The following is a 56928-nucleotide window of genomic DNA, read 5'->3' as shown; positions in this document are numbered from 1 at the left end:
CCCCCGGGGGAAGACATAGTGATGGTCCGAGGCGGTGGTGCAGCCCGACTTCAAGAGCTCGCCCAGCCCCACCAAGGACCCGGCATAGACATGATCGCCGGTGAGCCCAGCCCAGATTGGATAGAGGAACTTCAGCCAGTCAAAGAGCTCCGCCTGCTGAATCTCCGGGATACAGCGGGTTAGGGTCTGATAGAGATGGTGATGGGTATTAATTAGGCCGGGAAACACCCACTTGCTGCGTGCGTCGATGACTTCAGTTCCCGGCGGCGGCGTAATCGCGGGCGCGATGTCGACTATTGCCGGCCCCTGGATGAGGATATCCATATCCTTGAGCTCGGAGCGCTCATCATCCATGGTCACAATCACCGCCGCCTGTTTTAGGAGCAGACTCATTTATTGCCCTCCCGGCGGGCAGCGTCTTTAACCGCGTCGACAATCTGCTTATAGCCAGTGCAGCGGCAGAGCACCCCGGACATACCTTCCCGGATCTGCTCTTCGCTGGGTTCGGGGTGTCTATCCAGCACCGACTTGGCGGCCATTAGCATCCCCGGGCTGCAGAAACCACATTGCACAGCGTTGTTGTCGATAAACGCTGCCTGCAGGGGATGGAGCTCGCCGTCGGGACTCAACCCTTCGATTGTCTCGACCCGGGCGCCGTCGCATTGGGCGGTGAGCACCAGGCAGGAGTTGACCAGTTCGCCGTTGAGCAGCACCGAGCAGGCGCCGCACTCGCCGACACCACAGCCTTCTTTGGTGCCGGTGAGACGCAGATCCTCCCGCAGGGTATCCAGCAGGCGGGCGTTGGCATCTACAGTTACGGTGCGGGGAGCCCCATTCACTTGCAATGTCACTGTTACCTTCTTCATTTCCACTCCACCCCCAGGGCATCGTTAAGCGCTCTTTCCACCAAAGCGCAGATTACCGGTTCTTTGTAATCGGTGGACCAGCGGCGGCCAGATACAGCCACCATCTTCTCCGCCACCGCCCGTCCGGCCGCTTTTACCTGCGCGGGCTCGGGCTGTTTGCCCAGGAGAATTTGCTCCGCCTCGGTCACCCGGGCCGGCGCCGGTAAGACCGAACCCGGGGCAATGCGCACATCGGTGAGCACGCCGGCAGCATCGGCCGCGCAAAGCGCCGCCACATTCATCCGGGCAATGGCCAGCGCCTCCCGGCGGGCCAGGCGGGCAAACCCCCAGCCGACTTGGGCGGCCGGTGGTGCAAACCGAATTTCGGTGAGCAGTTCCCCCGGTTCCAGTTGCGTGCGGTTGGGTCCGGTGATGAATTCATCCAGGGGCATAATTCGCTGGCCATCCCTGCTCTGCAGCACCACCCGGGCGTCCAGGGCCACCAACGGCGCCACAGTATCGGCGCAGACAGCAGCGTTGGCGACATTGCCACCTACGGTGCCCCGATTGCGAATCTGGGGAGAGCCCACGTGCCCGGCGGCCCGGGCCAAGAGCGGCGGAACCTGGGGGTTGCGTGTCAGTTCGGCGTGGGTGACCAGGGCGCCAAGCGCCAGTTCCCCGGCTTCAGCGCGAACTTCCTTTAGTTCCGCCAGGCCTGTGATATCCACAACGGTGTCCACCATCTCCACACCCTGACCATTCCGCAGATAAATCAGCAAATCGGTGCCCCCGGCCAAAACCCGGGCCCGGGGACCCAACTCGGCCAAAACTTCCAGGGCTTCGTCAACAGTGCGGGGACGGGTAAGGGCAAATTCGATCATTTCTGCTTCCCCCTTTGATAACGCTCTTTCAGCAGTGAGCGGCCCAAGAGCACCCGCTCCAGATCCAGGGGCAGTTCCCGAACCCGGCGACCGGTGGCCTGGGCGACAGCGCTGGCAATCGCCGGCGCCGTAATTTCCAGTGTCGGTTCACCGATTGTCTTGGCGCCGTAGGGGCCAAAGCGATCGGGGTTCTCCACCAAAATCGCTTCCACTTCCGGCACATCCTTGATACCGGGAATCAGGTATTCATCAAAGTTTAGGGTCTTGATATCGCCGTCAAACTGCTGCAACTCTTCCAGCAGCGCGTAGCCCATACCCTGGGCAACGCCGCCGTAAATTTGGCCCTTCACCGTTTCCGGGTTGATGGCCCGGCCCACATCATGGGCAGCGGTCACCTTCAGCACCCGGACATAGCCGGTCTCGGTGTCCACTTCCACCTCGGCAATCTGACAGCCGTAGACATAGGTGAAATAGGCGTCTCCCTGGCCATGCTCCTCGTCCCAGGAAACCCGGGGCGACTTATACCAGCCCAGGGCCGAGAGCAACTCACCTTGACTTCTGGCGGCTTCCACCGCCTCCTGGAAGCTGACGCTCCGCTGGGGGTCGTCCTTGACATAGAAGCGGTCATTGCCCCAGGCCAACTCCTCCGAACCGGCCCTGAGCTGGCCACCAATTGCCCCCAACAAGGTCTCCCGTACCTTTTCGGCCGCCAAGCGGACGGCATTGCCGCCCATAATTGTGCTGCGGGAGGCGACAGTGGGGCCACCATCGGGAATCAAAGCGGTGTCGGTTTGCATAAACACAACCCGCTCCAGGGGAATTCCCAGCTCCTCCGCCGCAATCTGGGAGAATATCGTCTGCAGGCCCTGGCCGTTTTCCGCCAGTCCCGAATAAACATAGACAGTGCCGTCGTATTGTACCGAGACCATGGCGCCGGTGGCGTCAACACCTTCGGCCCCCAGGCTGCAGCCCCGGAAGCTACAGGCGAGGCCAATGCCCCGCTTCAACTTGCCCTGATGGGGCTCGCTGTAGAGCTTGCGTTTCTCCAAATAACCCGAAGCCGTTACGGCTTTATCCAGCACTTCCATCAGACTGACCTGATGGTTATCTAATTTCTGGCCGGTGGCCGTGATTGAGCCCTGACGGTACCCGTTGAGCTTGCGCAAATCCAGCGGTTCCATGCCCAGCTCGGCGGCCAGCTCATCCATCAGCGATTCCTGGCCGAAAATTACCTGGGGCGAGCCAAAACCCCGCATGGCGCCAGTGTAACAGTTGTTGGTGTAGGCGCCGTAGATATCGGTTTTGACATTGGGCACCTCATAGGGACCTGTGGCTTGGACGGTGGAGCGCCAGGTGACAAAGGGCGTCATTGAGGCGTAGGCGCCGGCATCGGCGACAACCTCAATCTCCATGGCCGTCAGTTTACCTTCCCGGGTGGCGCCGACTTTGTAGCGCATTTTGTAGGGATGGCGCTTGTAGCTTTCGCGGATCGACTCCTCCCGGGTGTTGACCATCTTCACCGGCTTGCCGGTCTTGAGGGCCAAAAGTGCCGCGCGGGCACAGAGGGTGCTCATCACCTCGTCCTTGCCGCCAAAGGACCCACCCATGAAGGACTGAACCACCCGCACTTGATTGAGGGGCAGGCCCAACACCACCGAGAGGGCTTTACGGCAGGAAAAGGGGTTTTGAATCGAGCCCTGGACGGTGATTGCCGGGGCGCTGTCTCCAGGCGTCGCCAGGGCCACCTCCGGCTCGATATAGGCGTGTTCAATGGTCTGGGTCTCGTACTCCCGCTGGAGAATCACATCGGCCTGGGCAAAGCCCGCTTCCACATCGCCTTTGCGCACACAGTGATAGGCCGCCTCATTGCCGGGATAATCCGCATGCAGCTGGGGCGCGCCTGCCTGCAGCGCCTCCCGGGGGTCAAAGACCGCCGACAGTTCCTCATACTCCACGTTGATCAGCGTCAGGGCTTTTTCCGCCAGTTCCTTGCTGCGGGCGGCGACCATTGCCACCCCATCGCCTTTGTAGCGCACCCGCTCTTTGGCCAGAACCTGCTGATTGGCGATGACAACGCCGAAGGTGTGGCTGCCGGGAATGTCCCGGGCGGTGAGCACCGCCTCCACCCCGTCCAGGGCCTGGGCCCCTGAAACATCGATGTTCTTGATCTTGGCATGGGGATGGGGCGAACGCAGGACTTTGCCGTAGAGCATGCTGTCCACATAAAGGTCGGCGCCAAACCGGGCCTTTCCGGTCACTTTGTCCCGGGCATCCAACCGTTTGGCAGGTTTGTTCACAGTTTGCATATAATCCCCCCCTAGTAAAGTACAGCCGGGCCTAAGGGCCCGGCTCCAAAATTACGGACGGCCGCCCATGGTTAGGGCCATCAACGCCTTGGCGGTGTGGAGCCGGTTTTCGGCCTCATCAAACACCACCGAATGCGGTCCGTCAATCACTGCATCGGTTACTTCATTGCCCCGGTCTGCCGGCAGGGCATGCATGTATATGGAATTGGGTTTGGTCAGTTTCATGCGCTCTTCATTACAAATCCAGTCGGTATATTTCTGGGACAGCTTCAGCGACTCGTCGGGATCATCGGTCAGCAGTTGGGAACCCCAGCTCTTGGGCACGACGACATCGGCATTTTCAAAGGCCTCATCCATGTTGTCGGTGACCCGGAAGTTGACGCCGGCCGCCTCGGCATTGCGCTTGGCAGTCTCCAGCACCTCCGGCATCAATTGAAATTCCGGGGGATGGGCGAGTGTCACGTTCATGCCAAACCGGGGGAACAGAGCAATCTGGGACTGGGGCACACTTAGCGGTTTCATATAGCTGGGTGCATAGGCCCAGGAAATTGTCACATTCAGGTTCTCGGTCTTGTTGCTGAACTTCTCCTGGATGGTCATCAGGTCGGCCAGTCCCTGACAGGGATGCCAGATATCGCATTGCATGCTGATAACCGGCACCTGAGAGTGGTACGCAACTTCCCTGAGGTAATCGTTGCCGACTTTCCAGAAGCAGTTGCGGATTGCGATGCCGTGTCCGTAGCGGCTGAGCACCTTGGCTGTGTCCTTGGGCGCCTCGCCATGGCTGATCTGCATTTTATCGGGGGTAAGGTCATGGGCATGGGCACCCAACTGAGTGGCACCGGCTTCAAAGGAGTTCCGGGTGCGGGTGGACTGCTCAAAGAACATCATAAACAGCGTTTTGTCCTGGAGCAGATTATGCCGCTCCCCCAGGGCAAATTTGCGCTTGAGGTCCTTGGCAACATCCAAAACCATATCCAATTCTTCCCGGGTCCAATCCTGCTCGCTGATAAAATGTTTACCTCTGAACAACGAATGCATGGTTTCTCCTCCTGTTATTGAATTTTTATGCGCTTAACCGACGGATTATTTGGTCTGCCGGCAATACACCATGGGAAAGAGGCTGTAAAACTCACAGGCCTTTACCAGATGTTCCACGGGAACCTGATCTTGAACACTGTGGGCGTAAACTTCATTGCCAGGGCCAAAACCAACACAGGGAATGCCGTGGAGTCCCATAATTGAGACGCCGTTGGTGCTGAAGGTCCACTTATCCACCTTGGGCGGCTTGGCGAAGAGCTGGGTAAAGGTTTCCACCGCACTGGTCACGCCGGGATGGTCTTCCGGCAGCACCCAGGTGGGGAAATATTTCTCCACCGGATAGACAAGTCCGGTATAGCTGGGCCGGTCGTAAGTGAGCATCCAGACCTCAGCGTCGATGCCTGCCTCCGCGCAAATCTCTTTAATCTGACTGATGGCCAACTCCTTGTCTTCACCATCGGTGAGCCGGCGGTCCAAGTGGATTTCGCATTTATCTGGCACCGCGCACAGGCTGGGGGTCTCGCACTCGATATAGCTGACACAGATTGTGCCTTTGCCCAGGAAGGGGTCGTCTTTGAGCCGGTGGTTAAGTTTGTCGACACCGAGAATGACTGGCGCCATCTTGGTGACAGCGTTATCGCCCCGCTCTGGCGCGCTGCCGTGGCAGGAGACGCCCCGGGTGGTGACCCGTATCTCCATGCGGCCGCGGTGGCCACGGTAAATGTTGAGATTGGTCGGTTCGGTAATTACCACCAGTTCCGGCTTCAACCCCACTTCGTTGATGATGTACTGCCAGCACTGGCCGTCACAATCCTCTTCGTTTACAGAACCAACCATATAGACCGTGAATTCTTTGTCCAGCTCCAGTTCCTTGATTATCTTGGCTGCATAGACCATGCTGGCCATGGCGCCGGTCTGATCGACGGCGCCCCGACCGTAAATAATGCCGTCCTCCAACTTCCCTTTAAACGGGTCATGCTCCCACTCTTCTAAGGAACCAACCCCCACCGTGTCGATATGGGCGTCAAAGGCAAGGATTCGCGGGCCATCCCCAACCCGGCCAAGGATATTACCCATTCCATCGATGGTAATCTCATCAAAGCCGGTTTTCTCCATCTCCTCCTTGATCCGCAACACAACTTCTTTTTCCTGGCAACTTTCACTGGGGATGGCAATCAGGTCCCGGAGAAAATTAACCATGTCCCGCTCATACTGTTTTGCACGTTCCCGGATTGCATCGGTTAAATTGGCGACCATACTTTCTTCTCCCCTCTTTCGAGTTTATTAAATCTCTGGGACGAATCGGCCCTGGCTGCGACTGCCGGTAAACCGGCCACGCCGGACAACGATCTGTCCCCGGAGGACTGTCATTTCCACCTGCCCGCAAATTTCAGTTCCGGCAAACGGAGTGTAGCCGGCCCGGGTATAGACACTGTCATCGCTCAATTGCCACCTGGGCTCGGGATCATAAACCACCAAATCGGCGTCGGCGCCGACCTTAAGCGCACCCTTGCCCTCGAGCCCGAAAAGCTCTGCCGGGCGTGTGGCCAGCAAACTCACCAGCTGCGGCAGCTCGATACGACCGCGGTCCACGCCGTAGGTGTACATCAGAGGCAGCAGGGTCTCGCTGCCGGGGATGCCGGGCAGGATATCCAAGGCCGTCTTGCCCAGGGCCTTTTGCTCCGGCGTATAGGCGCAGTGATCGGTGGCAATCACATCAATTGCCCCCTCCCCGATGCCCTGCCAGAGGGAGTGGCAATCAGCTTCGGTGCGCAGCGGCGGCGTCATCAGGTATTGGGCCCCGTCGGGGCGGGCCAAACTTGCCCGGTCCAAGAGCAGGTAATGGGGCGCTGTCTCCACATATATGGGCAAACCCTCCGCCCGCGCCTCTGTCAGCAGGGCCAGCGCCTCTCCCGTCGACAGATGTACGACATAAAGCGGGCAACCGCTCTCCCGGCAGAGAGATATCAGCTTACGCACCGCCTCCACCTCGGCAGCGGCGGGTCGCAGGTCAGGATGGTGACCGGGCTCCGTTTTACCGGCGGCAATACCGGCTGCGGTGGCGGCAGAGACGATTTCGTCATCCTCGGCATGGACGGTGACCAACAATCCTGCCTGGCGGCAGGCGGCGAGAATCTCTCGCCATTTGGACATGCTCAGCATGTAACCAGCTTCCCGATAGGTGGTGAATAATTTGACGCTGGTAATACCCTGTTGTTTCAGGGCTGCAAAATCTGCCGGATCGGCAGTCTGCAACTCATCGGTTATCACTAGATGAAGATTATAGTCCACGGCACTGGCGACAAATTCCCGCTTGCGGTCGTCAACGCCGGCAGAAAGCGGCGCGCCGGCAATCATATTTGCGTAGTCAATCACCGTTGTCACTCCACCGATAAGCGCCGCCACACTGCCTGAATAGACATCATCGGCGGTTAGGGCCCCCCGGGCCTCCAATAGATAATGGGTATGGGCGTCGATGATCCCCGGCAGCAGCAGTTTGCCTGTCAGATCCAGCACGGCTTCCCCGGGTTCGGGCTCCAGCCTGCCAATGGCGGCAATCTTCTCCCCCTTCACCCGCAGGTCGGCTTCAAACACTGTATCCGTCACTAAGGTTGCATTTTTATATAACACGAAGCTCCCTCCTAAAAGTTCGGGGGGGTAATTGAAGATATGAACACCAGTTCATCGCTGCCGATATTGGTAATTTTATGGGGAATCGAGGCAAAGTAGTAGATACAATCGCCTTCGGTAAGGGTGTATTTTTCGCTGCCCACTTGAATTTCCATGGTGCCCGCAAGCACCACAGTGCACTCTTCTCCCAGGTGGGTCAGGGGCTTATCACAGGTAGCGGCGCCGGGCTTAAGCCGGCCCTGAATCATTTCCATCTGCTGATTGAGGTTGGGGGACAAAAGCTCAAAGGTTAGGCTGTATCCGGGAAAAGACAGGATCTTCCGCTGTTTGCGGCGCACAACCGGATTATGCTCTTCCGGATTGAGCAGAAAATAAAAGATCGGTACTTCCAGGGCGTTGGCGATTTTGCGCAGGCTGGTGATTGACGGCTCCGCCAAACCCCGTTCCACCTGGCTGAGAAAGCTGGGTGTCTTGTCGATGAGGGTCGCCAGTTCTTTGAGGCTGAGTTTTTTCTCAATGCGCTTGCTGCGAATCTTGACGCCCAATTCACGCGCGTTTTCCATAATCTAACTCCATTCCAGAATTTGCTCCAATGCTGAAAGTTCTGGAGGCACTGAAAGCGGTTTGCCGGCCGCCTGGAGCGCGTTCTTGATATCTTTGAGGCCGTTGCCGGTATTGACAACGGCGACTGTGTCTTCGCTGGCCACCACACCGCTTTGCACAAGCTTAGCCAGACCGGCGAGCCCGGCTACCGACGCCGGCTCGCCAAAGACCCCGCTGGTGCGGCCCAACATACGCATGGCCGCCAGAATTTCGGCATCTGTTACCGTCACCATCACGCCGTCAGTGGCTCGGATTGCCGCCAGGGCTTTTTCCGGGTTGCGGGGTAGGCCGACGGCTATACTGTCGGCAAGGGTATTCTCTTGCGCCGGGGACAGCGGCTTGCCACTGACAAAGGCATCGTAAATCGGTGCGCAGCCGGCTGCCTGAACGCCAATTAGTTTGGGGATTTTATCGATAAAACCGAGGGCAGCCAGATCGTGCAAAGCTTTGCCAGCGCCGGCAATGGTGCAGCCATCGCCCACGGAAACAACCAGCCAGTCGGGCAGTTGCCAGCCCAATTGTTCCGCCAATTCCAAAACCGCTGTCTTTTTGCCTTCCATTAGGTAAGGATTGATGGCAGCGTTCCGGTTGTACCAGCCCCACTTGTCCAGGGCCGCAGCCGAGAGCAGGAAGGCAGCCTGATAATCACCTTCCACCGAAATCACCTTCGCCCCATAGATCAGAAGCTGGGCAATTTTACCTTGGGGCGCCCGGGCGGGGACAAAGATTACGGCCTTCAGCCCCTGGCTGGCGGCAATATTTCCTGCCAAAGAGGAAGCGGCATTGCCGGTGGAAGAACAGGCAATTGTGCTCGCCCCTGCCTCCCGCGCCTTGACGACTGCAATCGCCGATGCCCGATCCTTTAAGGACCCGGTGGGATTGAGACCATCGTCCTTGATATAAACCGTCTGCACTCCCAGCTCCCGGGCGAGGCGGGGAGCGGTGAGCAAAGGAGTCCACCCCAGGGCAAATGCCGGCCGGGGGGTTTCCGGGTCGATTGGCAAAAGGGGAAGATAGCGCCACAAAGAGTAGTCAGCGCACCGGGCAAGCTTTTCCCGTGACCAATTGCCTGCGATGGCGGGGTAATCATAATCTACATCCAACAGGCCCTTTTCTCCGCAAGCAGAGCAAAGATAGCGGTCCGGCGCCGGCGGATAACGGCGCCGACAGGTGATGCAGACCAGCCCCTTTACATATTCCATTCCCGCACCTGCCTAGAGAGCAGCCAACAGACCGGTGCGGCGATTGAATTCTTCGATCTGACAATCCAATTCGCCGGCAAGCGCCTGAATACTGCCCCAATAATTTTCCTGGTCATACCATTGTGCGTTTAGCTCCTCCACATCCTTGCCCTGTTGTTCGACCCAGGTATAGTACTTGAGATTATGGATGCGCTTCTTGTCCTGGTACGTAAGCTCTTGAAGATGATCCACCGATACCCCCAGCAGGTCGCGATAATAGCTGATGGCGGCATCGACTTGCTCCAGGGCGCCGAACTGCTGATTCATTTCTTCCAGGCGGGAGTTATACATTTCCATCGAGTCGGTGAAAACTGTCATAACCACATCATTTTCTGTGAGCTCATAATACTTGGCAAACTTTATCGCCGAAAGCAAATTGGCGATGCCGGAAATCCCCAACAGGGACAGATTTTCCACCACAGAAGCGGAAACACCCTGGCTCTGCAGATATTCCTGGCCAGCCGGCTCGTTAAACAAGCGCATAACCGACATGGCATCATTATCGTCGATGGCCATGACCATGTCAGTGTTGTAGACATTGTGCACCCACGGGACGTGTTTGTCGCCAATCCCCTCAAGGCGGTGAGCGCCAAAGCCATTGTTCAACAGTGTCGGGCACTGAAGGGCCTCACTTGCCGCCAATTTACAAGTGGGGTAGAGCTGTTTGAGGCGGTCACCGGCGCCGATGGTGCCGGCAGAACCGGTGGTAACCACCAATCCGGCAAATCGATCGCGAGCGCCCAGCAGGTCTGCCAGCAAATCGGTCATGGCCGTGCCGGTTACCTCATAATGCCAGAGATAATTGCCCAGCTCATCAAACTGATTGAAGATCACCACATCGTCTCGAGTGCGCCGGAGCTCCCAGCATTTATCAAATATTTCCTTTACATTGCTTTCACTGCCGGGGGTGCGAATAATCTCGCCTGCGACCTGGGCCAGCCAGTCAAAGCGCTCCTGGCTCATCCCCTCAGGCAAAATTGCAATTGAGTCGCAGGCCAGCAGCGCCGAGTTGTAGGCGCCGCCCCGGCAGTAGTTCCCGGTGGACGGCCAGGCCGCCTTGCTGGTGGTGGGGTCAAACTGACCGGTGACCAACCGCGGGATCAGGCAGCCAAAAGTGGCGCCAACCTTGTGGGCGCCGGTGGGAAACCACTTGCCCACCAAACCGATAATTTTGGCCCGGACACCGGTGAGGGCCGGCGGCAACTCAAGATAATTGACACCGCCGAAAAGCCCCCCTGTGCGGGTAGGTTCGTTGCGCCAGGTTATCCGAAACAGATTGTACGAGTTCAGATCCCAAAGGCCGATATTGCTAAGCTTTTCTTTGATTGACTCAGGTATTAGTGCAGGGTCCTTTTGTTGAGCCAGTGTGGGAATAATAATCTTTTTCTCCCGGGCGCGGGCCACCGTCCGGTCCAGTTGCTCCTGGTTAACCGACAAATCAATCATCACACGCTGCCTCCTTTTTGTTTAAGCCTGACTTAAACTCCATCAAAATATTTGTATGCTACTTAAACATTTCTATGTTTAAAGAATTTTCCCTGCTTTATTTCAGCAATTTTTTACAATAATTAGAGCAGTGTGACGGGGATTTGGCAGATACCAGCCATAATCAGTGGGAAAGCCAATCTTTTCAGCATGTTGGCGAGCTTTCAGCGCGTCGATCCGCAACTGTTCGCTGAGAAAGGCAGCCGCTTCCTCGAGGTTGGCTACCGGCTGGCCAAAATCTATGTCCAGCTCTTCACAACTGTATGTAAGACCCAGCTCGGTAAGGATGTCTAGGGTCTGCTGATGAGCCGGACGCCGGTCACCATTGTCGCGAGATGACCGGTCCCGGAAAAATTTCTTGCCCGTTTTCGCCGGTGCAACAAAAACAAGCATTCGGGGGCCGAGGGCAAGCATTTTCCGAATGCTTGCTGCGTCCCGCATCACCTGGCCACTGCTGAAGGCAGCCAGCACCACATCCACCGACCGCTGAAAATCAGCATCCGGCCAAACCCCTTCAACTATGTGGATATTGTTCGCGCCCATTGCCTTTGCCTGTCCACGCAAAAATTCCAACGCCAGCCCCTGGGAATCAAGGTTATATATTTCTTTGATCTCTTGGTAGAGGGCGAGGGCATAGAGGCCGGGGCCGGAACCAATGTCCAACAACACATCATCAGATCGCAGATGCGGACGCAGTTTGTCGAGGATTGCTTTGGGATATTGGCTGCGCCTGCCCGCTTCGATATACCAAGCCAAAGATTCTTCAGTCCATTGTTTCATTGTTAAACAGCTCCTTTTGTAAGAATCTATCTATTTCCAGGGCCGCCGCCCCATGATTATCCTCGGTCACCGTGAGAATCCGGGTATCGGGATGGGTGCGAATCCGATCCAAAAACGGATTGGATTTATTTTTCAGCACCCCCAGCACCGGCCACGGACAGTCCAGTGCAGCAAAAACTGCGGCCTGAAAGGCCTGGGCGTCTCGTTCAAAAATACCCAGTTCGTCCAGGACGATCAATTGCACCTGCTCGGTAACCGCAGCCAATACCGCCTGGCGCCCCTTGCCGTCAAAGACCGCCCGCTTGCCTCGCCATTTCCCATCGGGACCCAGCTCAATCACCACATCCGCAGGATGCGCCTCTGGCATTTGCGTTTGCGGTTGATAGGGCTCCCAGGCCAAATCCAACAACCGGAATGCCCATGTCCAGCCATTTTTCTCCAGGCGCTGCACGGAAAAGCCGCCATAGGAGACCGGGGACTTAGCCAGGGCACGGCGAAGCAGGTTGGTCTTGCCAATCCGGGGCCGCCCGGAGAGCAATAAATTTTTCATCGCGCTCAACTCCTCAATCGACAGACAATATTCATCAATAATCAAATATAGTATAATAGACACATTCAGGGAGGTGTGTTTTTAAAATGAGTAATATATGGACAAAGCTCAGAGAAAATTATCACTCCGGCCAGCAGACTCTGCTGACAATTGCCGTTGATGGTCCCCATCAAGACCAGTTAGCCCTCCGGGATCCCGACGGGCATTTGCTGGCAGGTGCAGATTTACCGCTGCCAACCGGGGTTGAAACGGACCGCCTGATCACCTGCGGCGACGACCTGCTATACAACGAGCGAATCATCCCGCCGGCAAACATGGTAATCTTTGGTGGCGGCCATATAGCTGTACCGCTGGCGGCAATCGCCAAAATAACCGGCTTTACTGTCACCGTGATTGATGACCGCAGTGATTTTGCCAACCGGGAGCGGTTTCCCTATGCCGACACAGTTATGGCCCTGGATTATGGAGTTGCAGCCGAAAAACTGAACATAGGCGCCGGTCATTACCTAGTGATTGTGACCCGGGGGCATGTCCACGACCGGGAGTGCATGGAACTGGCGCTGAAAACCGATGCCGCCTATATCGGAATGATCGGCAGCAAAAAGAAAGTGCGGGAAGTCTTTGACTGGGCCCGGGAGCGCGGCATTGATCAAGAGCAATTGAACCGGGTTTTCGCGCCGGTGGGACTGCCAATTGGCGCCCAGACCCCGGCAGAAATCGCTGTCAGCATCATTGCCGAGGTAATAAACGAGCGCAGCAAACAACCGCCGACGGCGGATATGAATGAAATCCTGGCCGCACTTGCTGCAAAAGGCGCCGAAACTTACGCACTGGCGACAATTGTAGAAGCAGGCGGCGCCACGCCCCGGGACGCAGGTTCACGGATGTTGGTGCGGCCCGACGGCACAATCATTGGCACGGTCGGTGGCGGCCTGGGCGAAAAGCTGGTAATCGAGGCCGCTGCTGAAGTTATCCAAACCAACTGTCCGCAGCTTCTTGATTATAACCTTAACAACACATTGGCCGCCGGCGAAGGTATGATCTGCGGGGGCAAGTTCAAAATTTTTGTGCAGCCGGTATAAAACTGATTGCAAAATGGCCGGGGGTAAATACCCCCGGCCATTCGATATTTGTTGTTTAAAACAGGCGACCGATGACCCGCTCCAAAAATTCCTTGGCTTCGGGATAGGCCCGGTTAAAGGTCAAAGTGAAGATTACCAGGTGCAGCAGCACGCCGGCCAAACCGCCCCAAATGCGCTCGATATTTTGGCGCTTATGAAACCAACGCACAACCGCTACTGCTGTATAGGACACAAAACCGACCAAAAATGCGCCGCTGGCCAGGGCCACAGCCGAATAGAGGCCGACTATGAATAAACTCTCAAGATCCATTGCGAACACCTCCGTGGTATAGTAATTATTCGCCCAAAAAATGAAATTATCCTGCATGCAATGCATAAAATATAGTTTTTAACTTTTTTATCTTACCTGAAGTGGGCGGTTTTGCATAGCGTAATTTTAATTTTTTTCCCGGAGGTTTTTGCCATTCAGAACAAAAAAATTACCAGCATACGCGTCGCGACCATCGACCAATGGCAGGCAAGCCCCACCAACCAGCCACGCTTCCAGACCAACCATCCAAAGAATATCGCCGGAACTATATTCACCAAAATAGAGAATAAGGACAACAACTCGCCGGCGCCCAAGGGCTGAAAGATGGTGCCCACCAAATCCTGACCCCGATTATAGATTGCCGCAATGCCAATCCCGACCCAGTAAGCCGCAGGAGATAGCTGGAGTTGGGGGAAAAGAGTGACCAAGAGCGCTACAATCAAAGGCAGGACGAATAATCGACCAACAGTCTCCTGTAAGAGAGCGTCTGCGATTGAAATCATGACACCGCCGCCAAAACCTGGATAAGACTGGCGTGAAAACTCTAAAAAACCGGATAGGTCCAGTCCCTCAAAAAAAGAAATGGCAATCATGGCGCGGGCAGCCAAAGTGAAAACTGCCAACATACCGCCCAGCAAAAGCGCCCGTAAAAATACAACCCTGGGTTTTGAATCGGTATCTGCTAATGTCAAGCTGATGCCCAGCCAGGGCGAGAGCGCGAGGCCGATGCCAATCACCAGCGCAAGGATTACACCGTTACCCAAGAACAACCGCCATATGCCGGCAGCATCATTTACAAATGGGATAAGTGCCAACAGATTTGCGGCCAATATCACGCCGAAATACTTCCAGGAAAACTCAAATCCCACTCTCATCACCTCGTCTATTAACTTTCATTCCCTGTTAACTGCCAAAATTCCTGCATAATTCCAAATAAATAATGGAAAGAACAAACAATTGTCCGTATGTTTTTTATGACTTATAATTGCAGTAGAGAAGAGAAAGGAGAATGCCCGTGAGATTTAAACCACTACTGTTAATCCTACTGCTTATACTTACAGTTACCGCCTGCACATCAACGCCGCCTGCTTCTCCGCCCGACGACCCAAATGACTCCCAACAGGGCCAGAATCCACCGGATAACGATTCCGAACCTGACCCCGACCCGGAGCCGCCCTTTGACTTTGCCACGTATCAACCCAACGAACTGGGGCGAATTCCGGTTTTTATGTACCATAATATCGGCGAACCGGAGGCAGAATGGGTGCGCACCGCCGACAATTTCCGCAATGATCTCCAGCGCTTTTATGACGCCGGATTTCGTTTGGTGAGCATGACCGATGTCATCAACGATAATATTGACATTCCCGCCGGGACAAGCCCCCTGGTATTGACCTTTGACGACGGGCCGAGAAATAACTTCAATCTGATTAAAGACGAGACCGGTGAAATTGTCCTTGATCCTGACTCGGCGGTGGCAATCATCCTAGACTTTGCAGAGCGCAATCCCGAAATGGGCACTGCCGCCACCTTTTATCTGAACTTTCCCCATCCCTTCTCCCAAACCGATTCCTGGTACACCGCTGAGCACCGGAATTGGAAACTGGAACAGCTTGTGGAATGGGGCATGGAGATTGGCAACCATACCTATACCCACCCCCATCTGAGCCGCGACATAGACAGCGAAGAACAATTGCTGCGGGAAATGGGCGGCGGGCAAGTATTTATCGAATCTGTGCTGCCGGGATATAAAATGAACTCCCTGGCCCTGCCCTTTGGCTCCCGACCTAAGGAAGAGTGGCAGCATCTGGCCCATCGCGGCGTCTATGAAGGGGTAGAATATCAGCACGATATCATCCTGCTGGTCGGCTCCCACCCAGCCCATCCTCCCAACCACCGAGATTACTCGCCACGGGCAATGCCGCGGATTCGCGCCAGCAACTACGGCGGCGACTTCCTGGACAACGCCTTAAAACAGCTGGAGTCGAACCGCTATATCAGCGACGGCGACCCCGACACCATTACCATCCCGGAAACAATGAAGGAATACTTGGACGCCGAAACACTCGGCGATAAATCGCTGCGGGTTTATGACCCGGTGGAATTTAAAGAAGTAGAATAACGCAAAATGGGCAGACTCCGCGTCTGCCCATTGTATATTAAACTGTGAAAAAAGCGACACAACCAATAAAACTCATGATTATATAAATGACTAACAAGGCAATTATGATGTTCTTGATTATTGCTAAAGAGTGCTCGATATTCTTCAGGCGTTGATTCTGTTTGAGACTCACCCAGAGCGCCACCTCGGCGTCATCCACAGCGCCGCTTCCATCCTCCTCCAAGCGGTAAAACTCATCACCATCATCGTTGATTTTAAACTTACTTGCAAATTCCTCGGGCGGTATCAATTCCTTGGCACGTTTATATTCAGTCTCAGAAATCTTCACCCAGCGCCGTTGTTTCCAGGCCTTAAACGCTTCAATCTCCTGGCGAAAGCTGTTATCCATCCAACCCCTCCCCAATGGCATGATTTTCTAGTACATTATACCACTATAGTGAGAGAATTGTGCTGACGGTGCAGGTTCTTTTCCGACCCGTCCTGCTTTAGGACAAGGGACCCTGTACGGGGGTGTGCATGATATCTATCGGCTTCTGAACTTGACCGAGTGCTCCTCATTATACAGCTCAAAAACCAACGTAATGTCAACCCACTGCTCACAGAACCACCTGAAGTCGTCCGGATCAGCGGTCCATGTGCGGGGCACAGTGATGGTTTCCTGTATATGCCAGCGGGCGCCGCGAGAAAAGTTGTAGCTGTAATCAAACTCATACTGCTCTGCCTGGAAATGATTATGCAAAGACTCAGGCAAATGCAGGCGGATATTGAAGGTGCTTGGCTTTCGACTATAATCAGCGAGTTCCAGAGAAATATTGACTTTTGCTTCTTCGGATGAGCTGGACACGTATATTCTTGCCTGTTCAATGTCAATAGATTTCAGCTCGTGATTCCACAGCCACAGGGCGCTGGTGCGCATAAAATTAACACCACTTTGCATAAGCGGGAAAATCAGAATATCAAGCAAAAGAAAAACAGCAATTTTATGTTTACTGAAGCGTTCAAAATGTAAAATACTCCAGATTGCATAACCAAATAGTGCCAGGGTTAATAAATGGACTGGAAAAAAGGTTGTGTTGCCCACCTGAACTGTCTAGTATTCTCCCAGGGAAACCGTATGATGGGGTAGTTTAGCAGTTAAGGCCGTACCCACCAGCATCAGGCCCAGATACTTGATTAAATCAAGATCCAGTCTGCCCATAGCATGTCCCCCCTTTGGCCAAAGTCTATCATAAGCTCAGGATTTGACAATAGGGAAGACAGCAGGTCCCTTGTCCGGCTTGCCTTACCCTAGGTCCCGGACAAGGGACCTGTCCCCCTGTCCGGGTCGCTGCTGATGAAGACCCGGTGGGGGTAGGCAATCTCGATGCCTTCTCTGGCGAATTGCGCGAGGATTTCTTTACGGAGCATGCGCTCGATGAACCAGTAGCTATCGGGCAGGACCAGGGCAATCAATGTAAAGGTGATGCCTTTTTCGCCGATGTCGGTGATGCCAAAGACGCTGGGGTCTTCGATGATCTGGTCGTGATGGGCCGCGGCGACAGCGCGGCAGACCTGTTCCAGCACTTCCTCCACCCGTTTTTGCTCATACTTATAGGGCACGGTCACCGAAATAATCGGGCGCATACGCTGCCGATTGTAATTGGTGACCCGGGAAATCTCGCCGTTGGCTATGTAATGGAGACGCTGGGACCACTCCCGGATCTTGGTGACCCGGAGCCCGATTTCCTCCACTGTGCCGGTGAAGTCGCCGTTTATCTGGACGAAGTCCCCGACATGAAACTGGCCCTCAAAGAGGATGAAAAACCCGCTGATGAAGTCCCGCACCAGGTTTTGGGCGCCAAAGCCCACTGCCAGCCCGACAATCCCGGCGCTGGTGAGGATTGGCATCACAGGAATATCAAAGAGCACAAGGATTGTCAGGCCGGCGATAAAATAGACAACATAGCGGATTAGGGAATGAAGCAGCGAGACCAAAGTCTTGCCCTGGGCGGGATCCACCTTGTCGTTGAGGAGCAAACGGGGCAGCAGCGCCCGCACTGCCTTCAGAAGCAGCCAGGCGATTACTATAATCGCCAATATCCGGATAAGCAGCAACCCTGTCTGGGTTAGAAACTGCCAGATATCGATATCCAGGTTGTCGAAAAACATACGAATATAGTCCTGAATCCGTTCCATATTAACCCTCCAGTTCCACCGGCACCGGCGCCAGCAAGGTCAGGCTATTGGCCTCTGCCCTACAGCGCCAGGCGTAAATTTCCACACCGGCCTCCGCTGCCCGGGCCAGCGCTTTGGCAAAGTCCGGGTCGGTGCGCCCATTTGGTCTAAATACGCTGGCATCTTCCCGTTGGATTACAAACATTACCGCGGTCCGATAACCTTCGGTCACCGCAGCCGTGAGTTCCGCAAGGTGGCGGGCGCCTCGCAGCGTGGGCGCGTCGGGGAACATCGCCACACCGGCCTCCACCAAGGTAACTGACTTCACTTCCAACAAAGTTTGCTGACCGTTGCCGTCGGTAAAGGCGAAATCCAGGCGACCGGCGGCGTGGCTAAATTCTGCCCGCACAGTGCTGACGCCGGTAAAGGGCGGCAGCGCGTCGTTTCTTAGAAGTTGGCCCACCAGGTAATTGGGCAAGCGCGAATCCAAGGACACCCAGGTCCCATCCTTTTCCACCAGCATCAAATCACAGGTTGTCTTGCGTCCGGGCGCCACGTCAGTGCGCACCAACACATTGGCGTCGGGCACCAGCAGTTCCGCCAAGCGTCCGGAGGTGGGTACATGGGCGCGGACCCGTTCCCCTTCTAGCTCCACTTCGGCCACAAACCGGTTGGGCCGAGCCAAAAACCGCGCCGGCGTAAAGCGGCCAGGCACATGATAAGCTTTATCCACAAATCTCCCCTCCAACTTCCTGTCTTACTTTGACAACAAGCCGGTTTCCGGCTATCATCGAACTGACAGGAGGGACTACATATGATTGTACTTGCTGCGGACCAAATCTGCAAATATTACGGCGCCGAACTGGTGCTGGATAACATATCGCTGCAGGTCAAGCAGGGCCAGAAGGTTGCCCTGCTGGGCGCCAACGGCAGCGGCAAAACTACCTTATTAAACATCCTCGCCGGGCGCTTGGAAGCCGATGGCGGCCAGGTAATCCGGCAAAAAGGGGCGCGTCTCGGCTACCAGACCCAGGAGTTTAAAGTAGTGCCCGGACATACAGTTCTCAGCGAGGGCCTGGCGGTCTTTGCCCACCTGGAGGCGATGGAAAAGGAACTGCGCGCCCTGGAGCAGGTAATCACCGACCGCCCTAATGACCAGCAAAGTCTGAAGAAATACTCTGGGCTCAGTCAACGCTTCGAAGAAGCGGGAGGCTACCAATACCCAGCCCGCACCCGCAGCATCCTTCGGGGCCTGGGTTTTTTAGAAACCGAGTTCGACCAACCGGTGGAGCAGCTCAGCGGCGGCCAGCAGAGCCGCCTCTCTTTGGCCAAGCTGTTGCTCTCGGACCCGGATATTCTGCTGCTGGATGAGCCCACCAACCACCTGGACATCGACGCGATCCAGTGGCTTGAAGACCACCTCCGGAACTATAGCGGTGGCCTCTTGATGATTACCCACGACCGGCGCTTCCTGGAAGCGCTGGCTGACGAAATCTATGAACTGAATCATCAGCATCTGGAGCGCTATCCCGGCAATTATCACTTCTTCCAACGGGAACGGGCCAGTCGTCGCAAACAGCAGGCCAAGGAATACCAAAAGCAACAAGAGTATATCCACCGCACTGAGGACTTCATCGCCCGTAATATCGCCGGCCAGAAGACCAAATTGGCCCAGAGTCGGCGCAAGGAGCTGGCGAAACTGGAGCGGCTGGCGCCGCCCCCCGGCGAAAATTTCAAGGCCGCCTTTAGCTTCCGACAAAAGCGAACCAGCGGCCGCCATGTCCTCCAGGTGGAGAACCTGGCCAAAGCCTGGTCAGAGAAGCCGGTGTTTAAAAACATCAGCTTCCAGCTGGAGCGAGGGGAACGGGCGGGACTAATCGGCCCCAACGGCTGTGGCAAGACGACACTGCTGGAGGTTATCTGCGGCCACATCGCCGCCGATTCCGGCCAGGTGCGCCTCGGCCACCATGCGGATATCGCTTACTTCAGCCAGAAACGGACTGACCTCAACCCGGAAAACACCGCCGCTGATGAGATTTGGGCGTGCCGTCCGACATGGACCCGGGGCCAGGTCCAAAGCCTGCTGGCCCGCTTTCTGTTCCGGGGCGAAGAGGCCTTCAAACCGGTGCGGGTGATGAGCGGCGGCGAAGCCGGCCGCCTGGCCCTGGCCAAACTGTTCCTGGAAGAGGCGAACTTCCTCGTCCTGGACGAACCGACCAACCACCTGGATATCGACAGCAAGGAAGTGTTAGAGGACGCCCTGGACCAGTATCCCGGCACGGTGCTGGTGGTTTCCCACGACCGTTGGTTTTTGGACCGGGTAACCAATATCACCCTGGCCATGAGCAATGACGGCGTCAGCCGCTACTTGGGCAATTATCAATACTACCTGGAAAAAAAGCGCGCCCAGGAAGAGCAAGCGGCCCGCCCCCAGGCGGCGCCAGCGGCAGCGCCAAAGGCCGAGCGCAAGCGCAGCGGCCTCTCACCCAACGAGCGCTTCCGCCGCCAAAAGCGCCTGGAGGAATTAGAAACGGAAATCGCTACTGCCGAAGAGCGTCAGGAAGAATTGCACCAACAGATCGAGGAAGCAAGTGCCGATCATCAGCTTCTGGCCGACCTCACCGCCCAGCTCCATGCCCTCAGCCAACAGTTGGAGGATTTATACGAGCAATGGACTCAGGTGAGCGAGGAACTCTCGGAAAACTGATAGTAAAATAGGGGGAAGCTCAGAAACAACAAGGTTGTGGCTGCCGCCACAATCCCCGAATCATTGAGGAGTAGAGCGGCGGCGGCAGCAGCGATTGCACCCCGAACCAGGGGCCAGTGCGCGCCCAACTGCCGCGCCCAAAAGCGCCTTCCGGCCACCAAAATCCCAATTGCCGCCAGGAGTAGGGCGCCGAAGGCCCGGCTCCACAGGGACCAGCGCACCAAACGCCAGGCCATGGAGAGCTTGCGCTCAATCGTGGGCAAAAGCTCGCCCGGGTCGCTGGCGAGGGTGGCCAAAAACCGGCCCACATGGGAGCGTTCGCCCACCAGATTCAAGATAATAAATCCCAGCCCAAATCCAATCAGCGCCAACACCGCCCAACGGCGGTGTTTTTTGTTGTGGAGGTCCCGAGACTCCACCAGGGCGAAGGAAAAACCAATCACCGAGGCCAGAGTGCCACCAAAATTGGCGCCCACCCCCGGTAGCATCAGCACAGCCACTACCACTCCGTACACAGGAATTCGCCAGCGGCGGCGAAGGCCACTGGCGGCCAGTAGCACGCTGCCCACCAAAACGCCCATATACTCATTGCCAATCCCATAATAACGGGCCCCGGAAATGGCGTCGTAGCCCAGGATTGAACGCTGCTGCAAGGGCGCGCCCACAAGCGCATCGGTGGCCACTGCCAGCGCTGTAACTGTGGCCAGGATAGTCATTGCCTGGCGGGGTGGCAGACGCCACAGGGCGCCGGCAATTGCCAGCGCCCCCGCCAGCCAAAAGATCACCGTCAGGGGATGGCCCGGCACCGCCCCCAGGGCCAAGAACAGCAGCGGGGTGGACAGAACCATCAACATTGCAAACCGCAACCAGCCCAAGCGCCGCCAGCGCCAGAAAAGCGCGGCCAGCGCCAGGGCGACCAAGATAATTACCGCCGCTATGAACCCTTGAATCACCGGGGTCCGCAAGCGGTAGACCCGGCCCATTTCCCATTCCCGTCGCAGCAAATGGTCAACCCCCTGATTGCCGTATACCGCAGGCGGCTGGCCGTAAATTTCTCCCGGCTCCCAGAGCCCAAAATGATTGAGAATGGCGGCAGTAATGTCCAGATTGGCCACCACACCGGGGCGCCGGGTGGTAGCCGAGCCCAGCAGTCCGGGCGAAAACGCGCCACCATAGGCGACCAGCGGTGTCAGCCAGCGTCCTTCCTCTGCCCCCAACTCTCGGTCCGCCTGCAGACTGGTGATGAGCAATAAGTCCCCCGGCTGGAAATCGGCGAGAATCTCCCCCAATACCTGATCCAGCTGGCGCAGGGCCTGATGTCTGAGAGCATCTTTTTGCTCGCTACTTAGATGCCCAGCATACTGCTGAACGCGGCTGGTGTCACCGGTGTCAATTACCAACAGGTCCGCTTCCAGCCACTGCTCAAGCCCCTGGGTGAATGCGTCCAAATCGGCCCGCAGGCCAAAGGGAAAATCCGGGTCCCTGGTCAGAAGCTCCGAGCCGCAGAGCCCGGCCTGGATAATCCCGTTTTCGTCGGCGGCGATTGCCGCCGACGGGCGAAACAATTCTTCGCCGTCGCTGTTGGCAAGCACCGCCACGGAAAAACCGGCCTCCCGCAAACGGGTGGCTAAGTAACCGGGCCGGACCACATAGGGTAAATCTTCATTGGCGGCATGAATTGCCGCCATTTCCACTAAAACCAAATTGCCTGGCTCCGGCAGTATGCCGGTACGCCTGGCCAGCACCTGCCGGGCGAGGCTACCTTCCACCAATTCATCCTCCCGATAGGCAAATGCAGCCCCCGGGCCCAAGGCCCGACTGCCGGCGCCCAGGGTGACGGCTGCATGCTCGCTATTGCGACCGCCACCGGTATTGGTGTTGACCAGGGCGAGGGAGCCCTGGTCAAGCAAGTGTTGGAAATGGGGCAAATCCTCATCGACCAAGTGCTCCAGGTGCACGCCGTCCATCACCAACAAACGAACCCGGGCGGCAGCAGCCGGTTCCAGCATCAGAGACAGAAACAAAACAATGAATAATAGCCTACGCATCAATCACCCTCCGGTAGAGCTGATAATTGCCGCTTATCATGGCATCAAGCGCAAACCGGGCCTGCAAATGTTCCCACGCGCCTACAGTCAGGCGTTGGGCCAGTGCCCGGGACGTGAGAATTTGTTTTATCGCCAGCGCCAGACGTCCCGGCGCATCTGCCGGCACCAGCAGGCCGGTCTTGCCGTCTACGACCAATTCCGGCACGCCACCCACAGCGGTTGCCACCACCGGTACCGCCTGAGTCATTGCCTCCATTATCGAGATGCCCAGCCCTTCGCTGCGGGTGGGCAGCACAAAAACACCCATCCTGCGCAAGTATCCGCCGACATCATCGACATGGCCGGTAAACTTAACCACTGACTCCAGGCCCAGCTCCCGGGACAAAAGCTCCAGTTTCGGCCGCTCTGGTCCGTCGCCGACAATCAGTCCGCGGACATTTGGTAAGTCCCGCCGCAAAAGAGCCAGGGCCCGGAGCAGCACATCGATACCCTTGCCGTGAATCAGGCGGGCCACCGTTCCCACCACCGGGCGCGGACAGAAGTCTGGCAGCGGCGTCAATTCAATGCCATTATAAATTACCTCTATCCCTGACTCCGGTAGGCCCAGGGTTGCCAGTGACCAGTCCCGCAGCCAAGAAGATACGGCCACCCAGCGGGCAGTGCGCCGACGCAAACAGCCCTCGGCCCAAAGGGCGCCCCGAGTGTACAAGCCCTTCACCTGCAGGGAATTGTGAATTGTCACCACAGCCGGCACCCCGGCCACCAGCGCTGCCAGTCGCCCGTTAACGCCGCCCTGAAAACCGTGGCAATGGACCAGGTCTACCCCTCCTTCCCGGATGTCCCGGATCAGGGCCGCCATAGTTAGCGGGCTTACCGGCCCCGGTGGCGCAATCCGCACCTCCACGCCCCGGGCATAGAGCCCCGCGGCCAGTTGGCGAATATGTTTTTTGATGCCGCCGGCAGCGGGGCCGGACACCTGCAGAACCCGCAAATTAATCGCCTCCATCCCGATATTCTGGCCCTGCCGGCACATGATATTCCGCGCAATTGCCAGGCCAGGCAATTAAGGTTAAAATAGATTCATAACGACCAGGAGGTTGGAGCGATGCACGTACTTATTGTTATCGACATGCAAAGGGATTTTGTTAATCCTGACGGCGCCCTCTCCTTCCCCGGCGCTCAAAAGCTGCTTGCGCCAATTCGGGAGCGCATCCGGGAGTTTCGGGCAGCAAACTGGCCCGTCATCACCACCCAGGACTGGCACGCCCCCGATGACTTGGAATTCGAACGCTTTCCTGTCCATTGCGTGGCGAATACCCGGGGCGCAGAACTTACAGCGGAAATTGACGACGCCCTTGCCGGGTACCAAAACCACAGCTCAATTCGTAAGACCCGCTACAGCGCGTTTCATGACACCGGCCTCCAGTGGCTGCTTGCTGAGCTGAATCCGGAACTTGTGGAAGTGGTCGGTGTCTGCACTAATATCTGTGTTTTGCACACCGTGGAGGAGCTTCGCAACCGCGACATCCCGACAATTGTGCATACAAACTCTGTGGACTCCTTTGACCAGGAAGCCCACAAATTCGCTCTCACACATATGCAAACCATTCTTGGCGCGGAGGTGAAGTAAAATGAAACGTCTTGCTCCCCATGTATTCAAAGTTCCCATTGAACGGATTCGGGCCGGCTACTATTCGGACAAGTATTTCACCCGCTTTGTCGATATCTTGCGACGGGATAAAAAACATCAGTCGGTAATCTACCAGTTTTTCCCCCGGGCCGATTCGGTGATAGCCGGTTTAGATGAAGCCTGCGCCATCCTGCGCTGTGGCACCGGATACTACACCGATGTGGATCAGGCTGATAAGCTGTTCCAACAGTTGCTAAAGGTGGAGGACCAAATCGCCATTGCCGAATACCAACTGGACCGCAAGGGTCTGGAAACAGGAACCAAAGAGCGTATTCAGTTGCGGGAAGCGCTCATGGACCTGTGGGTGGACAAATGGGATGAGTTGGAAGTAAGCGCCTTGTATGACGGCGATAAAGTCCGGTTTGGCGAGCCGGTGTTGGTCATCAAAGGCGATCCGGTTTATTTCGGCTATTTAGAGACTTTGCTGCTGGGCGTTATCGCCCGGGCCACCAGCACTGCCACCAGCGTCAAGCGAGTGGTCGATGCAGCCCAGGACAAGCCAATCATCTTCTTCTCCGCCCGCTTTGACCATCACTGGGTGCAAACCACCGACGGCTATGCCGCCTTCAAAGCCGGCGCCTTCGGCGTCTCCACCGATGCCAACGCCGACTACTGGGGCGCCGAAGCACTGGGCACAATCCCCCACGCTTTAATAGCCTCTTACCAAGGTTCTTCATCGAAAGCCGCCATGGCCTTTGACGAGCACATTCCACCGGAAGTGAACCGGGTAATCCTGGTGGACTGGGACAACGATTGTGTCGGCACCAGTTTACGTGTAATTGGGGACTTCTATAAGAAGTTCACCGGTAAAGATTTCATCCCCGGCCTCACCGACCCCTCGCCGGTAATTGGCCAAGGCAAGAATAAAATCTGGGGCGTGCGACTGGACACCTCGGGTAGCCTTCGGGACAAGTCCGTGATTCCCCATAACGAAGACTCCCTGGGCGTCTGTCCGGAACTTGTCTGGCGGGTTCGGGAGCGTTTTGACCAGGTGGGCCTGGATAAGGTCAAGATCATGGTCTCCGGCGGCTTTGACGAAAAGAAAATCGGCCTCTTTGAACGCCTGGGTGTGCCGGTGGATCTCTACGGCGTTGGCTCTAAGCTCTTGAAAAGCAAAGTCGATGTCACCGCCGACATCGTTGAAGTGGATGGCCGTCCCTGCGCCAAAATTGGCCGCAAAAAAGGGGACTACAGCCGTCTCCACCCCGTCGCCCTCAACGGCAACCAATAGGAGCACGGGGACGGTTCTCCTGCTCCCGCCCACGAACCAGGGCCGGGAGTCACAAATCAAAGCAAAAAAGCCACCATGTGTGGCTAACTAATGATATGCCCCGGGAAATAAATTCCCGGGGCATATCTATATGAACAGCATTGGGCATAGTGCCCAGCACTGTCGGCGGGGAAGAAGCTTTCTTGCTAGTGTCTGCTTCTATAGTATGCGCAAAATTGCGGGCGGTTCGTTTGCTGCGCCTGGAAAATTTATTCGTCCAGCAGATTCGCAATTTCCCGGAGCTGGCGTTTCTTTGAGCTGCTAAACCGTAGCAGCAAATCCTCGATTATTATGCCCAAGGTCCCCAGCACAAACCCTGCTGCCAACACACAGCCCAGTGCTAAAAGCAGGGGGGCAAGCGCCCTATATTCCCAACCGGTGGCAAGCAGCTCCGCCATCAATAACTCAACGGTTTTATCGTAGAACGGGTAGAGCAGAGCGGCCAGAAGGCCGAGAAATTTCAGGGCCCGCAGTGAGTGTTTTCGGGCTTCATTTTGATTTTGACGGCTGAAGGCAGCCAGATCCATTGCGGAGCACGGGGACGGTTCTCCTGCTCCCACCCGCTCCGGGCAAATTTCTTCTATATATTAGTCAACACGCCTTACCAAAGGTTCCCGGCACATAGAGTTAAATTTTTCATAGTCTGTAGCAGGGGGGTGGCATTTATGAACTGGGGTCTCGCACTCAGCGGCGGCGCCCTGCGGGGCGCAGCCCATATCGGGGTGCTGGCGGTTTTGGAAGAAAATGACCTGGCGCCGGATTACATCGCCGGCACCAGCAGCGGCAGCCTGGTCGCGGCCCTCTATGCCCTGGGATTCTCCGCCCGACACATGCAGGAAATCATGCAGGAGCTCTCAGCAGCCAGGCTCTATGATTTAAACATATCCTGGCGAAGCTTTTGGAACCTTTTGTTCAATCTTATTCTCTACATTCTACGGGCGCCGCCACAACTTTATCGACAACTCCCCGACGGTCTGCTCCGGGGGGCAAAGTTGGCAGAGTGGATCGATTCGGTGACGATGCACAAGCGATTCTACGACACCCATATCCCCCTGGCGGTAATGGCGACGGATATTCAATCTGGAGAACCGATTTGCTTCCACAGCGCCGGGCAAAGACTGGAGCGAGCTGCCCTCAGCCAGTCCCTGACCATGGTGGAAGGCAACAACCTGGTGGACGCGCTCCGGGCCAGCACGGCAATACCCGGCGTATTCAGCCCGGTGAAGAAGCATGGCCGCACGCTGGTGGACGGCGGCGTGGTGGACAATTTGCCCAGCGAAGTTCTCAGGGCAATGGGCGCCAACCGCGTGTTGGCGGTAAACCTGGGATATCCCGGCCAACAGCAAAAAAGCCTGGACAACGCATTTACCATCGCCGCCCAGGCTGTAGATATCATGGCCCGACAGATAACCCTGATGCGGGGTGTCCGGGCCGCCGATTATGTGATTAATCCCAAGATATACGATGTGGGCCTGACAGACTTTCACAAGCTCCAGGAGTGCATGGAGCGGGGCGAGAAAGCCGCCAGTGAAGCATTGCCGGATATCCGCGTGCTTCTGAGTTAGGTTACAACGAAAACGATATGCGCTGACCTAAGTCGGGCACCAGCTCGCCGCGGAGATCGCGGCCAGACTGATCGAAGGAGACAGGCGGCAAGAGAATTCTCTCCACCCCTGCTAAATCACATTCCTCCAGGACCGCGAGGTAATCGGAGGCAGTGAGCAACCCAGCGGCGGCAATAGTACCGCCAAAGAACCAGCTCGGCACAGGTTTAACCTGCCAGGCGGCAGGCACAACCTGTTCCCATAACGGGGCGGCCCAGGTTGATGTGAGCAGCAGCACCCTCCCCGCACCCGCTGCCAGCGCCCGGGCCCGTTCCATATCTCCAGGGTCTAGGTCCCGGTCCATCACAACTCCCGATGGACTGCGGGCCTGTTTATTTAGGGTAAGCTCGATGGTCCGCTGCTGTCGGCGCACGCGGAGCAGCGGTTTCTCCAAGCCAAACAATTTGTTAAAAGCGTCAACCCGGCTCCATGGCGCCTGGCCGTTTATCGTCTCAACAACATCGTCGGGCCTGAGAGCGCCGGCGGCAGGGCTGTTGGGCAAAACCCCGGCTACCCGGGGGATGAGATCATTCAGCAAAGGGGGTTCCATAGTCAGGGGCAGAGGAAACTTCTGACGCCAGTCGGAAAGCCGCTCCCGGACCGCCCTCGGAATCGCCTCGATCGCAGCCCAGTCCACCGAAGCCAATTTGGAAAACCCGGGCAAGAGCAGCCGCACGCTGGTGGCTCCGTGCTCACAGGCAAAGGCAATGCTGTTTTCCACATCCTGCCAACCGGTGATATGTGGCATGAGCACAAGGCTGGCATGCCAGGGAAGTTCCAACTTCTGCAGCCTAGCCACAGCCCCCAGCGCCGCTTCCGCCCCATGGGCCCCCATCAGCTCCCGGCGCATACGGGGATTGGCGCTGTTCAGTGAAACCACCAGCTCCAGTGGCCGGGCAGCGGCCAACGCATCAAGATATGCAGCAAGTTTAACCGCATTGGTTGTAAGTTGAATCGGCGTTCGGGGCAGCTGACGGCGCAATTCAACCAGGATTTCGTCAAAATGGGGGTGGAGCAGGGGTTCACCCTCACAAAGTAAGGTGGCTGATTCACCGATGTAAATCTTTTTGTTGCCATCGAGGAATACCATTAGCTCCTGAACCTTGTCCACCGGGAGCTCGCCGAAAAAAACCGCCCTGACCCCAGGCGGATTATAGCGGTGGCTGCAAAATACGCAGCCAACGCCGCAGCGGGAGGTCAGGGGCAGGATATTAAATTTACTTACCGACTGGTGAAGCAGCTGTTCACTCATTTTTGCTTCTGGACGGCGGCAAAGACCTTTTTCGCCAAATCGGCGATATCGTCGCCGGCGCCCATAATCATCGCAAGATCGCCGGGGCGCAGGATTTCCATGAACTTATCCACGATCAGGGCGTGCTTATAGGGCAGGAGGGTGATTGGGCGACCGGTGTTTTTTTCAATCGCTGTGGCCAGAGCCTCGGAAGTTATCCCCGGAATCGGCGCCTCGCCGAAGGGGAAAATCTCCGACATAACCAAGATATCAGTGTCGCCAAATGCGGTACTGAACTCTTTAAACAAAAACTGGGTCCGGGTATAGCGCTTGGGTTGGAAAAACGCCACTACCCGTTTTTTCTGCTGCAATTTGGCCGCCTTGAGGGTCGCAATGATTTCGGTGGGGTGATGGGCATAGTCATCGACCACGGTGATATCATTGTGGGTGCCAATTACCTGGAAGCGACGACGCGCCCCATGGAAGTTGACAATCGCCCGGGCCAGGGCAGTAACGTCCAGCCCCAGCCGATGTCCAACGGCCAGCACGGCCAGCGAATTGAGAACGTTGTGCTCTCCGGGCACGCTCAACCGGACTTCCGCTAGCTTCTCGCCCTGATGGCAGAGATCATAGGTGCTGCCTCCCGGTGAGAACTCAAGATTGTATGCCCGGTAATCGGCGTCCTGGTTAAAGCCGTAGGAATAAACCCGATGGCCAGTTACTTCTTTGTGCATCTCGGCCAAAATCGGATCGTCGGTACAAAGCACCGAGAACCCGTCGGGCTTAATCTTGTCCAAAAACTGGCGATAGGCATCGATAAGCTTGTCAAAATCGCCGTCATAGTTCTCCAGATGATCGGGGTCAACATTTGTGATTATTGCCGCATAGGGGTTGTACTTAAGAAAAGAATGATCGCTCTCGCAGGCTTCCGCCACCACGAACGGGCCCCGGCCCAGCCGGGCGTTGCCCGCCAAATCATCGCTGAAAGCGCCTACCATCACCGTGGGATCATGGCCACAGGCAGACAGAATCAATCCCATCATTGATGTGGTGGTTGTTTTGCCATGGGCGCCGGCAATCGCGATTCCCCGCTCTTCATTGATAATCCGAGCCAGCATATCCGCCCGGTGCAACAAATTCATATTTGCTTCCCGGGCGGCGGAAAGCTCGGGATTATCATTGGGCACCGCACTGGAATATACAACCAAGTCTGCGCCCCTGAGGTAATTGCGGCTGTGGCCTCGATAAATATTGGCTCCCATCCGTTGCAGATTTTCGGTCAACTCAGTGCTGCGTAAATCACTTCCGCTTACAGTGTAACCTCTTTCCAGCATTATGCGGGCGATGGCGCTCATTCCCATGCCGCCAATACCCACAAAATGTACATGTTGTTTGTGCATCTGTTATACCCTCCTATGTTTCCTCCCCGTTAAATTCTACTAATGCGTCTTATTTCCCTGCAAACCACAGTGCCAGTTCTTTGCAAGTTCGTGGCTTACCTTCCAAATGTCTCCGGCGCCCATGGTAATAATCAAATCTCCGGGCTGACACTGTTCCTGGACATGGGCTACAATCTTCTCAAACCCACTTATCTGCAGGACTACGCCCTCATGTTGGGCGGCCATTGCCTCCGCCAGGCGGGCTGAGCTAATGCCGGGCAGTGGCTTTTCCGAGGCGGCGTAAATTTCGTCGAGAATGACAATGTCGGCGTCATTGAACGCGGTAGCAAACTCATCCATAAAATACTGGGTGCGGGTGTAGCGATGGGGCTGAAATATTGCGATTACGCGGCCGGAGCCGGCACGGCGGGCCGCCTCCAAAGTCGCCTTGACCTCGGTGGGATGATGGGCATAGTCGTCTACAATCAGGATGTCCCCATCGGCCAGGACCTGAAACCGGCGTTTAGCCGCCTGAAACTTGCCGAGAGCAGTGACGACAGCTTCGACACTGACCCCCAGCTCAAGGGCCACAGCCGCCGCGGCCGTTGCATTTAACACATTATGCCTGCCGGGCACGGCCAAGCGAATATCGGCCAAATGTTCATCTCTGCGATAGAGGCTGAACTCGCTGCCACGGGGCAGCAGCTTCTGATTCCGTGCCGCATAATCACCCCCCTCATAACCAAAGGTCAAAATCTGGCAGCGGCCATGATGGCGAATCTGCTTAAACCACTCATCGCCCTCGGGCACAATCGCGAACCCCTCGGGATAGACATTGTGCAAAAAACGGCCATAGCCTTTGAGCAGGCGGCTGAAATCGCCGTCATAATGCTCTAGGTGGTCGGGTTCGATATTGGTGATTACAGCAATCCAGGGTTGATAGCGAGCGAAAGATTCATCGCTCTCGTCCGCTTCTGCAATCAAATATTCACTTTTCCCCAGCTTGGCGGTACCGGAAAAACTCTTGATTTCACCGCCAATCAAGGCAGTGGGGTCTAAGCGGGCAGTCTCCATGATCTGGGCAAGCATCGTCGTTGTAGTTGTCTTCCCATGGGCGCCAGATACGGCAATACCTTTGTGGCTGTTTAAAAACTCGGCCAGCAATTCGGAACGATGCAGCACCGTCCCTTGGCGTCTGGCAGCTTGTAATTCAGTATTCTCAGCCGGTATTGCCGTTGAATAAACAAATAAATCTCTTCCTTCAACATGTTCCTCAGAATGGCCAAAGAAAATTTCCGCCCCCATCTCGGTGAGGTGGCGGGTGATATCAGAAGGAGTTAAATCAGAGCCGCTGACCTGGTAACCCATTTCCAACAGCAACTTGGCCAGGGCACTCATGCCATAGCCCCCGATACCAATAAGATGTATGCTTTTGGCTCCGTTAAACATGCCCTCACATCCTTGCTTTTTCAGTTTTATACATCAGAGTATGATATTTGCCCATGTGAGGTGTATCTAAATAATAGTATTCCTTCTCCATTGCCACTTATTAACTCACCCATAAAAAAAAGAGCCGTGCGGCTCTTTAGCGATTTGGTAACGGAAAGTGTTTCTTTAATATTGGGTAGAGAATCAGGGCGGCAACGATCATTAAAATGCCGGTGAACTGGGCGATGGTAATGTTAGGCAGTATTTCGGGGTTATCCCGCAAAAGTTCAATCAGGAAGCGTCCGACACCATAACCGGCAAGGTAAAAGAGAAACGCCTGGCCGCTGAACTGACGGCGTTTGCGAAACCAGAGGGCAAACAGGAACAAAATCAGGGCGAGGGCCACCGAATAGAGCTGAGTTGGGTGCCGGGGAAGCAGAAGGCCCGGAAATGTAACACCAAACACTGTCTCTGTGGTGTGACCGACGCAGCATCCCGCCAAAAAACAGCCGATGCGCCCCATGCCGTAACCCACGGGAATCAGAATCGCCGCCAAATCGGCTATTTCCCAGAGGGGTAGACGCTTGCGGATGATAAACGCCACCGCGGCCAACACACCGCCGATCAGGCCGCCCAAAAACACAAGCCCACCGTCCCAGAAACGGAAGACCGCCATGGGATTAGCGGAATAATAAGTCCATTCATAGGCGACTATGTAGTTAATGTATGCGCCCAGCAGGCCACCAAGAATTGCGATAACGGTCAAGTCAAAGAAACTCTCTGGATTGACGCCGATTGATGGCGACCACCGGCGCCCCAGGAAAACGATAAGGATAAAGCCCAACGCGAGTAATAGACCGTAGGAATAGACTGTGAGATTTCCGATTTCAAATAGTATTGGATGCATAAATTTCCCTCCCGTTGTTTAATTCGTTAAATGCTGCATTTTTCCTGCAAATAACAATAACAACCAAACACGCTTTCGGTTATCCACACTATCCACAGGGTTATCCACAGTTATCAAGGCAGAAAGGACAAGCTTTCACAGATTTATCCACAGTATCCACAGGTTATTCACATAATATCTGCCCACTTATACACATGCTGACGAGGCCTGAAATACAAGGCCTCGTCAATTTTATCCACAGTACCCACAGGTAAACTTCTACAGCTATCAACAAGTTTCTCCACAATCCGTCAAATTTAGACCGGGTACGGCATTGAGATCCGAATCGCCAAACTCACCCCTTTGATACAAAGGCCAGGCAGCGGCGCTAATCATCGCCGCATTGTCTGTGCATAGCGAAAGCGGCGGCACCGTCAGTGGCACCCCCAGCTCGGCAGCCCGGGCCGCCAGGGCAGTCCGCAGGCTGGAGTTTGCGGCTACCCCCCCGGCCAGGCAGAGAGTCGCCGGTCGCTTCGCGATCACGGCCCGGGCAGTCTTTTCCACCAAAACGTCTACCACTGCCGCCTGGAAGGACGCAGCCACATTAGCCGGGATATAGCTGATTCCCCGCTGGCGACAGTTGTGGACATAGTTCATCACCGCCGTCTTCAGACCGCTGAAGCTGAAGTCCAAGGTCTCCGGTTCCAGCAGCACCCGGGGGAAATCCAGCACCGGCCGGCCCTCGCCGGCAAGTTTGTCCACCGCCGGCCCTCCCGGGTATCCAAGGTCCAGGATCCGCGCCACCTTGTCGTAGGCCTCGCCGGCAGCATCATCCCGGGTTGCTCCCAGGGTCTGAAATTCTAGATCCTTCTCCATATAAATCAACTCGGTATGGCCACCGGAAACCACAAGACAGAGCAGGGGAAACTGGGGCGGTTCGGGGGCGAGCATATTGGCATAAATATGCCCGGCCATGTGGTTTACGGCCACCAGCGGTTTGCCCAGGGCCCAGGCAATTGCCTTGGCGGTGGTAACGCCGATTAATAGCGCTCCCACCAACCCGGGGCCCTGGGTAACCGCCAAGGCGTCAATCTCCGGCCAGTCCAGGCCACTGTCGGACAGGGCGCGGCGAATCAAGGGATTCAGAGTCAAGAGATGCTGACGGGAGGCAATCTCGGGCACAACGCCACCAAAGCGGGCATGGGTCTCAACCTGGGATGCCACTTGATTGGTGAGAATACGCTGGCCCTCTTCCACTATCGCCACTGCCGTCTCATCGCAGGATGTTTCAATTGCCAGGATTTTAGCCATCGTCTTGCTCATTCCTTTCCAGCCAAGCGGCAATATCGTCCAACCACATAATCACCGCGTCCTCGTTATTGTCGGTATAATAGCGGGGCCGAATGCCGGCTTCCTTAAATCCCAGGCCGAGATAAAGTTTTTGGGCCGGGATATTGCTCTTACGAACTTCCAGGGTCATGCGCCGCGCCCCTTCATGGAGGGACAGCTGCAACAGGCGCCGCAGCAATTTCCGGGCAATCCCCCGCCGCTGCCAATTTGGGGCGACAGCAATATTGGTCACATGGGCCTCGTCAAGAACCAGCCAGATGCCGGCATAGCCAATTACCTCACCATCACCGGTTTGGGCGACCAGGTACTGGGCATAGGGGTTTTCCCTAACCTCACCGGAGAACACGCCGCTGCTCCAGGGGGTGGTAAAACACTGGGCTTCAATTGCCATCACAGCATTTAGGTGCTCGGGGCGCATCTGCCTGATCTGAACATCAGCAGCCATGCCCGGCCTCCTGCTTGCGACGCCATTGCAACTCTGCCTGGGATTCCCGCAAATATAACGGTGTCAGTTGGTCCGGGTGAGTGCCACCCTCCCGGGCGTAAATTGCCAGGGCCAAATCGGCCAGGGCCGCGGCCCGATTCAGCCGCTGATGCAGGGGCAGCCGCCTGGGAGCGGGCAGGTTACCTGCTGCCTGCCAGACAATGTCCACACCGTCGCCACAAAACCAAATCGGCTCATCATAAGCGCTGAGCAAATCCATCAGCTCCGACGCCGCCAGGGCCTGATCGGCCAGAAGCGGCTGGGGCGCGCCATCGCCGCACCGGTAGAGGCCGGTGTAAACCTGATCCCGGCGGGCGTTGAGGGCCGGACAGACCAGTCCGGCGCCAGAGAAATTGTGGGCCAACACCGCCAGAGTCGACACGCCGACAACCGGCAAGTCTAGGGCCAGTCCCAGTCCCTTGGCGGTGGCAATGCCGATGCGCAGACCGGTAAAGGAGCCGGGCCCGCGGCTCACGGCAATTAAGTGCAAATCCCGAGGTTCAGCGTCGGCCTCCCGGAACAGAGAATCCATCAGGGGCATGAGCCGCTGGGAATGAGTCCGGGGTATATTGGTGGTCACCTCTGCCACCAGTTTCCCCTCCCGCACCAAGGCGGCGGAGCAGGCGCTGGTGGTGGTATCAAGAGCCAAGATTAACATCGCTCATCAACTCCTCAGCCAGTTTTCTATGCCTGTCACCCCGGGGTTCCAGACGCAGACGGCGCCGGTCCTCGCCCAGGTGCTGTATGTGAATGCCCAAGCGTTCCGGGGGCAGCAACTCTTCGGCAATTTGCGGCCATTCAATTGCCACAACGCCGGCAGCAGCCACATATTCTTCCAGGCCCAGTTCCCAGACCTCATCCGGGTCATCTAAGCGGTAAAGATCAAAATGGCTCAGGGGCAACCTGCCCCGGTATTCGCGGATAATTGTAAACGTCGGGCTGTTTACATTCGCTGCCACGTCTAAGCCCTGGGCCAACCCTTGGACAAAACTTGTCTTGCCGGCGCCCAAATCGCCGTAGAGTAAAATCAGGGTCCTGGGCGAGGCAAGCTCTCCCAGGCGCCGGGCCAGATTTTGGGTTTCGGCGGCGCATGTGGTTGTAAATTCCATGATTGTTCACTCCTGCACCAACAATTGTCAGGTTCAATTATATCATATCATGTACAGCAAAAAGGCCGACTATATAAAACGAGTCTGCCTTTTTGTAGCGGAAATATTACGCCTGGCGCGATTCCCTGCCGGAAAACTGACGGCCAAACCTTGAACCATTCGGATAGCGTTAACCACAATCCGGGCACACTCCGCATAATCTCTCCTGCAAGCATCTTATTTCCCGCATTTTATCACTCTCCAAACCGGCGCGGACAACTGCTTCTACACCGGAAACACTTTTTCAGGACGAATCCCTTCTCACTCACATAATTGGATAGCGGCCGACAGAGTTTTTGGTCCGCAGTTCTGCCATCCAATGCCCCCACGGGGCATGCCTCTAAGCAAACTTGACAGTCAGGCGGACAATGCCGGTACTGGGCCGGTTTGTCGGCTTTTAGCTCCTGGTCGGTAAGCACTGCGCCAATTTGCAGCATATTTCCCAGGCGTTGATTCCAGAGCAAAGTGTTGCGCCCCAGCACGCCCGGCCAGGTTCCCTGCATGCCGGAGACTGAGGATTGCCTGGCCCCGTTCCCGTTCCGCGTCCCAATGTAGGTACGGATCGTCGGAAGGAATAGGCACTGCCCTTAGAGTATGACTTTCCAACCACAGACAAATCCGGATGGAGAGGTCATCCACCATCTGGGTAAGAACTTGATTGACGTATGTATAGGGGACAATATTTTCTGCATCAATCGCTGTTACCGGCAATTGGCTGGCAAACACAAGCACTGAGCGGGTCTCGCTCCAGATATCGCGGGGATGAAAGCCGGCAGGCGCGCCGGCAAAGCTCTCTACTGCGGCTATACCACATACATCTGCGCCCAACCGATAAATCTCGTCTTTAATTGCCTGGGCCGTTAATGGCTGCTCCATCTCCATACCTCCCTAAATTTTTGCTGAGTATTCTGTTTGTCTCCGGCCGAAAGCCCAGTGAACGGTACCAGGAATATGCCCGTTGATTGGCCAGGGTAACGGCCAAACTGAGGGCACGGATATCCGGAAGTGTAGCAACATACTCCATAAAACGCCTGCCCAGACCCACGCCCCGATGCCGGGGCCGGACATACAACTCGTCGATTCAGAGAACATCGCCGCCATATTCATTGCTCCACAGCCGCAGCAAAATGCCGTAACCGGCTGGCTCAGCTCCGACCTGGAGAATCACCACTCTTCTGCGGAAACTCGTGCAGGTGGCGCACAGTGCGGGCAAGTTTATCTGCATCCATTGGCTCACCCTCCGGGTCCTCGGAGTAGAGGGCCATCACCATGTCCAAAAGCAGATTCCAGTCTTTAGACGTATAGTCGCGGAAAAAGAAGTTCATTTTCAACACCTCAACAGACATATTCCTGTACAACCGCAGAACTCCTGCCTCCCAGCATGGGTTTATGATTATGACATTTAGTTTATTGACACTGGTCTCCGTGATATGTATACTGATACCATTGCTGACTGACCAGTCAGTCAGGAAGGAGGACATCGATGGAAGCTAAGCGCAAGCTGATTCTTGCCGCCGCTGCCGGCATCATCGAACAACACGGCAGCCAGTTTACAATTGAGCATGTGGCCCAGGCAGCCGGTGTCGCCAAGGGCACTGTCTATCTATATTTCGACAGCAAAACAGCTTTAGTAGAGCAGGTCCTGGTGTCGGCTGTGGAAGAAATGCAGCAAGTGCTTGAGAAAGCGAATAGAGGCAACTCATGCAGCGCGCGTCTCAGCAGCATGATTGCCGCTCACTTCAAGCATATTAACGCACGTTCGCCCCTGATCCACAAACTTGTGGCCACCGAACCGGAGCTGCTTGGTAACCTGAAACAAGAATTTCTGCCCCGGGTTTTAGCAATTCACCAAACTTATTCGGCGCTTCTAAGTCAGGGAATTAAGTCTGGCGAATTTCGCCCCCATGATACAAAAATTATTGCGGCCAGCCTGCTGGCAATGATTCATAATCTGGCGGTCAGCACCTCGATTTTCAATCATCAGGCCCAGCCCCGGCAGATCCTTGCCGAAGTTCTGTCCATGCTTGGAAAGGGAATCACCGAGACCAGTTATGCGTTTAAAAACCTGTTGGAGCATGAGGAGGACGTTAAACAGTGCAAAGTCTGATAAAATTCGCCGTCAACCGTAAAGTTACTATCTTGATGCTGATTGCAGCTGTTCTGCTCTTGGGCAGCGTGTCCTAGGGCCGCACCCCGGTGGATCTGTTTCCCGATATTAATCTGCCGGTGATGGCAGTCTCCTCTTCCTATCCGGGCGCCGCTCCAGAAGAGGTGGAACAACAAGTTACCCGGCCCTTAGAAGGGGCCTTGGGGGCCCCTGGGCAATATTCAAGAGGTCCAGTCAATCTCCAGCCCCGAGAACTCAATGATAATTCTTCAGTTTGCCTGGGGCACAGACATGGACGCCATTGCCATCGACGTCCGGGAGAGTCTGGACCAGGTGGGCCGCTTTCTGCCCGATGACGCTTCTGCTCCCTCGCTGTTCAAGTTCGACCCGTCGATGATGCCGCTGATGAGTGTGGCTGTGGGCTCCGATGAACATAATCTCGTGGAGCTGCAGCGCCTGGGCGAGCTTGTCGCCCAACGCCTGGAGCGGGTTCCCGGCGTCGCCTCTGCCTAAGTCAGCGGTGGCCTAGAGGAAGAAGTGACCGTGGTGGTGGACGGCGAGCGATTGGAGGAGTTTGGCCTTACACTGGAAAGCGTCACCAACGCCCTGCGGATTGCCAATATCAATGTGCCTGGGGGCAATGTCACCGAGGACGATACCCGCTGGCAGATCCGCACGTTGGTCAGCACCCAAACAGTGGATGCGCTGAAGGAACTGATGATTGGCGCCACTGTCCGGGAAATCCCGGGCCAACCGGAACCAGTGCCGGTGCCGGTGCGGCTGGCGGATGTGGCGGAAATTTCGCTGCAGGCCCAACCGACGGAAACGATTACCCGGCTCAACGCGCAGCCGAATATATCCATCAGTCTCAACAAACGTTCCGATGCCAATACCGTAGTCACCGCCAACCAAATTCGGGCGGAACTGGATACCCTGAGTGAAGAGTTTACGGGCCTCACCTTTACGCCGGTGGATGGTCAGTCCCAGTTCATCCAACTGTCCATTGACTCAATCATCACCAACGCTCTATTTGGCGGGCTGCTGGCGCTCTTGATCCTGCTTCTGTTCCTCAGGAGTGTGCGCAACACGCTGATCATTGCAATATCAATCCCTGTTTCCGTGGTCAGCACATTTATCCTCATGTATTTCGCCGGCCTAACGGTAAACATGATGACTTTGAGCGGCATCGCCTTGGGCGTCGGTATGCTGGTGGATAACGCTATCGTCGTCATCGAAAACATCTACCGGCACTTAGAGCAAGGCGATGGGCCCAAGGAGGCGGCCATCAACGGCGCCAAAGAAGTGGCGATGGCAATTACCGCCTCCACCCTCACAACTGTAGCCGTCTTCCTGCCGGTGGTCTTCGTCGGCGGCATCGCCGGAATTTTGTTCGAGGAACTGGCGCTGACGGTCAGTTTTGCGCTCTTGGCATCGCTGGCGGTGGCCCTGACGGTCATCCCCATGCTTTCCGCGGTCTTTGCCAAGCGACTAAAACCGATTAAGACGTCGCGCCTAAACATTCTGCCCTTTTACCGCCGGGCCTTGGCCTGGGCCCTGAGCAAACGGGTGCTGGTGCTGGTGGTCACTGCCCTGCTGTTTGTGGGCAGTCTGGCACTGGTTCCCCGCTTGGGCGGCGAATTCATCCCCGCCTTTGACGAAGGCACCGGCTCCATCAACGTCACATTACCTGCCGACGCCACCCTGGAAGAAACGGAAGCGGCAGTCGCAAAAGTTGAAGCTGTCCTGCTGGCCGATGCCGATGTGGAATTAATCAGCACCACTATTGGCGGTGGCGGCGGTGGCGGCATGGGCGCCATGTTTGGCCGTAGCGGCTCCAGCGGCCAGGCCAATCAGGCGCGAATCAGTTTTCAATTGGCGCCCATCGAAGAGCGGGGTATCAGCACCGCACGCTTTATGGAGGAGCTGGAGCCCAAGCTCCCGGAAATCCCGGATGTTGAGATTGGCATCCGCCAGCAACGTTCGGCAGCCGGCGGTGGCATGTTTGGCGGCAGCTCGGTGGAAGTGGAAATCACCGGCACCGATTTGGAACAACTGGCTGCATATGCCGAAGAACTGCAGAATCGAATCAGCGATTTAGAGTATGTCAATGAAACGTCCAGCTCCATCAGCCAGGAAAATCCCGAAGTCCATGTGCAGGTTGACCTGGAGCGGGCCATGCTGATGGGGATCAATCCGATGCAGGTGGGCAGCGCCATTCGCTCGGCCTTCCAAAGCACCACGGCCACCAATATTTCCAGCTCTGGATATGACCTTTCGGTAATCGTCGGTCTACAAGCAGAGCAACGGGACAGTATAGAAGATGTGGCCCGGGTGGTTGTTTCCAATCAGAGCGGTCGGGTAGTCCGGGTGGAAGATGTGGCCGAAGTTGAAACTGCCCACGGCCCCCGGGCAATCAACCGTCGCGATAACCAACGTTATGTCACCGTCACTGCTAATTTGACCGACACCGACATGTTCCGGGCCCAACGGGATATCCAGATGATAATGGACGAATTTAACCTGGCCAGCGGTTACAACATGAGCTTCCAGGGCCAGATCATGGAAATGGAGGAAGCATTCAGCGGCCTGTTGCTGGCCCTGGCGCTGGCAATCGCCCTGGTCTACATGGTCATGGCTTCCCAATTCGAGTCCCTGATTCATCCGTTTACGGTTATGTTCACTTTGCCCTTGGCGGCGATTGGCGTGATTGGCGTCCTGCTGGTGACCGGGTCCAATTTGAGCATCATCGCGACGATTGGAATTGTCGTCCTGGCCGGGATTGTGGTCAACAATGCGATTGTGCTGGTCGATTACGTCAACCAGCTCCGGGCCCGAGACCTGTCGGTGGATGAGGCGCTGCTGGAAGCGGGGCAGACCCGACTGCGGCCAATCCTCATGACCACCCTCACCACCATCCTGGCGATGATTCCCTTGGCGGTTCGCAGCGGCTCCGGCATGGAGATGCAGCAACCGCTGGCCCTGACAGTCATCGGCGGCCTGGCTGTAGGCGCTTTGCTGACCTTGTTCATCATCCCCCTGATTTACAAAACCTTTGAACGTCTACTGCCTAAGGCAACAAATATTGTCCAGGAATAAGGTTGTATTTAAAGAGCCGGAGCAAACGCTCCGGCTCTTTGTATCAGTCTTTCAATCCTGGATAAACAACTTCGCCGTCAATCAGGGTGTACTGCACCCGGGAGAGATAATCGAAGGGATGGCCGTCGATGACAACTAAGTCGGCGTCCTTGCCTACTTCGATACTGCCCACCCGCTCGTCAACACCAAGGATCTTGGCGCCATTTATGGTCACGGCCTTGAGGGCTTCAAATTCATCCATGCCGCCTTCCCGGACCACTGCGGCGCCGGCGTGCAGCAGCTGGTAAATATTCAACACCGGGTGATCGGTGGTCAGGGCCACCAGTACCCCGGCTTTGGTGAGCTTAGCCGCTGTCTCCCATGTCTTCTGCCGGGTCTCAATCTTAGTCGGCACACCGAAACTGGGTCCGACTACACAGGGGAACCCGCTCTCGACAATCTTGTCGGTGATTAAGTGGGTTTCTGTGGCATGTTCCAGGGTCAGCTTGATGTCAAATTCCCGGGCAATCCGCAGGGCGGTTGCAATGTCGTCAGCCCGGTGGGCATGAATCCGCAAGGGAATTTCCTTCTTTAGAACCTTGGCCAAAGTCTCCAGCTTCAGGTCCCGGGGTGGCATTTTTTCCGGATCTTTTTCGCCCCGCTCCAGTTTGGTCAGGTAATTCTGGGCCTGCACCAGATTCTCCCGCAAGAGCGCAGCGCTGCCCATACGGGTGGTAGGCAGACGTTTTTGCTCCGAGTAGACCCGCTTGGGGTTCTCGCCCAGAGCCGCTTTCAGTCCGGCCACTTCCCGCAGCACCCGCTCATGGAGCATGCCGCCACCGGTCTTGAGGATTGTGGTGACACCGCCCAGGATATTGGCGCTACCGGGAGTGGACATGACCGTGGTCACACCGGCTTCAACTGCTTCCCGGAAGCCGTCTTCCTCAGGATTAATGCCATCCAGGGCACGCAGGTGGGGCGTAGCCGGATCAGTCATTTCATTGTAATCCCGACCTTCCCAGCCCAGGCCCTCTTCGCTGACACCCAGATGGGTGTGGGGGTCGACAAAACCGGGGTAGACCCGGGCGCCGGCTGCATCAATGATTTCTGCCGTTTCCGGAACATCCACTTTACCAATGGCGGCAATTTTGCCGTCCTTGATGAGGACAGTTCCCTGAACCGGTTCCTTCTGGGCAATCGTATGAATTTCGGCGTTGATAATCGCTTTGATCTTAGCGCTCATAAACAATCTCTCCGTCAATCAGAGTTTTTTCCACCACGGTCCGCCAGTCGAATAGGTGACCGCTAAGGACTACGATATCGGCATCTTTGCCGACTTCAAGGCTGCCAACCCGATCGGCAGTGCCGACAACCTCGGCGGCGTTGATGGTAATCGCCTTCATTGCCTCTCCTTCCGGCAGCCCTTCCTTATGGGCCAGGGCAGCGGCAATCGGCAGGTACTGGACCGGGAATACCGGATGGTCACTGGTCAGAGCTACTTTGACACCGGCTTGGTGCAGGATGCCGGGGGTTTTGAAGGTCATATTGAAGAGCTCCACCTTGGGCCTAGTGCCCAAAGTCGGCCCGACAACAGCGGCCACGCCCTTTTCGGCCAGGAAGTCGGCGATCAGGTGCCCTTCGGTGCAGTGTTCGATGGCAATTTCCACGTCGAACTCTTCGGCGATGCGAATCGCGGTAATAATATCATCGGCCCGGTGGGCATGGGCACGCAAGGGAATTTCTTTTTTCAGGACTTTGACCAATATCTCCATTTTCAGGTCCCGCTCCGGCGCCTTGTCCGGGTCATCGCCGGCCTTTTCTACCTTGGCCAGGTAATTACTGGCCGCCACCAGGTTCTCCCGCAGCACGGCCGCGGTGGCCATACGGGTGGAAGGAGACTTCTTCTGGGAGCTATAAACCCGCTTGGGGTTCTCGCCAAAGGCAATCTTCAGGCCCGAGGGCTCTAGCATCACCATATCATCGACGATATTGCCGTGGGTCTTAATCGCCACAAATTGGCCGCCGATTACGTTGGCGCTCCCTGGACCGGTGGCGACGCTGGTCACCCCGCCAGCCACGGCGTTCTTAAAGGCGTCCTCCAACGGGTTAATCGCATCGAGGCCGCGTAAATGGGGAGTGGCCGGGTTGGTCATTTCATTCCCATCGGCCCCTTCAAAGCCCAATCCTTCCTCATACAAGCCGATATGGGTATGGGCATCGATAATCCCGGGCATTACCACCTTGCCACCGGCGTCAATAACCTCGGCACCCGCCGGCACCTGGACATCGGCTCCGACGGCCTTAATTTTCCCGTCTTCAATCAACACAGTGCCGCCATCAATAATCTGGCCGGCCATGGTATAAATTTTTCCATTAACAATCGCGCGCATGTATCCGCCTCCTTAAAAATTTGCTATCTTAACTAGATTCGCGAAAAGCCGGGGAATTCCTTTAGACATCCTAATTGTTTTTGTACAAAAATATGCCGGCCCCCACGAGACAAAAACACTGTAATGGAAAGATTAACCAGAGCAACTACCTGATTTGCTGACAATAACCAGCATAATTGTGCTATAAGGAGTTAAGGACTGCTGCACCAAGGTATTTACCTATACTCCAAGTATTTTAGGGGATTTGATGGCTTGCATTAATGGCGCAATATTTCTAGAATTAAAATAATTAGCTTCTTCCACTCGTTGCCATTTACATTAGTTATCAAGAAAGGAGGGATATTAATGAAATCAACTATCCTTAAAATTACCGGCAGCATAATCATGTTACTATGCATATTCTTTTTTACAACACCAGCTCTAGCAAGCAGCCCGAATTTCGCTACCAGCACAGAGCATGTCCAATTATATTTTAATGGATATGTTCAAATTCAATCTTCATACATTGAAAATGGAGCCCATGCTTATCAAGGATGGTTTGTATACCGCAATGGCTTAACCGGAGAACAATGGAGATATACAAGTGTTGGCCAAAGTCCACATGACAGCACAATTCGTAGTAACAGTATGACTTACCTTGATCATCCAAATCCAGCACACCCACCAGTTACATTCAACTATAACTTTACTTGGATACCCCATGGAACTGCTTGGCCATTAAGCGTGGATCACTGACAAGTAGAGCAAATAAGTAAGTAGCATGAATGGGCAACGGGTGGCTTTTATTTTGTCAATAGAGGAGTGCAAATGGATGACAAGAAAAAATTATCTCCTGATCGCATTGGTCAGTGTATTTTTGGCATGCGCCCTCTCGGTATATTGGATGTACACGGACGTAAGGCTCCAGGCTCTTACTGTTCCGCCCTTCGGTTTCGGCGATAATTATACGGCGATAAACGTGTATAAACATGATTACATTGAACCCGACGAAGCGCAGGATTTACTGTCCTCAATTTTCGATCTGGTCCAAGAGAGTGACACCCTTTTGATCTATGAGACCTACAATAGACTTGCCTTGTATGATCCGGCGGGGATATATGGCGAAGAACCCCTGGTTGAAGGTGGATACCTGGAACGAGACGATTTTATGCCCGAAGCCTCCGCGGTGCTGATTAAGGCCGGTTCCTCCGCCCATGACATGCTTAGCGATGGGGTCACCATCGTAGGCGGGCAGTGGGCTCCGGTTAGAGGAGTATATGATCGAGAGCACCCGCTCCACACCCTTCAGCACGATAAAATAGAGATTTTTTTTGCCATAGCTGACGTGCAGGGCACCTATTATTTCCCCGGGGAATCTGATAGCATCCAACCAATCGTCTCTTTGTTGAACGAAAACGATTATACAGTTGATTATCTGCCCCCTCCGGACAGCATGGGTTCGGCTCTACATTCAATGGCGTCGGGAGTTCCATACGCGCCTATGATTTTCGGAGTGCTCTTTTTGTTTTTCAACAGCTTCTTGGTTTACTACATTTTGATCTCCAGGCAAGCAAGGATTTTTTCAATACACCACCGGTTCGGGGCTACCAAGAGGAGCATCTTGGCCCGGGTCTTAACAAACACTTTGCCCTCTGTCATTACCGGTGCTTTGCTAGGGACACTATTATTTTATGGTGTGTTCCACTCGTTTTACCGCGATTCTATCGACATTTCTTTGTTCGCCGGCGTCATCGGCGTTACTGTTGCTAGCAGCGTTCTTCTCTTCCTGCTTGCCTTTCAACTGCAAAATTACTGGAAAAACGGGGCGGGGTTGATATGAAAACACAATTTCGTTTTGCCTTGAGAGATATTTGGAAAAGACCTGTTATTTTCATTTTCTTTGCCCTTCAACTCATTGTCTCAATAGCGCTTTTTTCTTATTATTACAACACGATCCAGTATGGCAGCGAATATGTGTTTGCAGCCGGAAAACTATCTGACCATAATCTCACTTATTTCTCACCCGATTTTGATTCAGGTGCTCAGCGAAGTGCCACCCCTCAAGCGCAAGAAATGCTGATAGAAATCCTAGATTTACAACGCTCCGGTTATTCGATGATTCAATCGATAGGGCTGGACAGTTATCCCGACATGGATATCGTCGTCGGTTTGGGGGCCTTTGCGGACGTTTATGACATAAATTTCGAGTCTTCAAGTAATCAGGGGCCGATTGTGCTTGCAGGCAGTCGACTCGAAGGATTGACGGTGGGCGATACCATTGAGTTTGGTCTACGTGAACGGGAAACCCTGACGGTAAGTAGCCGGTTGCCGTCCGGTTCGAACTACATCACATTCGGACAAGTGAAAAGCCTGGACGACTCACTGCTCATTCTGGCCGATACCGGTTCAATCGTTGATTTTTACTTCAGGGGTTATGATCTGTGGCAGGAAATTATCGTCAACATCACGCTGATAAACCCCGGGGGAGCAGAGCTGGCGGAATTCATTATCGCCATGCGTGAAGAATCAAATTTTATTTTACACCCGGTCAAACAACAATCCTATGGCGAGCAACATTTTCTGGGAATCTTTTACGGCTCGTTACTTTACCTTATTTTCTTCGGTATTGCTTTGATATTTACCGGATTTGGCATTACGGCAAATATTTTACAGCTTATGAGCAGCAACATGCGCGAGTATGCCATTCATCTGCTCAGCGGGGCCGGTATGCGCGAATTATACGCCAGAATAATAATCTATATTTTTCTGCTGGTCACCCCGCCCGTTATTATTTCCCCGCACATATTGCCGATGCCCGCCCCTCCCCCACCATTGCCAGCTCTGGTGCTGGTATCCCTCGCCTTTACATTACTCTTGGCCTTAGTGCCGGTAATTAAGTTAAGCAAAACCGATCTGATTTCATATTTGAGGAGTGACGGTTAATGCAACTGATAAACGCCGTATCATTGCACAAAGAGTATACTCAGGGTAATAGCAAGACCCATGCGGTTAGAGGTGTATCCCTGGATATTAATCAAGGGGAGAGTATCGCCGTCACCGGTCCATCGGGCTGCGGGAAAACCACTTTGCTGAATATTATCGGCTTAATTGTTTCGCCTACCCGGGGCGAGCTGCATGTACAGGGGAAAGAAGCAACAACATTTACCGATAAGAGGCGGGCCGAATACAGAAACAAGTTTTACGGATATGTTGTGCAAGATTTCGCGCTGGTGGAAGACTACACGGCCCGGGAGAATGTGGAGATCCCTTTGTTATACAGCCATGAGCGGCTGGGGTTTATTGAACGTAAAAAAAGGGCCGTCGATGCTTTAGCGAAGGTCGGGCTGGCTGATAAAATCAAGGAAAAGGCCAAAAACCTTTCCGGCGGCCAGCGCCAAAGGGTGGCCATTGCCCGGGCGCTGGTTAATAATCCGCAGGTTATCCTAGCTGACGAACCTACCGGTTCTTTAGATTCTGAGACCGGAATAGAAATACTCAAGCTTCTTTTTGATTTGGTTGAAGAAGGAAAAACACTGCTTCTGGCAACACATAATCTTGATTTGGCCGGGCAATGCAAAAAACATTTTAAAATGCTGGATGGGGCCTGGGACCCCGATGTCCAAACCTGATGCCAGGGGGCTAGCGACCTCGATGTCGATTTTAATCGAATCTGCTCCAAAAACATCCGTTTCCGGTGGGACGAAGCAAAGCCCTCCTGTGTATATTCTGAACTGCCCCCTGTCAAGTAGACAGATGAAATAAAGAAAACTGTTTTCGCTGGACTCCATAATGGGGTCCAGCTTTTTATGCAGCGTTTTCGAGCAATTGTCGATAGGTCATCGGGGCTAGTTTGTTGAGCTTCTTTTGCCGTCGTTCATAATTATAGAAGTGTATGTAGTTTTCAATAGCTACTGCGAGAGTGTCGTAATCCTTGAATTTGTCCAGATAATACATTTCACATTTGAGAATTCCCCAGAAGCCTTCCATGGGGCCGTTGTCGATGCAGCGACCAACACGCGACATGCTTTGTTTCATTTTCGCCTTGTCCAACTTGGTCTTGAATTGCTTAGATGTATATTGAAACCCTCTGTCACTATGAAACATCGGTTGAGCATTCGGGTATTTGGACACGGCTAAATCAAAGGTGTCAAATACGAGCTGATTATTGTTTCTACGACCTATGGCGAACGAGACAATACCTTTGTCTTTGAGGTCAAGGATTGCGCTCAAATACAATTTTTCATTATCTCCGTACTTGAATTCTGTGACATCGGTCAGCCACTTCTCGTTAAGCTTTTCCGCCGTGAAATCACGATTCAAGATGTTCTCCGCTGTAACTTCCGGCGTAGAACGCTGGTAATGCGGACGTTTCCGACGGATGACGGCTTTTAAGCCCACCAGTTGGGTAAGACGATATATACGCTTGTAGTTATAGCTGCTCTTGTGTCTGACGTTTAGTTCGTCTGTCAGGCGTCTGTAACCGAGTATCCCATTGAATTCAGCGTAGAGATAACCAAGCTTATGGACCAGATCTTCGTTCTCAATTTCGCGGACACTTTTGCTGCGGTGGAGCCATTTATAATATGATGACCTGTTCAGGTCTAATATCTTGCAAACGTTCATTACTGGGTAAGCCTTTTCTTCGTGTAGCTCCTTTACAGTCAGGTAAAGCTTTTCCTGACGGACGCCGCTTAGCCCCGCCTCCTTTCGATTTCCTGAAGCTTTTTTATAACTGCAATCTCCATTTCTTTCTGTTTGTTCTCGGCTCTTAACATTTTGTTCTCAGCCTGCAGGCGTTCTACCTCATTCATTTCCTCAAGAGTCTTGCGTTTTCCGCGCTTGTCAATAAGACCGTCTACGCCCTTTGACTCATACTTGCGTACCCAGCTATATATCTGCTGGTATGAAACCCCATACTTCTCAATCGTTGCACCATAGTTTTTACCATTAGCTATACAGTAACTGACAATTTCAATCCGCTCATCTAACGTGGTCAACCGCCCCTTGGTCATATAGATTCCCCTCCCTAGGCCTCTAGTGGCCCGAAAATCTTTATGACCATTATACACCTTGATCCAGGCCCGAAGTTGGGTTTTGCTACGGATGCTAAACCTCTTACACATATCAAGGAGGCTTCCTTCCCCCCGGAGGTACGCCTCTACTGCTCTGGTTTTTAGTTCGGTGCTGTATCCGTTGTTCGTATGGGTGACTGCTAGACTAGATGGGCCCATGGCCTCATAATTCGCTAGCCATTGCCGTAAGCTGGAAGCATCCATCCCGTATTCACACGCTATGCTGCGCAGAGACCCTTCTCCTCGATTATATTTTTCAACGGCCTCGACTTTCAGCTCATAACTGATATCACTCTTTCTTCCCACAAGAATACTCCCCTTTGCGTAGTCTTGAATTTTTGTTATTTCAGGTGTCTACTCAAAGGGGAGCATATCATTCTGCAGAAGGGCTTTGTTTAGTTCCCGTCTATTCTGAAACGTCATGTTGATGACCATAGACATCCTAATTGTATTTGTACAAACATATACCAGCCCTCGCGAGACAAAAATACGCCTCTGGGCGCTTATTGCCATATTCGACTTAAATCAACTGTCAGGCCAGAAAACTGGGGATGCCGAACCACCGCCGTGTCCATGCCGGAAGCGACCATGACATAGCGGCCAGCTTTAAGGGCAAAGCATTCCAGGGTCTTCGCTTCAGGGTCCACCAACCAGTAGTGACGCACCCCGGCCCGCCGATATATTTGCAGCTTTTGCACGCGATCCTTGCGACTGGTGGACGGTGAGAGAATTTCCACGACCAACGTCGGCGCACCCGCAATTCTAGTCTCGCCAATAATTTCCTTGCCCCCGCCGGGCACATAAAAGATATCCGGCTGCACCACGGTTATGTCAGCAAATGTTACGTCCAGGGGCGCATTAAAGACCTCCCCATCTGGGTCCACTTGCCAGAAGTAATCCTCCAGCACACGTTGCAATCGCCGGGAGACCCGTTGATGCCTGACATCAGGCGAAGGATCTTTTATTGGTTCGCCTTCAAGAATTTCGTAACGATAGCCCGGTTGCTCAGGCAGCTCCAAATAGTCCTGGTACGTATATTTTTTTTGCTCTCCAGCTTGGAAGTCATTAGTATCACCTCCAACTTGAGTATATCACTGGCTACAACCGATAGCAACAGCACTCAAGTAGACACAATAAAAAACCGCCGGCGTGGCCGGCAGTTTCTCGTTACTCTTCCTGTGGCAGCTCCTCGGGGCGCACCAGTTTCTCGACGCCGATGTCTACCCGTTCGACATCATAACCGGTGATTGCAGAAACATCCTCGGCCACCGCCTCCCGAACCTTGTTGGCGACCTCCGGTATGTTCACTCCGTAGACTACGGTAAGTTTGAGCTCAAAGCTCACAGCACCGGGGTTGGCCTGGTCTTCGCTGTCACTTTTCTTCACCGTTACTTTCGAGCTGAAGCGACCGGTGAACAGGCGGCCCAAATCGGCGATTGAGCCTTTACGCTCCTGACGGATAATCTCTTCCACCTTGAGCATCGCTGCCCTGGCGATATCGCCGAATACCTCTTCGCTGACGATTGTCTTGCCATCTACCATCTTTAAACACCTCCCTGATTTTTGCGACTTACGTTATATATAGTATATTTCAACTTTGTTATGACTAATCCTGCCGATTAGTTTTTTAATCCGCGCAAGCGACTGCTGATCTGCTCACCCAGCCAGCAGCCAAAGAGGCCGGGAACAATCCCAATGACAGTCACCAGGGCCACCAGGCCGGGACTAGCAACCAGACCTGCAGAAGGTCCGCCAACCGTCACCGCCAGCGCCGAAAGCATCAGGGGGAATTGCAGAGCTGGAAACAGTGCTGCTCCAAACCAACGCAGGGTTTTATGTTTCTGCCAGGGACTGACGCGCAGAACCTTACCCAGTAGCCAGGCCACGGCCTCCGCGGCCACACCTGCCAGGACACTGACCGGCAGCAAAAGCGGCGTAAAAATTAGCAGAATCACCCCGGGCACCAGCGAAAAGGCAAGCAACGCGCCGGCAAACTGCACCCGGGTGAGGATTATATTGACAAATAACGCATAGAGCGGCGCCAGAATTAAAGCACGCAGCGCGGCCGTAGGCAGGAAAACAAATAAAGGCCACAGCGCCATGCCAGCGGCGACCAGCGTGCTCCCGGCCAGAGCAAGGATTATAAAGTTCTTATGACGCATCTCATCACCTCGCAGGACAGGGGGACAGGTCCCTTGTCCGGTATCTATATCTATATTTTGCTACCATCGCAGAAATTAATCAAATCAGGACAGGGGGACAGGTCCCTTGTCCGAGAACGTCAAAAGAGGCTGCCTCTGCTCAGCGAATGAACTGAGTTTAAGATGCAGCCTCTAGTAATTTACAGGTCGTAATACTTGGCGAATTCCAGGGGATGGGGCACGTTGTTAACTTCCTGAGCGTCGGAGCGAATCCGCCGCAATTGGTCCTGGATTAGGCCGCTGGTGAACACACCGCCGGCAAGCAGGAACTGGTGATCCCGCTCCAGGGCATCGGCCGCCTCGTCCAGGGACTTGGGCAAGGATTTAATCTTCTTCTGCTCTTCTTCGCTCAGGGTGTAAAGGTTGAAATCAAAGGGGCCAAAGCCCTCTTTGGTGGGGTCAATCTTGTTATTAATGCCGTCCAAGGCCGCCATAATCAATGCCGAATAGGCCAGATAGGGATTGCAGGTAGCATCCATGGGCCGGAATTCAAAACGCTTGGATTCGGGGGCGTCTGCATAACCAGGGATGCGGATGACCGAACTGCGGTTGGCGCTGGCAAAGCCGATGCTCACCGGGGCCTCATAGCCCGGCACCAGACGCTTAAAGGAGTTGGTGCTGGGGTTGGTAAATGCGAGGAGCGCCGCCGAATGCTTGAGGATGCCGCCAATGGCAAAGAGTGCGGTATCGCTCAGGCCGGCGTAATTGTCGCCGTAAAATACCGGCTTGCCTTGATTGAACCACTGGATATGGGCATGCATGCCGCTCCCCGCTTCGCCGAAGAAGGGTTTCGGCATAAATGTAGCCGTCCGCCCGTCCTGAAGGGCGAGGTTCTTGATAAAGTACTTGACCAGCTGGGTACGGTCGGCCATTTGCTGCAAGCCACCAAAGGACAGCTCAATCTCGACCTGACCGGGGCCGCCGTTTTCGGAATGATGGTACTTAATCGGCACGCCGTGCTTCTCCAGGGCAAGGACAATCTCATTACGCAAATCGAAGCTGGAATCCGCAGGGATATCCACATGGTAACCGCCGTGAGGACGAACGGTATAGCCCTGGTTCTGGTATTCCCGGTTGCCACTGTTCCAGTGTGCCTGGACTGAATCCAACACTACTTCGGTGTGATGGGGGTCATTTCTATACGATACATGGTCAAGGATGTAGAATTCCAGCTCCGGGCCCAACAGACATTCGTCGGCAACACCCGTGTCCTTGAGATAACGCTCTGCTTTCTCGGCGACATAGCGGGGATCACCGGCAAAACGCTCGGTCTTCTCACCCAGCGAATAGATGTCGGAGATTATCGAAATCATCGGCACCTGGGCGAAGGGGTCGACAAAGGCTGTGCTCAAATCGGGCCGAAACACCATGTCCGACTTCTCAACTGACAGAAATCCATAACTAGAGCCGTCCATGCCAATGCCCTTTTCCACGGTTTTCTCGGTCAGCCGTTCTACAGGGATTGTCAGGTGATGCCAGCGCCCGGACATGTCAATAACCTTGAAGTCAATGACCCGAATCTCGTTGGCAGTGCAAAAACCCTTCAGCTCTTCAAAACTCTTAAACATCCTTCTCCTCCTTAAGATTTATTGGTATTGCAGCCGTCTCCCTGACGGTTGAAAGCACTATGTACGAATAGGTATTGGGCGCAGTCTGATTTATCCTGTCAATGGTCTGCTCCAGCTCATCCATGGAGCCGGCCTTTACCTTGACCATAAAACAAGCATTACCAGAAACCTTGTGACATTCCTGAACCTGGGGGATGGAGATAATCAACTCTGCCATCTCGTCTATGGTCATATTGCCCACGGGCACGAGAATAAATGCAGTGATACCTGCCCCCAGGCGGGCCCCATCCACAATGGCGCTATAACCCTGGATTACCCCTTCCTTCTCCAGCTTGGTGATCCGCTCCGCCGTAGCAGAGGTGGAGAGTCCGATCTTGCGGCCAAGCTCCGCGGTGCTGATCCTGGCATTGGCCTGCAGTTCGCTTACAATCATCAAATCCAGCCTATCCACACACATCCCCCCCGTTACCTCCCATTTTACGGCGAATCTACCCAAAAAGCAACACTTTCACTGCATTTTCGACCCAAAACCGCCACATTCCCCGGAGCACCGGAGCACGGGGACGGTTCTGCTGCTCCCATCCTCCTCCCGTACCACTGTGACGTTCCCCTCCGGCAAAAACAAAAGCGCCGTGAGATCTCCCCACGGCGCAAAGCTTACGTTCAGGAAATAGCCAACAGTTCCACCTGCTTAATTCTCCACATGTTCCCGTCTAACCACAAAATCACCCGATAGTACTCCCCGCCTAATCCGGACTGATATTTGTTGGCATATACGGTCGCTTTGTCGTCGTCCACTTTTACAGACTGGATACTGAGCAAGACACCTCTTTTGAACGTTCGGCGATCATAGACACCCCGCATCGTCACCCAGGACCGGGAGCGCAAGCGCCAGGGTTCATCAATAGAGAGCGCCTGCAACGTCGCCAAATTGGGGTTAGCCCCTGCCACTTCCAGATAACGAGGACCCCAGTCCCGGGTCTCTTCCAAAAGCCAGTCAAAGACTGCTGCTGCCACCTGAGCTTCACAATCATTCAGATTGGCAACAGGCAACGGTAAAAAACCCAACCCGTATGCTGCGCCAAGCAAAATTAACAGCCCGAGAACAACTGACACCAACCGCCTGAGTTTCAATTCAATCACCCCTGCCCAGCTGACGTCTAACTGAACCAGAAAGTTTCGGAACCTTTACTTCTTGCGAGAGCGCTGCAACGCGGGCCAAATTATTATCCGGGTCCAAAGCACAAGCGCCGAACAGACAAACACCATCTGGGCAATTTGTTTGGCAGTCTCACCGACAAACCACCAGACAGTCCCAGAACCAATCAAACCGATTGCCGGTAGAATCAACAGACAATGTCCGCCTCCTGGCCGCTCTGCCACCTGTTCATGAACCATGTGTTCAGCGGCCTCGGTCTCCCGCGTTTCTTTGCCAATTGCCACCCGGGCGACAATAAAAGTAACTACAGCTGTCGCCACCGTTGCCTGCCACGGCCAATAAAACAGCGGCTGATGCTCAAAATGATGCGGTATCAGCAAAAGGCCGACAAAGGCAAGGGTTGTAAGCATAAACACCGCGAAAAATATCAACCACTGCTTGACAGCAGAATCTAGGGCAAAAATCCGGGCAATTACTCCGGGCTGAACCAAGAATGCCACCAGACAAGTTATAATGGCGATAATTAACAAGTTGCTCCAGTAGACAGGCACTGCCCAAGCCATGAAGGTGATGTGATTGAAAGGCAAAGTGACCATGAATGCCAGAAGCACCAGGTAAAAGAGATTAAAGATTTTTTCCTGCCAGGTCCGGGCCCGGTAGTTGGTCTCGGCCCAGGTCCGGGCAAAGGCAATTACGTCCCTGCCGACAACATCCTCCAATGCCTTTCCGTCAGCGATGGCCTCTTCCAGGTGGCCCTGCAATTCCAATTCCATTTCCAGCAGCGCCTTGCGGGGCAAATTGCTAAACATCCAGTAAATCTTGCACTTCTCCACGACATCCTTAATTGCCGTTTGCATCTCTGCCATCGCTGCCACCTCCTATAATCTGATTTACTGAGCGATAAAACTCCACCCATTCCCGCTCCCAATCGGACAATTGTTCCCGGCCGGCAACACTGAGTCGGTAATACTTGCGGTTGGGGCCCTCCCGGGAGCGCACAAGATAACTATCGACAAACCCTGCCTTTTCCAGCCGGGCTAATAAAGGGTAAATGCTCCCTTCCCGGGCCAGCTCTAGCCCCTGGGCCTGCAATTTTTTAGTTATCTCGTAGCCGTAGCAATCCCCTGCCGCGAGAATTTTCAACATGCACATATCCAGCACGCCTTTAAGTAACTGCGTCCTTCTGCGCTCCATCCAAACACCCCATTTACTCCGGAATCTTGTTATACAAGATAGCACCCTAAGTATACCATGCGCTATTATGTTATGCAAGATAGTTCGATAAAAAAAAGGGATCAGCTTGTAAAGGAAGCAGAAGAACCGTCCCCGTGCCTCCGGCTTAGCCCCCAGAACAAGCCGCCGTTTAAAGCCGCCAAAATTAGTAAATAGGCGCTGAAAACCGCCCCGTTTCCGCCAAAAGGGATGACCAAAGCCGCAAATCGCAGCACCGGCAGCGTCAATGTAATATGATATATTAGCTCCCGGGGTGTGGCTATAATTAGGGAGCCGTAAAAGAATATCCCCGCGTTTATCAGAACCAGCACGTTGCCAAGGGCAAAGAGAATCCTTCCCCCCATGACACGGGCCATCTGGGTGCCGACATAAAACCAGAGGGCTAAAAACAGCGGCCCGGTAAACATAGCGTTGCTGTTCCACCAAAAGAAAGACTTGTCCAGCCAGTTGCCCGGTTCTAGGTGTAGCTCCAAAATCCAGCAAATTATCAGAGGCACCAAAGGAAACAAAAACCACAACCAGCGCATATGCTTTCTCATAATACGGCTCCTTCCGCCATCGCACGCCCGACATGCTTGTCCAGAAACTCTAGCTGTCTTGAGATAACCAGCTTTAAGCTAAAAGCATACAGCAAACCAATTCGCCACAAATGAATACCCAACATCATCCCCCCTCAATTGATATATTCGCTAAATTCACAATTATTTCCTGTCGGGGAGATAGAATTAAATTACGTGACGCGTCCGGGTGATTTGATCATCCGAACGGGCCCCGAGCATCGCTCTCGCTTCGCGAATCATCATCAGACCAAGGACAGCGAATATCAGGGGCACAGCCAGCAGCCACAGGAGCGAGCGACCCTGCTCCGCCCAATCAATGGCGACAACAGATAAAAAGACCAGCGGATAAAGCAAATCCAGCCAGCGGCTGTGCACATAATCTTTCACTTCCTGCCCCAGCATCACCAGCAAGGGGTAGACGCCGGCCAGCGCAGCATTTAACAAGAGCAACCATAAAATCAGAGAGAGTTCTGTTCCTGACAAATACAGAGGTAGAATTACCAGCGTCACCAGTGCTAGGCCAAGAGGCAGGTAAAGCGGATGCCGGGTAAATGATCGGCGTTTTAGACCTCGCCGCTTCAGGAGCTTGCGATACATCTCACCTTGAATTAACAGCAAAAAGAAACCACCGCCTAATACCGCCAGCATATGGCCATCGGTAACTGGTGGGCGCAGTAAACCGGCACACGCCAGCATAAAAATAAACCAAGTAAAGAACCAGCCGTTGGCAAAGCCAGACATACAACCACCTCATCTAATTTATATGAGTGGCCTATCTGGTCTAGACAACAAACTGGCTCAAGTAAAATATTTACCCCGAGCCCTAGATTCAATCTTTTTCGGCCATAACCCTGACAATATCCGCCTGGGTGACAATTCCCACCAACTGACCATTCTCAATGATCGATATGCGCTTAAAATCGTTCGCCACAAGCAAATTCACCAATTCTCCCACCGGGGTCTGGGGTCGGGCAGTTGTAACCTCCCTGGTCATCAGTTTGCTCACCGACTGTCCGGCCAACTGACGCAGCTGCACTGTGCGTAACTCCGGATCCTGACTGCCCAATAAATTCTCCAACACCTGCAAATGCACCGGCAAACTGGGCTTTCCTCCCAGAACTAGGTCATTCTCGGTTAACAGCCCCACCAGTTTACCCTCGCCATCCACCACCGGCAGCCCGCTAATCCGGTGCTTGAGCATTAGCTCAACGGCTTCTCGCACTGTGGAGTCAGGATTCACAGTTATTACGTCGCGGCTCATAATTGCTTCGGACGCATCATCTACCACCTTCACGTTCTAGCTTTTGTCGGAGCATCGTAATTGTCGACTGCAGCGAACCTTCGCGCATTTCATACTCCCGGTTGCTCTGCTGCAGTTCAAAATTCTGATACCTGAATGCAGATAGCTGGCTGGCAAGCGCCAGCAATTCTCCTCGCAACCCAGCTTCATCACTTGTTTCTTGGGAACGCATCCACAGTATATCACGAAACCCAGTTTCAGCATCTGGGCCGCAAAAGGCGGCAAGTGCCCCGTAACCCTTGTTAAACCGGGAAACCAAAGGCATAAGTTTCAACAAAACCCAGCCAACTGCCAGGCCTAGGGCAATACCGCCAAGGATGCGCGCCGGAATGATTAAGAGTTGCCAATGCACCCCCGCCGCCGAACCGGCTGCCCAGCCCAGGGCGCTGGACAAAAAGGTAATAGCCACCACATCATCTACAGAGGCCCCGGCCAGAATCATCACCGGTATTCCCTTACTCATACCCAGACCCCATTCCTTCAGCCAGAGCATCGAAGGCACAACCACCGCCGGCGAAACAGCCGCCAGCACAAAACCCAGACTAGCTGCCGCCGGCCAAGAAAACTCCAGCAAAAATCGAGAAGCAACAGTTACAACCAACCCCTCGACAAGACAAGGAATTACACCCAATCCCAGGGCGCTGGTCTTCACCTGATTAAGGTTGAGGCCAAGACCGGCCCGCAGTAGGATTACGATTAAAGCCAGCAGCCGCAGATCCTGGGAATAGTCCAATACCACCGGCGCCAACAAATCAAAACCCTGGGGTCCCAAGGCGACGCCCAGAAACAAGAGGCCCAAAAGACCAGGCAGCGGTAATTTCCGCATGCCGTACTGAATCACAATGCCCAGACGTAGAATCAAGAATATACTCAGCAGCACAAATCTTCCCTCCAATATAAAAGGGGCTGTCGCACTAGCGGCCTCTGAAAAAAACACAAAAGACGGCGACTGGTAGTATCCAGAAGCCGTCTTTTGGTGTAAAATATAGTTATGGCAAACAATATCTTACAACCAAAGTATACATCAA

Annotated in this window: 61 protein-coding genes and 1 pseudogene (1 of these 62 only partly in view); 14 read left to right on the top strand and 48 right to left on the bottom strand. The window is 54.6% G+C overall.

Annotated features, from left to right (window positions below; genetic code table 11):
* From FH749_01480 to FH749_01425, 12 genes are all read right to left on the bottom strand, one after another.
* On the bottom strand, positions 1-393 hold the 5' portion of the coding sequence (locus FH749_01480; protein ID MTI94150.1) for an 8-oxoguanine deaminase. The gene continues 972 nt to the left of window position 1, outside the view; 393 of the gene's 1365 nt are visible here — the first part of the coding sequence; the start codon lies at positions 391-393; its stop codon lies off the left edge, out of view.
* On the bottom strand, positions 390-866 hold the full coding sequence (locus FH749_01475) for a (2Fe-2S)-binding protein (protein ID MTI94149.1): 477 nt from the start codon (positions 864-866) through the stop codon (positions 390-392). The genes FH749_01480 and FH749_01475 overlap by 4 nt, the downstream gene beginning before the upstream one ends.
* Entirely contained in the window at positions 863-1726 is an 864-nt protein-coding gene (locus tag FH749_01470) for a xanthine dehydrogenase family protein subunit M (GenBank protein MTI94148.1), read from the bottom strand. Before FH749_01470 ends, FH749_01475 begins: the two co-directional genes overlap by 4 nt.
* Positions 1723-4032: a xanthine dehydrogenase family protein gene (locus FH749_01465; protein ID MTI94147.1), complete on the bottom strand. Its 2310-nt coding sequence runs from the start codon at positions 4030-4032 to the stop codon at positions 1723-1725. The genes FH749_01470 and FH749_01465 overlap by 4 nt, the downstream gene beginning before the upstream one ends.
* A 51-nt stretch (positions 4033-4083) precedes the next feature.
* Positions 4084-5073, bottom strand: a complete 990-nt coding sequence (locus FH749_01460; GenBank protein ID MTI94146.1) for an ornithine carbamoyltransferase — start codon at positions 5071-5073, stop codon at positions 4084-4086.
* A gap of 45 nt (positions 5074-5118) precedes the next feature.
* Positions 5119-6330 carry a YgeY family selenium metabolism-linked hydrolase gene (locus FH749_01455; GenBank protein MTI94145.1) on the bottom strand — a complete coding sequence of 404 codons (1212 nt, stop codon included), beginning with the start codon at positions 6328-6330 and terminating at the stop codon, positions 5119-5121.
* Between the two features lie 27 nt (positions 6331-6357).
* Positions 6358-7743: a dihydropyrimidinase gene (gene hydA, locus FH749_01450; protein ID MTI94144.1), complete on the bottom strand. Its 1386-nt coding sequence runs from the start codon at positions 7741-7743 to the stop codon at positions 6358-6360.
* Entirely contained in the window at positions 7716-8267 is a 552-nt protein-coding gene (locus FH749_01445; protein MTI94143.1) for a helix-turn-helix domain-containing protein, read from the bottom strand. The genes hydA and FH749_01445 overlap by 28 nt, the downstream gene beginning before the upstream one ends.
* A 3-nt stretch (positions 8268-8270) precedes the next feature.
* A complete protein-coding gene (gene thrC, locus FH749_01440; GenBank protein MTI94142.1) occupies positions 8271-9509 on the bottom strand; it encodes a threonine synthase in 1239 nt (412 codons plus the stop codon).
* A 12-nt stretch (positions 9510-9521) separates the two neighbouring features.
* Complete coding sequence (locus FH749_01435; protein MTI94141.1) at positions 9522-10994, bottom strand: pyridoxal-phosphate dependent enzyme; 1473 nt, start codon at positions 10992-10994, stop codon at positions 9522-9524.
* A gap of 102 nt (positions 10995-11096) precedes the next feature.
* A complete protein-coding gene (locus FH749_01430) occupies positions 11097-11813 on the bottom strand; it encodes a methyltransferase domain-containing protein (GenBank protein MTI94140.1) in 717 nt (238 codons plus the stop codon).
* Positions 11797-12363 carry a hypothetical protein gene (locus tag FH749_01425; GenBank protein MTI94139.1) on the bottom strand — a complete coding sequence of 189 codons (567 nt, stop codon included), beginning with the start codon at positions 12361-12363 and terminating at the stop codon, positions 11797-11799. The genes FH749_01430 and FH749_01425 overlap by 17 nt, the downstream gene beginning before the upstream one ends.
* Before the next feature lie 86 nt (positions 12364-12449).
* On the opposite strand from FH749_01425, the gene FH749_01420 reads away from it, so the two are divergent.
* Positions 12450-13445: a xanthine dehydrogenase gene (locus tag FH749_01420; GenBank protein ID MTI94138.1), complete on the top strand. Its 996-nt coding sequence runs from the start codon at positions 12450-12452 to the stop codon at positions 13443-13445.
* Positions 13446-13500: 55 nt separating this feature from the next.
* Here the strand turns inward: FH749_01420 and FH749_01415 are convergent, their stop codons facing one another.
* Together FH749_01415 and FH749_01410 are read right to left on the bottom strand one after the other, a co-directional pair.
* Positions 13501-13755: a hypothetical protein gene (locus FH749_01415; protein MTI94137.1), complete on the bottom strand. Its 255-nt coding sequence runs from the start codon at positions 13753-13755 to the stop codon at positions 13501-13503.
* A 155-nt stretch (positions 13756-13910) separates the two neighbouring features.
* Positions 13911-14624, bottom strand: a complete 714-nt coding sequence (locus FH749_01410) for a hypothetical protein (protein ID MTI94136.1) — start codon at positions 14622-14624, stop codon at positions 13911-13913.
* Between the two features lie 140 nt (positions 14625-14764).
* On the opposite strand from FH749_01410, the gene FH749_01405 reads away from it, so the two are divergent.
* Positions 14765-15877, top strand: a complete 1113-nt coding sequence (locus FH749_01405) for a hypothetical protein (GenBank protein MTI94135.1) — start codon at positions 14765-14767, stop codon at positions 15875-15877.
* A gap of 37 nt (positions 15878-15914) precedes the next feature.
* Here FH749_01405 and FH749_01400 read toward each other — a convergent pair whose 3' ends face one another.
* The 4 genes from FH749_01400 to sfsA form a co-directional block, all read right to left on the bottom strand.
* A complete protein-coding gene (locus FH749_01400) occupies positions 15915-16265 on the bottom strand; it encodes a hypothetical protein (GenBank protein MTI94134.1) in 351 nt (116 codons plus the stop codon).
* Between the two features lie 135 nt (positions 16266-16400).
* Complete coding sequence (locus tag FH749_01395) at positions 16401-16793, bottom strand: hypothetical protein (protein MTI94133.1); 393 nt, start codon at positions 16791-16793, stop codon at positions 16401-16403.
* Positions 16794-17164: 371 nt separating this feature from the next.
* Entirely contained in the window at positions 17165-18052 is an 888-nt protein-coding gene (locus FH749_01390) for a mechanosensitive ion channel family protein (GenBank protein MTI94132.1), read from the bottom strand.
* A 1-nt stretch (position 18053) separates the two neighbouring features.
* Positions 18054-18764, bottom strand: coding sequence for a DNA/RNA nuclease SfsA (gene sfsA / locus FH749_01385; protein MTI94131.1), 711 nt, complete (start codon positions 18762-18764; stop codon positions 18054-18056).
* Positions 18765-18845: 81 nt separating this feature from the next.
* On the opposite strand from sfsA, the gene FH749_01380 reads away from it, so the two are divergent.
* Positions 18846-20738 (top strand): ABC-F family ATP-binding cassette domain-containing protein, encoded by a 1893-nt coding sequence (locus tag FH749_01380; protein MTI94130.1) that lies wholly within the window; start codon positions 18846-18848, stop codon positions 20736-20738.
* Here the strand turns inward: FH749_01380 and FH749_01375 are convergent.
* Together FH749_01375 and FH749_01370 are read right to left on the bottom strand one after the other, a co-directional pair.
* Complete coding sequence (locus tag FH749_01375; protein MTI94129.1) at positions 20708-22786, bottom strand: hypothetical protein; 2079 nt, start codon at positions 22784-22786, stop codon at positions 20708-20710. The two genes, FH749_01380 and FH749_01375, sit on opposite strands and share 31 nt — an antisense overlap.
* Positions 22779-23819: a glycosyltransferase family 4 protein gene (locus FH749_01370; protein ID MTI94128.1), complete on the bottom strand. Its 1041-nt coding sequence runs from the start codon at positions 23817-23819 to the stop codon at positions 22779-22781. The genes FH749_01375 and FH749_01370 overlap by 8 nt, the downstream gene beginning before the upstream one ends.
* A 72-nt stretch (positions 23820-23891) precedes the next feature.
* Here FH749_01370 and FH749_01365 point away from each other — a divergent pair, with 72 nt between their 5' ends.
* Complete coding sequence (locus tag FH749_01365; protein MTI94127.1) at positions 23892-24416, top strand: cysteine hydrolase; 525 nt, start codon at positions 23892-23894, stop codon at positions 24414-24416.
* Position 24417: 1 nt separating this feature from the next.
* Positions 24418-25707, top strand: coding sequence for a nicotinate phosphoribosyltransferase (locus FH749_01360; protein ID MTI94126.1), 1290 nt, complete (start codon positions 24418-24420; stop codon positions 25705-25707).
* A 248-nt stretch (positions 25708-25955) separates the two neighbouring features.
* On the opposite strand, the gene FH749_01355 is transcribed toward FH749_01360, so the two are convergent.
* Positions 25956-26273, bottom strand: a complete 318-nt coding sequence (locus FH749_01355) for a hypothetical protein (protein ID MTI94125.1) — start codon at positions 26271-26273, stop codon at positions 25956-25958.
* Positions 26274-26411: 138 nt separating this feature from the next.
* On the opposite strand from FH749_01355, the gene FH749_01350 reads away from it, so the two are divergent.
* Positions 26412-27311: a patatin-like phospholipase family protein gene (locus FH749_01350; GenBank protein ID MTI94124.1), complete on the top strand. Its 900-nt coding sequence runs from the start codon at positions 26412-26414 to the stop codon at positions 27309-27311.
* A gap of 1 nt (position 27312) precedes the next feature.
* Here FH749_01350 and FH749_01345 read toward each other — a convergent pair whose 3' ends face one another.
* The 11 genes and pseudogenes from FH749_01345 to FH749_01295 form a co-directional block, all read right to left on the bottom strand.
* Positions 27313-28602 carry a DUF512 domain-containing protein gene (locus tag FH749_01345; GenBank protein ID MTI94123.1) on the bottom strand — a complete coding sequence of 430 codons (1290 nt, stop codon included), beginning with the start codon at positions 28600-28602 and terminating at the stop codon, positions 27313-27315.
* A complete protein-coding gene (locus FH749_01340) occupies positions 28599-29981 on the bottom strand; it encodes a UDP-N-acetylmuramate--L-alanine ligase (GenBank protein MTI94122.1) in 1383 nt (460 codons plus the stop codon). The genes FH749_01345 and FH749_01340 overlap by 4 nt, the downstream gene beginning before the upstream one ends.
* A gap of 39 nt (positions 29982-30020) precedes the next feature.
* Positions 30021-31409, bottom strand: coding sequence for a UDP-N-acetylmuramate--L-alanine ligase (locus FH749_01335; protein MTI94121.1), 1389 nt, complete (start codon positions 31407-31409; stop codon positions 30021-30023).
* A 136-nt stretch (positions 31410-31545) separates the two neighbouring features.
* Positions 31546-32295: a prolipoprotein diacylglyceryl transferase gene (gene lgt, locus FH749_01330; protein MTI94120.1), complete on the bottom strand. Its 750-nt coding sequence runs from the start codon at positions 32293-32295 to the stop codon at positions 31546-31548.
* 267 nt (positions 32296-32562) lie between these two features.
* Positions 32563-33585: a tRNA (adenosine(37)-N6)-threonylcarbamoyltransferase complex transferase subunit TsaD gene (tsaD, locus tag FH749_01325; GenBank protein ID MTI94119.1), complete on the bottom strand. Its 1023-nt coding sequence runs from the start codon at positions 33583-33585 to the stop codon at positions 32563-32565.
* Positions 33578-34069, bottom strand: coding sequence for a ribosomal-protein-alanine N-acetyltransferase (rimI, locus tag FH749_01320; protein ID MTI94118.1), 492 nt, complete (start codon positions 34067-34069; stop codon positions 33578-33580). Before rimI ends, tsaD begins: the two co-directional genes overlap by 8 nt.
* Complete coding sequence (tsaB, locus tag FH749_01315; GenBank protein MTI94117.1) at positions 34059-34766, bottom strand: tRNA (adenosine(37)-N6)-threonylcarbamoyltransferase complex dimerization subunit type 1 TsaB; 708 nt, start codon at positions 34764-34766, stop codon at positions 34059-34061. The genes rimI and tsaB overlap by 11 nt, the downstream gene beginning before the upstream one ends.
* A complete protein-coding gene (gene tsaE / locus FH749_01310; protein ID MTI94116.1) occupies positions 34747-35217 on the bottom strand; it encodes a tRNA (adenosine(37)-N6)-threonylcarbamoyltransferase complex ATPase subunit type 1 TsaE in 471 nt (156 codons plus the stop codon). Before tsaE ends, tsaB begins: the two co-directional genes overlap by 20 nt.
* Before the next feature lie 233 nt (positions 35218-35450).
* Positions 35451-36132 (bottom strand): annotated as a pseudogene (locus tag FH749_01305) (epoxyqueuosine reductase).
* The gene (locus FH749_01300) at positions 36101-36337 is read right to left on the bottom strand and encodes a GNAT family N-acetyltransferase (protein MTI94115.1); all 237 of its coding nucleotides are present in this window, start codon (positions 36335-36337) and stop codon (positions 36101-36103) included. Before FH749_01300 ends, FH749_01305 begins: the two are co-directional and overlap by 32 nt.
* A 64-nt stretch (positions 36338-36401) precedes the next feature.
* Positions 36402-36614, bottom strand: a complete 213-nt coding sequence (locus FH749_01295; GenBank protein MTI94114.1) for a hypothetical protein — start codon at positions 36612-36614, stop codon at positions 36402-36404.
* A gap of 125 nt (positions 36615-36739) precedes the next feature.
* Here FH749_01295 and FH749_01290 point away from each other — a divergent pair, with 125 nt between their 5' ends.
* From FH749_01290 to FH749_01275, 4 genes are all read left to right on the top strand, one after another.
* Complete coding sequence (locus FH749_01290) at positions 36740-37363, top strand: TetR/AcrR family transcriptional regulator (protein ID MTI94113.1); 624 nt, start codon at positions 36740-36742, stop codon at positions 37361-37363.
* 89 nt (positions 37364-37452) lie between these two features.
* Complete coding sequence (locus tag FH749_01285; GenBank protein ID MTI94112.1) at positions 37453-37719, top strand: efflux RND transporter permease subunit; 267 nt, start codon at positions 37453-37455, stop codon at positions 37717-37719.
* Entirely contained in the window at positions 37574-37876 is a 303-nt protein-coding gene (locus FH749_01280; GenBank protein MTI94111.1) for an efflux RND transporter permease subunit, read from the top strand. The genes FH749_01285 and FH749_01280 overlap by 146 nt, the downstream gene beginning before the upstream one ends.
* Positions 37877-37900: 24 nt before the next feature.
* A complete protein-coding gene (locus FH749_01275) occupies positions 37901-40459 on the top strand; it encodes an efflux RND transporter permease subunit (GenBank protein MTI94110.1) in 2559 nt (852 codons plus the stop codon).
* Positions 40460-40502: 43 nt separating this feature from the next.
* Here FH749_01275 and FH749_01270 read toward each other — a convergent pair whose 3' ends face one another.
* Together FH749_01270 and FH749_01265 are read right to left on the bottom strand one after the other, a co-directional pair.
* Positions 40503-41681, bottom strand: a complete 1179-nt coding sequence (locus FH749_01270; GenBank protein MTI94109.1) for an amidohydrolase — start codon at positions 41679-41681, stop codon at positions 40503-40505.
* Entirely contained in the window at positions 41671-42828 is a 1158-nt protein-coding gene (locus FH749_01265; protein MTI94108.1) for an amidohydrolase, read from the bottom strand. The genes FH749_01270 and FH749_01265 overlap by 11 nt, the downstream gene beginning before the upstream one ends.
* A 345-nt stretch (positions 42829-43173) precedes the next feature.
* Here FH749_01265 and FH749_01260 point away from each other — a divergent pair, with 345 nt between their 5' ends.
* From FH749_01260 to FH749_01245, 4 genes are all read left to right on the top strand, one after another.
* Positions 43174-43563: a hypothetical protein gene (locus tag FH749_01260; GenBank protein ID MTI94107.1), complete on the top strand. Its 390-nt coding sequence runs from the start codon at positions 43174-43176 to the stop codon at positions 43561-43563.
* Positions 43564-43639: 76 nt separating this feature from the next.
* Positions 43640-44647 carry a hypothetical protein gene (locus FH749_01255; GenBank protein ID MTI94106.1) on the top strand — a complete coding sequence of 336 codons (1008 nt, stop codon included), beginning with the start codon at positions 43640-43642 and terminating at the stop codon, positions 44645-44647.
* Entirely contained in the window at positions 44644-45750 is a 1107-nt protein-coding gene (locus tag FH749_01250; GenBank protein MTI94105.1) for a hypothetical protein, read from the top strand. Before FH749_01255 ends, FH749_01250 begins: the two co-directional genes overlap by 4 nt.
* Positions 45750-46436 (top strand): ABC transporter ATP-binding protein, encoded by a 687-nt coding sequence (locus FH749_01245; protein ID MTI94104.1) that lies wholly within the window; start codon positions 45750-45752, stop codon positions 46434-46436. Before FH749_01250 ends, FH749_01245 begins: the two co-directional genes overlap by 1 nt.
* Positions 46437-46611: 175 nt before the next feature.
* Here FH749_01245 and FH749_01240 read toward each other — a convergent pair whose 3' ends face one another.
* The 14 genes from FH749_01240 to FH749_01175 all read right to left on the bottom strand — a co-directional run bounded on the left by FH749_01240 (position 46612) and on the right by FH749_01175 (position 56903).
* Complete coding sequence (locus tag FH749_01240) at positions 46612-47472, bottom strand: IS3 family transposase (GenBank protein ID MTI94103.1); 861 nt, start codon at positions 47470-47472, stop codon at positions 46612-46614.
* Between the two features lie 26 nt (positions 47473-47498).
* Positions 47499-48167, bottom strand: coding sequence for a transposase (locus FH749_01235; GenBank protein ID MTI94102.1), 669 nt, complete (start codon positions 48165-48167; stop codon positions 47499-47501).
* Between the two features lie 215 nt (positions 48168-48382).
* Positions 48383-48898, bottom strand: a complete 516-nt coding sequence (locus FH749_01230; GenBank protein ID MTI94101.1) for a Uma2 family endonuclease — start codon at positions 48896-48898, stop codon at positions 48383-48385.
* 148 nt (positions 48899-49046) lie between these two features.
* On the bottom strand, positions 49047-49421 hold the full coding sequence (locus FH749_01225) for an Asp23/Gls24 family envelope stress response protein (protein ID MTI94100.1): 375 nt from the start codon (positions 49419-49421) through the stop codon (positions 49047-49049).
* A gap of 77 nt (positions 49422-49498) precedes the next feature.
* Positions 49499-50041 carry an MptD family putative ECF transporter S component gene (locus FH749_01220; GenBank protein MTI94099.1) on the bottom strand — a complete coding sequence of 181 codons (543 nt, stop codon included), beginning with the start codon at positions 50039-50041 and terminating at the stop codon, positions 49499-49501.
* A 179-nt stretch (positions 50042-50220) separates the two neighbouring features.
* The gene (glnA, locus tag FH749_01215; GenBank protein ID MTI94098.1) at positions 50221-51648 is read right to left on the bottom strand and encodes a type I glutamate--ammonia ligase; all 1428 of its coding nucleotides are present in this window, start codon (positions 51646-51648) and stop codon (positions 50221-50223) included.
* Positions 51641-52105 (bottom strand): Lrp/AsnC family transcriptional regulator, encoded by a 465-nt coding sequence (locus tag FH749_01210; GenBank protein ID MTI94097.1) that lies wholly within the window; start codon positions 52103-52105, stop codon positions 51641-51643. The genes glnA and FH749_01210 overlap by 8 nt, the downstream gene beginning before the upstream one ends.
* 206 nt (positions 52106-52311) lie before the next feature.
* Complete coding sequence (locus FH749_01205) at positions 52312-52782, bottom strand: hypothetical protein (protein ID MTI94096.1); 471 nt, start codon at positions 52780-52782, stop codon at positions 52312-52314.
* 54 nt (positions 52783-52836) lie between these two features.
* A complete protein-coding gene (locus tag FH749_01200; GenBank protein ID MTI94095.1) occupies positions 52837-53673 on the bottom strand; it encodes a hypothetical protein in 837 nt (278 codons plus the stop codon).
* Positions 53648-54001, bottom strand: coding sequence for a PadR family transcriptional regulator (locus FH749_01195; GenBank protein ID MTI94094.1), 354 nt, complete (start codon positions 53999-54001; stop codon positions 53648-53650). The genes FH749_01200 and FH749_01195 overlap by 26 nt, the downstream gene beginning before the upstream one ends.
* Positions 54002-54102: 101 nt before the next feature.
* Positions 54103-54579: a hypothetical protein gene (locus tag FH749_01190; GenBank protein MTI94093.1), complete on the bottom strand. Its 477-nt coding sequence runs from the start codon at positions 54577-54579 to the stop codon at positions 54103-54105.
* Between the two features lie 186 nt (positions 54580-54765).
* Positions 54766-55341 carry a hypothetical protein gene (locus tag FH749_01185; protein MTI94092.1) on the bottom strand — a complete coding sequence of 192 codons (576 nt, stop codon included), beginning with the start codon at positions 55339-55341 and terminating at the stop codon, positions 54766-54768.
* 88 nt (positions 55342-55429) lie between these two features.
* A complete protein-coding gene (locus FH749_01180) occupies positions 55430-55894 on the bottom strand; it encodes a CBS domain-containing protein (protein ID MTI94091.1) in 465 nt (154 codons plus the stop codon).
* Positions 55878-56903: a hypothetical protein gene (locus FH749_01175; GenBank protein MTI94090.1), complete on the bottom strand. Its 1026-nt coding sequence runs from the start codon at positions 56901-56903 to the stop codon at positions 55878-55880. The genes FH749_01180 and FH749_01175 overlap by 17 nt, the downstream gene beginning before the upstream one ends.
* Positions 56904-56928 lie beyond the last annotated feature (25 nt).

Source organism: Bacillota bacterium (assembly GCA_009711825.1).
Taxonomy (GTDB): Bacteria; Bacillota; Proteinivoracia; order UBA4975; family VEMY01; genus VEMY01.
This window is presented reverse-complemented; position numbering and strand designations above follow the sequence as displayed.

Bases quoted from the DNA above. Each gene is read 5' to 3' on its own strand.
- rimI (MTI94118.1), bottom strand. From the start codon at position 34,069: ATGGCTGCTGATGTTCAGATCAGGCAGATGCGCCCCGAGCACCTAAAT.
- FH749_01375 (MTI94129.1), bottom strand. From the start codon at position 22,786: ATGCGTAGGCTATTATTCATTGTTTTGTTTCTGTCTCTGATGCTGGAA.
- FH749_01405 (MTI94135.1), top strand. From the start codon at position 14,765: ATGCCCGTGAGATTTAAACCACTACTGTTAATCCTACTGCTTATACTT.
- tsaB (MTI94117.1), bottom strand. From the start codon at position 34,766: ATGTTAATCTTGGCTCTTGATACCACCACCAGCGCCTGCTCCGCCGCC.
- FH749_01195 (MTI94094.1), bottom strand. From the start codon at position 54,001: ATGGAGCGCAGAAGGACGCAGTTACTTAAAGGCGTGCTGGATATGTGC.
- FH749_01345 (MTI94123.1), bottom strand. From the start codon at position 28,602: ATGAGTGAACAGCTGCTTCACCAGTCGGTAAGTAAATTTAATATCCTG.
- FH749_01265 (MTI94108.1), bottom strand. From the start codon at position 42,828: ATGCGCGCGATTGTTAATGGAAAAATTTATACCATGGCCGGCCAGATT.
- FH749_01225 (MTI94100.1), bottom strand. From the start codon at position 49,421: ATGGTAGATGGCAAGACAATCGTCAGCGAAGAGGTATTCGGCGATATC.
- FH749_01260 (MTI94107.1), top strand. From the start codon at position 43,174: ATGAAATCAACTATCCTTAAAATTACCGGCAGCATAATCATGTTACTA.
- FH749_01460 (MTI94146.1), bottom strand. From the start codon at position 5,073: ATGCATTCGTTGTTCAGAGGTAAACATTTTATCAGCGAGCAGGATTGG.
- FH749_01350 (MTI94124.1), top strand. From the start codon at position 26,412: ATGAACTGGGGTCTCGCACTCAGCGGCGGCGCCCTGCGGGGCGCAGCC.
- FH749_01420 (MTI94138.1), top strand. From the start codon at position 12,450: ATGAGTAATATATGGACAAAGCTCAGAGAAAATTATCACTCCGGCCAG.
- FH749_01335 (MTI94121.1), bottom strand. From the start codon at position 31,409: ATGTTTAACGGAGCCAAAAGCATACATCTTATTGGTATCGGGGGCTAT.
- FH749_01185 (MTI94092.1), bottom strand. From the start codon at position 55,341: ATGTCTGGCTTTGCCAACGGCTGGTTCTTTACTTGGTTTATTTTTATG.
- FH749_01340 (MTI94122.1), bottom strand. From the start codon at position 29,981: ATGCACAAACAACATGTACATTTTGTGGGTATTGGCGGCATGGGAATG.
- FH749_01400 (MTI94134.1), bottom strand. From the start codon at position 16,265: ATGGATAACAGCTTTCGCCAGGAGATTGAAGCGTTTAAGGCCTGGAAA.
- FH749_01200 (MTI94095.1), bottom strand. From the start codon at position 53,673: ATGGCAGAGATGCAAACGGCAATTAAGGATGTCGTGGAGAAGTGCAAG.
- FH749_01210 (MTI94097.1), bottom strand. From the start codon at position 52,105: ATGTGTGTGGATAGGCTGGATTTGATGATTGTAAGCGAACTGCAGGCC.
- FH749_01255 (MTI94106.1), top strand. From the start codon at position 43,640: ATGACAAGAAAAAATTATCTCCTGATCGCATTGGTCAGTGTATTTTTG.
- glnA (MTI94098.1), bottom strand. From the start codon at position 51,648: ATGTTTAAGAGTTTTGAAGAGCTGAAGGGTTTTTGCACTGCCAACGAG.
- FH749_01425 (MTI94139.1), bottom strand. From the start codon at position 12,363: ATGAAAAATTTATTGCTCTCCGGGCGGCCCCGGATTGGCAAGACCAAC.
- FH749_01220 (MTI94099.1), bottom strand. From the start codon at position 50,041: ATGCGTCATAAGAACTTTATAATCCTTGCTCTGGCCGGGAGCACGCTG.
- FH749_01290 (MTI94113.1), top strand. From the start codon at position 36,740: ATGGAAGCTAAGCGCAAGCTGATTCTTGCCGCCGCTGCCGGCATCATC.
- FH749_01245 (MTI94104.1), top strand. From the start codon at position 45,750: ATGCAACTGATAAACGCCGTATCATTGCACAAAGAGTATACTCAGGGT.
- FH749_01430 (MTI94140.1), bottom strand. From the start codon at position 11,813: ATGAAACAATGGACTGAAGAATCTTTGGCTTGGTATATCGAAGCGGGC.
- FH749_01445 (MTI94143.1), bottom strand. From the start codon at position 8,267: ATGGAAAACGCGCGTGAATTGGGCGTCAAGATTCGCAGCAAGCGCATT.
- FH749_01360 (MTI94126.1), top strand. From the start codon at position 24,418: ATGAAACGTCTTGCTCCCCATGTATTCAAAGTTCCCATTGAACGGATT.
- FH749_01455 (MTI94145.1), bottom strand. From the start codon at position 6,330: ATGGTCGCCAATTTAACCGATGCAATCCGGGAACGTGCAAAACAGTAT.
- FH749_01475 (MTI94149.1), bottom strand. From the start codon at position 866: ATGAAGAAGGTAACAGTGACATTGCAAGTGAATGGGGCTCCCCGCACC.
- FH749_01270 (MTI94109.1), bottom strand. From the start codon at position 41,681: ATGAGCGCTAAGATCAAAGCGATTATCAACGCCGAAATTCATACGATT.
- FH749_01365 (MTI94127.1), top strand. From the start codon at position 23,892: ATGCACGTACTTATTGTTATCGACATGCAAAGGGATTTTGTTAATCCT.
- FH749_01465 (MTI94147.1), bottom strand. From the start codon at position 4,032: ATGCAAACTGTGAACAAACCTGCCAAACGGTTGGATGCCCGGGACAAA.
- tsaE (MTI94116.1), bottom strand. From the start codon at position 35,217: ATGGAATTTACAACCACATGCGCCGCCGAAACCCAAAATCTGGCCCGG.
- FH749_01380 (MTI94130.1), top strand. From the start codon at position 18,846: ATGATTGTACTTGCTGCGGACCAAATCTGCAAATATTACGGCGCCGAA.
- FH749_01250 (MTI94105.1), top strand. From the start codon at position 44,644: ATGAAAACACAATTTCGTTTTGCCTTGAGAGATATTTGGAAAAGACCT.
- FH749_01435 (MTI94141.1), bottom strand. From the start codon at position 10,994: ATGATTGATTTGTCGGTTAACCAGGAGCAACTGGACCGGACGGTGGCC.
- FH749_01190 (MTI94093.1), bottom strand. From the start codon at position 54,579: ATGAGAAAGCATATGCGCTGGTTGTGGTTTTTGTTTCCTTTGGTGCCT.
- FH749_01395 (MTI94133.1), bottom strand. From the start codon at position 16,793: ATGCGCACCAGCGCCCTGTGGCTGTGGAATCACGAGCTGAAATCTATT.
- FH749_01390 (MTI94132.1), bottom strand. From the start codon at position 18,052: ATGGAACGGATTCAGGACTATATTCGTATGTTTTTCGACAACCTGGAT.
- FH749_01415 (MTI94137.1), bottom strand. From the start codon at position 13,755: ATGGATCTTGAGAGTTTATTCATAGTCGGCCTCTATTCGGCTGTGGCC.
- FH749_01355 (MTI94125.1), bottom strand. From the start codon at position 26,273: ATGGATCTGGCTGCCTTCAGCCGTCAAAATCAAAATGAAGCCCGAAAA.
- lgt (MTI94120.1), bottom strand. From the start codon at position 32,295: ATGCATCCAATACTATTTGAAATCGGAAATCTCACAGTCTATTCCTAC.
- tsaD (MTI94119.1), bottom strand. From the start codon at position 33,585: ATGGCTAAAATCCTGGCAATTGAAACATCCTGCGATGAGACGGCAGTG.
- FH749_01370 (MTI94128.1), bottom strand. From the start codon at position 23,819: ATGTGCCGGCAGGGCCAGAATATCGGGATGGAGGCGATTAATTTGCGG.
- FH749_01470 (MTI94148.1), bottom strand. From the start codon at position 1,726: ATGATCGAATTTGCCCTTACCCGTCCCCGCACTGTTGACGAAGCCCTG.
- thrC (MTI94142.1), bottom strand. From the start codon at position 9,509: ATGGAATATGTAAAGGGGCTGGTCTGCATCACCTGTCGGCGCCGTTAT.